The 57,671-nt window shown below is 70.3% G+C and carries 46 protein-coding genes and 2 pseudogenes (2 of these 48 cut by a window edge); 6 read left to right on the plus strand and 42 right to left on the minus strand.

The genetic code is table 11. The features are described 5' to 3' along the window. Together BT364_RS18910 and BT364_RS18915 are read right to left on the minus strand one after the other, a co-directional pair. Positions 1-2,059, minus strand: the 5' portion of a protein-coding gene (locus tag BT364_RS18910; RefSeq protein WP_072486353.1) for an FAD-binding and (Fe-S)-binding domain-containing protein. It extends 893 nt beyond the left edge of the window; only the first 2,059 of its 2,952 coding nucleotides appear in the window; it begins with the start codon at positions 2,057-2,059; the stop codon falls past the left edge of the window. Positions 2,060-2,144: 85 nt separating this feature from the next. Continuing rightward, positions 2,145-2,588: a MarR family winged helix-turn-helix transcriptional regulator gene (locus BT364_RS18915; protein WP_072486354.1), complete on the minus strand. Its 444-nt coding sequence runs from the start codon at positions 2,586-2,588 to the stop codon at positions 2,145-2,147. A gap of 148 nt (positions 2,589-2,736) precedes the next feature. Between BT364_RS18915 and BT364_RS18920 the strand changes: the two genes are divergently transcribed. Beyond that, a complete protein-coding gene (locus BT364_RS18920) occupies positions 2,737-4,542 on the plus strand; it encodes an ABC transporter ATP-binding protein (protein ID WP_072486355.1) in 1,806 nt (601 codons plus the stop codon). Positions 4,543-4,891: 349 nt separating this feature from the next. Beyond that, positions 4,892-5,522 (plus strand): annotated as a pseudogene (mltG, locus tag BT364_RS18925) (endolytic transglycosylase MltG); the annotation flags it as partial. Between the two features lie 12 nt (positions 5,523-5,534). On the opposite strand, the gene BT364_RS18930 reads toward mltG, so the two are convergent. From BT364_RS18930 to BT364_RS18965, 8 genes are all read right to left on the minus strand, one after another. Then, a complete protein-coding gene (locus BT364_RS18930) occupies positions 5,535-6,644 on the minus strand; it encodes an NAD(P)-binding domain-containing protein (RefSeq protein WP_256260059.1) in 1,110 nt (369 codons plus the stop codon). A gap of 354 nt (positions 6,645-6,998) precedes the next feature. Beyond that, complete coding sequence (locus tag BT364_RS18935; RefSeq protein WP_256260060.1) at positions 6,999-7,865, minus strand: NAD-dependent epimerase/dehydratase family protein; 867 nt, start codon at positions 7,863-7,865, stop codon at positions 6,999-7,001. Positions 7,866-7,890: 25 nt separating this feature from the next. After that, the gene (locus BT364_RS18940; RefSeq protein ID WP_072486484.1) at positions 7,891-10,113 is read right to left on the minus strand and encodes an FAD-dependent oxidoreductase; all 2,223 of its coding nucleotides are present in this window, start codon (positions 10,111-10,113) and stop codon (positions 7,891-7,893) included. A 12-nt stretch (positions 10,114-10,125) separates the two neighbouring features. Beyond that, a complete protein-coding gene (locus tag BT364_RS18945; protein ID WP_072486357.1) occupies positions 10,126-12,417 on the minus strand; it encodes a hypothetical protein in 2,292 nt (763 codons plus the stop codon). A gap of 103 nt (positions 12,418-12,520) precedes the next feature. Then, positions 12,521-13,399: a carbohydrate ABC transporter permease gene (locus BT364_RS18950; RefSeq protein ID WP_072486358.1), complete on the minus strand. Its 879-nt coding sequence runs from the start codon at positions 13,397-13,399 to the stop codon at positions 12,521-12,523. Then, entirely contained in the window at positions 13,396-14,346 is a 951-nt protein-coding gene (locus tag BT364_RS18955) for a carbohydrate ABC transporter permease (RefSeq protein ID WP_177328166.1), read from the minus strand. The genes BT364_RS18950 and BT364_RS18955 overlap by 4 nt, the downstream gene beginning before the upstream one ends. 7 nt (positions 14,347-14,353) lie before the next feature. Continuing rightward, on the minus strand, positions 14,354-15,694 hold the full coding sequence (locus BT364_RS18960; RefSeq protein WP_177328167.1) for an ABC transporter substrate-binding protein: 1,341 nt from the start codon (positions 15,692-15,694) through the stop codon (positions 14,354-14,356). Between the two features lie 114 nt (positions 15,695-15,808). Next, positions 15,809-16,810 carry a LacI family DNA-binding transcriptional regulator gene (locus BT364_RS18965; RefSeq protein ID WP_072486360.1) on the minus strand — a complete coding sequence of 334 codons (1,002 nt, stop codon included), beginning with the start codon at positions 16,808-16,810 and terminating at the stop codon, positions 15,809-15,811. A 235-nt stretch (positions 16,811-17,045) separates the two neighbouring features. Here BT364_RS18965 and BT364_RS18970 point away from each other — a divergent pair, with 235 nt between their 5' ends. The 3 genes from BT364_RS18970 to BT364_RS18980 all read left to right on the plus strand — a co-directional run bounded on the left by BT364_RS18970 (position 17,046) and on the right by BT364_RS18980 (position 22,968). After that, on the plus strand, positions 17,046-18,188 hold the full coding sequence (locus tag BT364_RS18970) for a mandelate racemase/muconate lactonizing enzyme family protein (protein WP_072486361.1): 1,143 nt from the start codon (positions 17,046-17,048) through the stop codon (positions 18,186-18,188). A 240-nt stretch (positions 18,189-18,428) separates the two neighbouring features. Next, entirely contained in the window at positions 18,429-20,579 is a 2,151-nt protein-coding gene (locus BT364_RS18975; RefSeq protein ID WP_256260062.1) for a DUF6351 family protein, read from the plus strand. A gap of 145 nt (positions 20,580-20,724) precedes the next feature. After that, positions 20,725-22,968 (plus strand): serine/threonine-protein kinase, encoded by a 2,244-nt coding sequence (locus BT364_RS18980; RefSeq protein WP_072486363.1) that lies wholly within the window; start codon positions 20,725-20,727, stop codon positions 22,966-22,968. Between the two features lie 150 nt (positions 22,969-23,118). Here the strand turns inward: BT364_RS18980 and BT364_RS18985 are convergent, their stop codons facing one another. From BT364_RS18985 to BT364_RS19085, 21 genes are all read right to left on the minus strand, one after another. Next, positions 23,119-23,751 (minus strand): hypothetical protein, encoded by a 633-nt coding sequence (locus BT364_RS18985; RefSeq protein WP_072486364.1) that lies wholly within the window; start codon positions 23,749-23,751, stop codon positions 23,119-23,121. A gap of 219 nt (positions 23,752-23,970) precedes the next feature. Continuing rightward, on the minus strand, positions 23,971-24,504 hold the full coding sequence (locus BT364_RS18990; RefSeq protein ID WP_072486365.1) for a hypothetical protein: 534 nt from the start codon (positions 24,502-24,504) through the stop codon (positions 23,971-23,973). A 56-nt stretch (positions 24,505-24,560) separates the two neighbouring features. Continuing rightward, complete coding sequence (locus BT364_RS18995) at positions 24,561-25,787, minus strand: class I SAM-dependent methyltransferase (RefSeq protein WP_072486366.1); 1,227 nt, start codon at positions 25,785-25,787, stop codon at positions 24,561-24,563. Then, positions 25,784-26,809 (minus strand): zinc-binding dehydrogenase, encoded by a 1,026-nt coding sequence (locus BT364_RS19000; RefSeq protein WP_072486367.1) that lies wholly within the window; start codon positions 26,807-26,809, stop codon positions 25,784-25,786. Before BT364_RS19000 ends, BT364_RS18995 begins: the two co-directional genes overlap by 4 nt. Positions 26,810-26,865: 56 nt before the next feature. Beyond that, the gene (locus tag BT364_RS19005; RefSeq protein WP_072486368.1) at positions 26,866-28,683 is read right to left on the minus strand and encodes a hypothetical protein; all 1,818 of its coding nucleotides are present in this window, start codon (positions 28,681-28,683) and stop codon (positions 26,866-26,868) included. A gap of 15 nt (positions 28,684-28,698) precedes the next feature. Beyond that, entirely contained in the window at positions 28,699-28,890 is a 192-nt protein-coding gene (locus BT364_RS19010) for a hypothetical protein (protein ID WP_072486369.1), read from the minus strand. An 86-nt stretch (positions 28,891-28,976) separates the two neighbouring features. Beyond that, complete coding sequence (locus BT364_RS19015; RefSeq protein ID WP_072486370.1) at positions 28,977-30,011, minus strand: SGNH/GDSL hydrolase family protein; 1,035 nt, start codon at positions 30,009-30,011, stop codon at positions 28,977-28,979. Continuing rightward, on the minus strand, positions 30,008-33,769 hold the full coding sequence (locus tag BT364_RS19020) for an ABC transporter ATP-binding protein (protein WP_079179530.1): 3,762 nt from the start codon (positions 33,767-33,769) through the stop codon (positions 30,008-30,010). The genes BT364_RS19015 and BT364_RS19020 overlap by 4 nt, the downstream gene beginning before the upstream one ends. A 20-nt stretch (positions 33,770-33,789) precedes the next feature. Then, complete coding sequence (locus BT364_RS19025) at positions 33,790-35,265, minus strand: carboxylesterase family protein (RefSeq protein WP_072486371.1); 1,476 nt, start codon at positions 35,263-35,265, stop codon at positions 33,790-33,792. Continuing rightward, complete coding sequence (locus BT364_RS19030) at positions 35,265-36,329, minus strand: acyl-CoA synthetase family protein (RefSeq protein WP_072486372.1); 1,065 nt, start codon at positions 36,327-36,329, stop codon at positions 35,265-35,267. Before BT364_RS19030 ends, BT364_RS19025 begins: the two co-directional genes overlap by 1 nt. Beyond that, positions 36,322-37,692: a thymidine phosphorylase gene (locus tag BT364_RS19035; RefSeq protein ID WP_072486373.1), complete on the minus strand. Its 1,371-nt coding sequence runs from the start codon at positions 37,690-37,692 to the stop codon at positions 36,322-36,324. Before BT364_RS19035 ends, BT364_RS19030 begins: the two co-directional genes overlap by 8 nt. Positions 37,693-37,702: 10 nt before the next feature. Beyond that, positions 37,703-38,977 carry an aminotransferase class III-fold pyridoxal phosphate-dependent enzyme gene (locus BT364_RS40985; RefSeq protein WP_072486374.1) on the minus strand — a complete coding sequence of 425 codons (1,275 nt, stop codon included), beginning with the start codon at positions 38,975-38,977 and terminating at the stop codon, positions 37,703-37,705. Continuing rightward, positions 38,974-40,122, minus strand: coding sequence for a glycosyltransferase (locus tag BT364_RS40990; RefSeq protein WP_072486375.1), 1,149 nt, complete (start codon positions 40,120-40,122; stop codon positions 38,974-38,976). Before BT364_RS40990 ends, BT364_RS40985 begins: the two co-directional genes overlap by 4 nt. After that, entirely contained in the window at positions 40,107-40,805 is a 699-nt protein-coding gene (locus BT364_RS19050) for a glycosyltransferase family protein (RefSeq protein ID WP_143166512.1), read from the minus strand. The genes BT364_RS40990 and BT364_RS19050 overlap by 16 nt, the downstream gene beginning before the upstream one ends. After that, on the minus strand, positions 40,802-41,632 hold the full coding sequence (locus BT364_RS19055; RefSeq protein ID WP_072486377.1) for a TauD/TfdA family dioxygenase: 831 nt from the start codon (positions 41,630-41,632) through the stop codon (positions 40,802-40,804). Before BT364_RS19055 ends, BT364_RS19050 begins: the two co-directional genes overlap by 4 nt. A 73-nt stretch (positions 41,633-41,705) precedes the next feature. Further along, on the minus strand, positions 41,706-42,989 hold the full coding sequence (locus BT364_RS19060; protein WP_143166513.1) for a PLP-dependent aminotransferase family protein: 1,284 nt from the start codon (positions 42,987-42,989) through the stop codon (positions 41,706-41,708). A 4-nt stretch (positions 42,990-42,993) separates the two neighbouring features. Beyond that, a complete protein-coding gene (locus BT364_RS19065) occupies positions 42,994-44,295 on the minus strand; it encodes a PLP-dependent aminotransferase family protein (protein WP_143166514.1) in 1,302 nt (433 codons plus the stop codon). A gap of 33 nt (positions 44,296-44,328) precedes the next feature. Then, a complete protein-coding gene (locus tag BT364_RS19070) occupies positions 44,329-44,886 on the minus strand; it encodes a hypothetical protein (RefSeq protein WP_072486380.1) in 558 nt (185 codons plus the stop codon). Further along, positions 44,883-45,524, minus strand: a complete 642-nt coding sequence (locus BT364_RS19075; protein WP_072486381.1) for a class I SAM-dependent DNA methyltransferase — start codon at positions 45,522-45,524, stop codon at positions 44,883-44,885. The genes BT364_RS19070 and BT364_RS19075 overlap by 4 nt, the downstream gene beginning before the upstream one ends. A 19-nt stretch (positions 45,525-45,543) precedes the next feature. Continuing rightward, the gene (locus BT364_RS19080) at positions 45,544-46,065 is read right to left on the minus strand and encodes an aspartyl/asparaginyl beta-hydroxylase domain-containing protein (RefSeq protein ID WP_072486382.1); all 522 of its coding nucleotides are present in this window, start codon (positions 46,063-46,065) and stop codon (positions 45,544-45,546) included. A gap of 71 nt (positions 46,066-46,136) precedes the next feature. Beyond that, positions 46,137-47,036, minus strand: coding sequence for a helix-turn-helix transcriptional regulator (locus BT364_RS19085; protein ID WP_072486383.1), 900 nt, complete (start codon positions 47,034-47,036; stop codon positions 46,137-46,139). Between the two features lie 626 nt (positions 47,037-47,662). On the opposite strand from BT364_RS19085, the gene BT364_RS19090 reads away from it, so the two are divergent. After that, entirely contained in the window at positions 47,663-48,493 is an 831-nt protein-coding gene (locus tag BT364_RS19090) for a nucleotidyltransferase domain-containing protein (RefSeq protein WP_072486384.1), read from the plus strand. Between the two features lie 26 nt (positions 48,494-48,519). Here the strand turns inward: BT364_RS19090 and BT364_RS19095 are convergent. The 11 genes and pseudogenes from BT364_RS19095 to BT364_RS19140 form a co-directional block, all read right to left on the minus strand. Then, positions 48,520-48,756, minus strand: a pseudogene (locus BT364_RS19095) (transposase); the annotation flags it as partial. Between the two features lie 182 nt (positions 48,757-48,938). Beyond that, positions 48,939-49,688: a DUF6390 family protein gene (locus tag BT364_RS19100; RefSeq protein ID WP_072486385.1), complete on the minus strand. Its 750-nt coding sequence runs from the start codon at positions 49,686-49,688 to the stop codon at positions 48,939-48,941. Then, positions 49,689-50,777, minus strand: a complete 1,089-nt coding sequence (gene hypE / locus BT364_RS19105) for a hydrogenase expression/formation protein HypE (protein ID WP_072486386.1) — start codon at positions 50,775-50,777, stop codon at positions 49,689-49,691. 8 nt (positions 50,778-50,785) lie between these two features. Next, the gene (hypD, locus tag BT364_RS19110; RefSeq protein WP_072486387.1) at positions 50,786-51,889 is read right to left on the minus strand and encodes a hydrogenase formation protein HypD; all 1,104 of its coding nucleotides are present in this window, start codon (positions 51,887-51,889) and stop codon (positions 50,786-50,788) included. After that, positions 51,886-52,182, minus strand: coding sequence for a HypC/HybG/HupF family hydrogenase formation chaperone (locus BT364_RS19115; RefSeq protein ID WP_072486388.1), 297 nt, complete (start codon positions 52,180-52,182; stop codon positions 51,886-51,888). Before BT364_RS19115 ends, hypD begins: the two co-directional genes overlap by 4 nt. Positions 52,183-52,239: 57 nt before the next feature. Then, complete coding sequence (hypF, locus tag BT364_RS19120; RefSeq protein ID WP_072486389.1) at positions 52,240-54,792, minus strand: carbamoyltransferase HypF; 2,553 nt, start codon at positions 54,790-54,792, stop codon at positions 52,240-52,242. A 2-nt stretch (positions 54,793-54,794) separates the two neighbouring features. Beyond that, positions 54,795-55,325: a hydrogenase maturation protease gene (locus BT364_RS19125; RefSeq protein WP_072486390.1), complete on the minus strand. Its 531-nt coding sequence runs from the start codon at positions 55,323-55,325 to the stop codon at positions 54,795-54,797. Between the two features lie 145 nt (positions 55,326-55,470). Continuing rightward, positions 55,471-55,590, minus strand: coding sequence for a DUF6893 family small protein (locus BT364_RS44260; RefSeq protein WP_371268615.1), 120 nt, complete (start codon positions 55,588-55,590; stop codon positions 55,471-55,473). After that, entirely contained in the window at positions 55,587-56,990 is a 1,404-nt protein-coding gene (locus BT364_RS19130) for a hypothetical protein (RefSeq protein ID WP_072486391.1), read from the minus strand. Before BT364_RS19130 ends, BT364_RS44260 begins: the two co-directional genes overlap by 4 nt. After that, complete coding sequence (locus BT364_RS19135; RefSeq protein ID WP_072486392.1) at positions 56,987-57,628, minus strand: DUF6084 family protein; 642 nt, start codon at positions 57,626-57,628, stop codon at positions 56,987-56,989. Before BT364_RS19135 ends, BT364_RS19130 begins: the two co-directional genes overlap by 4 nt. After that, positions 57,625-57,671, minus strand: the end of a protein-coding gene (locus tag BT364_RS19140) for a DUF5947 family protein (protein WP_256260064.1). 607 nt of this gene lie beyond the right edge of the window; the window shows 47 of its 654 coding nt (coding positions 608-654); its start codon lies beyond the right edge, outside the window; the stop codon is at positions 57,625-57,627. The genes BT364_RS19135 and BT364_RS19140 overlap by 4 nt, the downstream gene beginning before the upstream one ends.

Here is a 57,671-nt window from a genome sequence, read left to right on the forward strand (position 1 = left end):
TCCGGTCGGCCGCGGCCACCGCGAGCCGCGCCGCCGCCTCCACCGCTTTGAAGTTCTTCGCCGTGAGCGCCGCGATCCGCTCCTCGCGCGGCGAGTGCCGCCGGTGACGGAAGTCCTTCATCATGGCGCCGGTGTCGATGCCCACCGGGCAGGCGAGCTTGCATGTCGAGTCGCCGGCACAGGTGTCGACGGCGTCATAGCCGTAGGCGTCGAGCAGCTGCGTCTCCACCGGGGAGCCGCCGGGCTGCCGCATCATCTCCCGGCGCAGCACGATCCGCTGGCGCGGGGACGTGGTCAGGTCGTGGCTGGGACAGGTGGGCTCGCAGAAACCGCACTCGATGCAGGGGTCGGCGATCGCCTCGACCTCGGGAATGGTCTTCAGCCCGCGCAGATGGGCCTTCGGGTCGCGGTCGAGGACGATCCGGGGGGCCAGGACGCCGTCGGGGTCGATGATCTGCTTGGTGCGCCACATCAGCTCGGTCGCCCTGGGGCCCCATTCCAGCTCCAGGAAGGGGGCGATATTGCGGCCGGTGGCGTGCTCGGCCTTCAGGGAGCCGTCGAAACGCTCCACCGTCAGCCGGCAGAAGTCGTCCATGAACGCGGCGTAGCGGTCGACGTCGGACGGCTCGGCCGCGTCGAAGGCGAGCAGGAAGTGGAGGTTGCCGTGCGCCGCGTGGCCCGCCACGGCGGCGTCGAAGCCGTGTTCCGCCTGGAGCGAGAGCAGGGCCTCGCAGGCCTCGGCCAGCCGGGCGGGCGGCACTGCGAAGTCCTCCGTGATCAGCGTCGTACCCGAGGGGCGGGAGCCGCCGACCGCGGTGACGAATGCCTTGCGGGCCTTCCAGTAGCCGGAGATGACCTTGGTGTCACGGGTGAACCCATTGGTCACCGAGGGGACGGGCGCGACCAGGTCGAGCTCCTCGACGACGGCCGCCGCCGCCCGCTCGTACGCCTCCTGGCCGCGCTCGTCCGGGGCCCGGAACTCCACCAGCAGCGCCGCGGTCTCCTTGGGCAGCTCGGCCCAGTCCGCGGGCACGCCCTGGACACTCACCGACGCGCGCAGCGTATTGCCGTCCATCAGCTCGACGGCGATCGCCCCTGCCTCGCTGAACCGGGGCACGGCGGCCGCCGCCGCGGTCAGGGACGGGAAGAACAGCAGGGCCGTGGAGATCCGGCGGTCCAGCGGCAGCGTGTCGAAGACGACCTCGGAGATGAAGCCGAAGGTGCCCTCGGAGCCGACCATCAGACCGCGCAGGATCTGGACCGGTGTCGAGCCGTCCAGGAAGGCGTCGAGGCGGTAGCCGTTGGTGTTCTTGATCTCGTACTTGGCGCGGATCCGGGCGGTGAGCGCGGCATCCGCCTCGATCTCCGCCTTCAGGGCCAGCAGCCCCTCGCACAGCCGCGGCTCGGCGCGGGCGAGGTCCTCGTCCGCGGCCGGATCGGCCGTGTCGACGACGGTGCCGCTCGGCAGCACGAAGATGAGGGAGGAGACCGTGCGGTAGGAATTGCGGGTCGTGCCCGCCGTCATCCCCGAGGCGTTGTTGGCGACGACTCCGCCGATCGTGCAGGCGATGGCGCTGGCCGGGTCGGGGCCCAGCAGCCGGCCGTGGCGGGCGAGGGCGGCATTGGCCCGCACGACCGTCGTACCCGGCCGGATACGGGCCTGCGCGCCGTCGTCCAGGACCTCGATGCCCGCCCAGTGGTGGCGGACGTCGACCAGGATGTCCTCGCCCTGGGCCTGGCCGTTCAGACTGGTGCCGGCCGCCCGGAAGACGACCTCACGGCCCCTTCCGTGCGCGTACGACAGGACCGCCGAGATGTCGTCGATGTCCTCCGGGACCACGACGACCTGCGGGACGAAGCGGTACGGGCTGGCGTCGGAGGCGTACTTCACCAGGTCGGAGACATTCCACAGCACCTTCTCCGGACCGAGCAGGGCGATCAGATCGCCGCGCAGCGGCTCGGGCGTGCCCGGAGCCTGCCGGTCGGGGACCCGGTCCACGGACGGCGTCCGCACCGCTTCGGGGCGGAGTGCTTCCGGCTTCGGCTCCAGCAGTGGCATGTCGAGGTCTCCTCGGCGGTTCGGTTCGGTTCCACGGCGGCGGACGCGCGTCACCCGGCGGGCGCATGCGTGTCCGTGCGGTGTTCTAACAGCGGCGCTCCGGCATTCCGTTGACCAGAGCGGACAGCAGCCCGCCGAACACCGTGCGCTGATCGGCGGTCAGTGGGGCCAGGATCTCCTCTGCGGCGGCGCGGCGCGCTTCGCGCAGCGACCGGAGGGTGGCGAGGCCCTCCTCGGTGATCTCGATGCGGACCACCCGGCGGCTGTCCGGATCGGGGGCGCGACGCACCCGTCCGCTCGCCTCCAGGCCGTCGACCAGGGTGGTCACGGCGCGCGGGACGACGTCCAGGCGCTGCGCGAGATCGGCCATCCGGGGCGGGCCGTCGTAATGCGCGACGGTGCGGAGCAGCCGGAACTGCGCGGGAGTGATGCCCATCGGCTCCAGCTGGCGGCTCTGGATCCGCTGGAGCCTGCGGGTCACCCGCAGCAACTGCTCGGCGAGCACGCCGTCGGCGTCGGAGGAGTCCATGAAGGGAACAATATCAGGACTCCATTCATTGTGAGCATAGGTAACAATGAGCTAAGCTCTCAAAAGTCCGCTCGCTCGAGCCCCTGCTCGAAGCCCTGCCCGACCCCCCGCTCGAGTCGCAGCCGCCGCACGCCCGACGAAGGAGCCCATGAAACCCGACGCGATCAACTGGACACCCCCGCCGAAGGACGCGAACCGTCCGCCCGCCGAGGTGCGCCGCATCCTGCGCCTCTTCCGTCCCTACCGAGGCCGGCTCGCGCTGGTCGGGCTGCTCGTCGGCGCCTCGTCGCTGGTGTCGGTCGCCTCGCCCTTCCTGCTGCGCGAGATCCTGGACACCGCCATCCCCCAGGGGCGTACGGGGCTGTTGTCGCTGCTCGCCCTCGGCATGATCCTCACCGCCGTGATGAACAGCGTCTTCGGTGTCCTGCAGACCCTGATCTCCACCACGGTCGGCCAGCGGGTCATGCACGACCTGCGCACCGCCGTCTACGCCCAGCTGCAGCGGATGCCGCTCGCCTTCTTCACCCGGACCCGCACCGGCGAGGTCCAGTCCCGCATCGCCAACGACATTGGCGGCATGCAGGCGACCGTCACCTCCACCGCGACGTCGCTGGTCTCCAATCTCACCGCGGTCATCGCCACGGTCGTCGCCATGCTGGCGCTCGACTGGCGGCTCACCCTGGTCTCGCTCCTGCTGCTGCCGGTCTTCGTCTGGATCAGCCGCAGGGTCGGCCGCGAGCGCAAGAAGATCACCACCCGGCGCCAGAAGCAGATGGCCGCCATGGCGGCCACGGTCACCGAGTCGCTCTCCGTCAGCGGCATCCTGCTCGGCCGGACGATGGGCCGTGCGGACTCCCTCACCAAGGGCTTCGCCGAGGAGTCCGAGAAGCTCGTCGACCTCGAAGTGCGTTCCAGCATGGCCGGGCGGTGGCGGATGTCCACGATCGGCATCGTCATGGCCGCCATGCCCGCCGTCATCTACTGGGCGGCCGGCCTCGCCCTGCAGTCCGGCGGACCCGCCGTCTCCATCGGCACCCTCGTCGCCTTCGTCTCGCTCCAGCAGGGCCTCTTCCGGCCCGCCGTGAGCCTGCTCTCCACCGGGGTGGACATGCAGACGTCCCTCGCGCTCTTCCAGCGGATCTTCGAGTACCTCGACCTCGACGTGGACATCACCGAGCCCGAGAACCCGGTCCGGCTGGAGACGATCCGCGGCGAGATCCGCTTCGAGGACGTCGACTTCAGCTACGACGAGAAGAGTGGTCCGACCCTCAGCGGCATCGATGTGACCGTCCCGGCCGGCGGCAGCCTGGCGGTCGTCGGGCCGACCGGATCCGGCAAGTCCACGCTCAGCCATCTGGTGCCCCGGCTCTACGACGTCACCGGCGGCCGGGTCACGCTCGACGGAGTCGACGTACGCGATCTGGATTTCGACACCCTGGCGAGAGCCGTGGGCGTGGTCTCCCAGGAGACCTACCTCTTCCACGCCTCGGTCGCCGACAACCTGCGCTTCGCCAAGCCGGACGCGACCGACGCCGAGATCGAGGCGGCGGCCCGCGCGGCACAGATCCACGACCACATCGCCTCACTGCCCGACGGCTACGACACCCTCGTCGGCGAGCGCGGCTACCGCTTCTCCGGCGGCGAGAAGCAGCGCCTCGCGATCGCCCGCACGATTCTGCGCGACCCGCCCGTCCTGGTGCTCGACGAGGCGACGAGCGCCCTCGACACCCGTACGGAATTCGCCGTGCAGGAAGCGATCGACGCGCTCTCCGAGGGGCGTACGACCATCACCATCGCGCACCGGCTCTCCACCGTCCGCGACGCCGACCAGATCGTCGTCCTGGACGGCGGCCGGACCGCCGAGCGCGGCAGCCACGAGGAACTGCTCCGACGAGACGGCCGCTATGCCGCGCTGGTCCGACGCGACACCCAACTGGCCCCCGCGACAAGCTGATCGACGAGACCGGGCGGACCGTCGGGCCGCACACGCGGCGACGCCGCCGCTCCCGTGGGACGGGGAGCGACGGCGCCGGGCGGAGCGATGGTCAGATGAGCCAACCCACGAAGTGGACGATGCCGGCGAGCAGGTTGGTGATGACGTTCATTCGGTGTTTCTCCTTGTACGTGGTGCATATGTGGGACAGCGCAGTCGCGGTCTGCAGCCCGTCGCTTGCGCCCTGTAATCATCCTGCGCCGCAGGGGAGTTGAGCAACGAATTGCGGAACGATCACGCGTTCCAGCGAACATCCGATCCCTTGTTCGTGTGTTCCATTCCGGGAATGCCGGGCCCGTGTCGTCCGGGCCTCGCGGTCGAGCCCGGGACCACCGAGAAGGCCGCCGGTACGGCGGACCTGCCGCTCCCGGCCGCGGCGAAGGGCAATCCCGAGGGCTACCTCTTCCCGGCGACGTACCCCGTCACCTCTGGCACGACCCCGCAGAGCCTGCTCAGGTACATGGTCGACACCGCGGTTCGGCGATTCGGCGCGGGCCACATCACCGAGGGCGCACGGCGCAACGGCGTCCCGGTGTACCGGACGGTGACGATCGCGAGCATCGTGCAGGCGGAGGCGGACAGCGTGGCCGACATGGGCAAGGTCGCCAGAGTCGTCTACAACCGGCTGGACCGGAGCATGCCGCTCCAGATGGACTCCACGCTCAACTACGCGCTGAACCGCAGCACCCTGCACACCACCGAGGGCGACACGAAGATCGACAGCCCGTACAACAGCTATGAGCGCAAGGGGCTGCCGCCCACCCCCCATCGGGAACCCGGGGGAGCAGGCGATGACGGCGGCGATCAACCCCACTCCCGGAGCGTGGCTGTACTTCGTCACGGTCGGGCCGGGGGACACCCGTTTCACCGGCAGCTACACGGAACACCAGAAGAACGTGGCGGAGTTCAACCGCAACCACCGCGGCGCGTCCGCCGGCTGAGCACCCGCGCCGTCACACCACGGCGGGGGCGAGTGCCGCATCGGCCTCCGCCACCGCGTCCTGCCCGTCCAGCAGCCGGCCGATCGCGCGCACCGCAGCCCGCCCCGCCCGGTTGGCGCCGATCGTGCTGGCGGACGGCCCGTACCCGACGAGATGGATGCGCGCGTCCCGTACCGCCCGAGTGCCCTCGACCCGGATGCCGCCGCCCGGCTCGCGCAGCTTCAGGGGTGCGAGGTGATCGATGGCGGCCCGGAATCCGGTGGCCCAGAGGATGACGTCCGCCTCGACCGTCCGGCCGTCGTCCCAGGCGACCCCGTCGGGCGTGATCCGGTCGAACATCGGCAGCCGGTCCAGCACCCCCGTCTCGCGGGCACGCCGCACCGCGTCCGTGAGCGGCAGCCCGGTCACGCTCACCACACTCTCCGGGGGCAGCCCGCGCCGCACCCGCTCCTCCACCAGTGCCACCGCGGCCCGTCCCCGGTCCGCGTCGAAGGGGCCGTCCCGGAAGACCGGTGGCCGTCGCGTCACCCAGTACGTCTCGGCCGCCACCTCGGCGATCTCCATCAGATGCTGCGTACCGGAGGCGCCGCCGCCGACCACCACCACGCGCTGTCCGGTGAATTCGGCCGGACCCGGGTAATTCGCGGTGTGCAGTTGCCGCCCCCGGAAGCTCTCCTGCCCCGGGTAGCGCGGCCAGAACGGCCGGTCCCAGGTGCCGGTGGCGTTGATCAGGGCACGGGTGGCGTACGTACCCTCGGAGGTCTCGACGAGCAGCCGCCCGTCGGCACCCTCACGTACCGTGCTCACCTCGACGGGGCGGTGGACCCGCAGGTCGAAGGCACGCTCGTACGCGGTGAAGTACTCACCGATCACCTCGGAGGAGGGCCGGTCGTCGTCCGCGCCGGTGAGCTCCATGCCGGGCAGGGCGTGCATGCCGTGGACCTTGCCGTACGTCAGCGAGGGCCAGCGGAACTGCCAGGCGCCGCCGGGGTGCGGGGCATGGTCCAGCACGACGAAGTCGCGATCGGGCTCCAGGCCGGTGCGGCGCAGATGGTAGGCGCCGGACAGTCCGGCCTGTCCGGCGCCTACCACGACAACATCGATCTCGCGTACTGCGGCCACCCCAAAGTTGTTCACGTTTCTACCAACTGTGACGGGGGCGAGGATCTTCCCCGACCGATTGCGGCTCCTCCCCACCGGCCCGCGGCGGGCCGGTGCGAAGACCCACCGGCCCGCTGTGCTCCACCCCCAGCGCGTGGTACTTCTCGATCCGGTCGGACCGGACACGCGGGCGCGGTTCGAGCACTGCCTGTCCGAGAGCACGCAACAGGACCTGCCCCTCCCCTCAGGGCCTACCTCGACGTGCTCTTCCTCCATCCGTTCGAGGACGTCGCGTATGCCACTCGGTACCTCACTCGGCCTCGGGGAGCTTCCTGTTCTCTCCCGTTCTGCGGCGGCTCGGGCGCCGTCATGATCTCAACCCGAGGAAACCGCCCCGCGACCGAGGAGATTGCGTGCCGTGAATCCGAGCAGCCTGCGCGCGGCCGAGGTGTCGACCGGCGCCGCGCGACCCGGCAGCGGGCGCCGCAGCACGGTGGTGGGGTGGTAGCGGCGCAGAAGTTCCTCCGTCGGGTACGGCACGATGATCTCGGGGGCGCAGAGGTGTACCGCGTGCGCCGCACGGCCGGGTACGTCCAAGGCCAGCAGCGCGGCCCTCGCCGCGTCATGGACCTCGAGGTACGTCCACAGGTCCCTTGCCCCCGCGGCCGGGTCGGCCGTGAGCCGGGCGGCGTGCGCGTGCAGCCGTTCCTCGAATCCGCCCACGTACGGATAGCGCAGGCACACCACGCTCATCCCGTGCCGCCGCGCCATCATCTGCGCTGTCAGCTCGTCGACCTGTTTGGACAGGCCGTAGGGGTCGGCCACCTGGGAGGCCATCGACTCATCGACCGGTGCATACGGTGGATGCGGATCCTCGGCGTCTGTCCAGGGCAGGCCCGTGACTCCCCAGGAGCTCGCCACCGCCGCATGCCGGATCCCGGCCCGGCCGGCCTCCTCCAGGACGGTGAAGGTCGAGAGGCTGTTGCCCGCGAAGACCTCGAATGCGGTGTTGCGCGCGGGAGTCGGGATCGCCGCCAGGTGGATGACCGCGTCGGCGCCCTCCAGAGCCGCCCGCACGGTCTTCGCATCGGCGGCGTCACCGGTCACGACCAGGCGCGCCGCGAGGTCACCGGGATCATCGAGGACCAAGGCGTTCGCCTCGATCCCGCGCTCGGCGAGCAGCGCGAGGACCGCTCGCCCGATCCGCCCGGCGGCCCCGGTGACCATCGCTCTTCCGACCATCCAGTCACTCTCCTGCGTCGTGCTTCTACTCGTAGGCGCGCACGGCGACGACGTGCGCCGACGCCGCCCCGTTGGTGGCTTCGACGACGACCCGGATCGCCGATGTGGTGACCGGCTCCGCCGGCGTGTGCGTCTCGCGTCGCCGCCGATTCTGCGCCGTACGGGCGATGACGCGCCAGGTGCCGTCAGTATCCAGTGCCTCGACGCGGTAGTCGCGAAGGAGGGTGGGGAGGGTGTCGAAGGGCGTGCGGTGGTGGTGGAGGTTGATCAGGTCCTCGTTGACGTCGTCGTCGGCGATGACCTCGATCCGGCCCAGAGCGACGGGTTCGGGCCAGGCCAACTCGAGCCAGGGGGAAGGGGCGTCCGCCAGTGGTGCGGAGACCCACATGTGCGGTCCCGCGTACGGGCGGGCATAGCCGTCGGTGGCCTTGGCGGGGGAGTAGGCCGCGGTCTCTCCCGTGCGGAAGCAGAATGTGCGGCGCAGCAGGCCCGTGTCCGTCCACTCGCGCAGCAGCTGCGGCGATTCGTCCGACGGGCGCAGCGGGACGCGCGTGAAGGACAGGACGCCGGGGGTCGGGCGGTCGGAGCGGTGCAGGGCGAGGGCGTCGTTGGCGCGCACGACCAGGAAGGCGTTGCGCGGGGTTTCGGGAGACCAGTCCAGGCCCGTTCTGAGCCATTGCCGGGCACCGGCGGCGACGGGCAGGGTGATGGAGGTGACGAGGCGGCGCGGGACGTAGTTCTGGCCGAGTTCGGGGTCGTACAGATCGATCACGATCTCGGTGTCGCGGTCGGCGTCGACGAGCAATTCCACCCCGGAGAGGCCCGGGTCCGCGGGGAGGACGAGTCCGGCGTCCGCCGCGAGCGGCCATGGCTCGTCGGAGTCCTCGACTGCCAGGCTGCTCAAGGTGGACGATGCCGTGGCCGTCGCCCGCAGGGCCAGGTCCTCCGGGTCCGTCGAGGCGAGGCCGATGAGCGAGGCATCCTGGCACAGCAGCGCCCGGTGCAGCTCGGGTACGGGGAGTTCGCGCGGGGTGACATCCCCGGTGGCGCAGAGCGCCGCCGCCGTGCCGGCCGCCTGGCCGATCGTGGCGCAGGTCGCCATGACGCGGGTCGAGCCGAAGGCGACATGGCTGGCGGAGATGTTGCGCCCGGCGAAGAGCAGGTTCTCGGTGTTCACCGAGTAGATGCTGCGGTACGGAATGTGGTAAATGCCGTCCGCGTAGAGCTGTCTGGCACCTGCCTCGGTGGCGTACATGCCCTGCGGCGGATGCAGGTCGATCGACCAGCCGCCGAAAGCGACCCGGTCGGCGAACTCGGTCTGGCCGAGGATGTCGCCCTGGTGCAGGACGTAGTCGCCGAGGAAGCGCCGGTACTCCCGTTTGCCGGGGACCGAGCCCACCCACTCCAGGGTCATGTTCGCCGCGTCGAACTCGCCGGAGTTCTTGATGTGGTCCCAGATGCCGTGGATCACCGACCACAGCTCGTCGCGGATGCGTTCGTTGTCGTGGACGGTGTCGAGTTCGCCGCCGAACTCGATCCACCAGTAGGCGCAGCCGTTGTCGCCCGCCTTGATGATGCGGCGCTGCGGGATGGAGGTCCGGGTGATGTCCTTGGCGAAGTTCGGCGGCACGAACTTGACCGGGTGACCGGCATCCTTCGTATAGAAGAGGAGAGTGGAGCCCAGGGTGATGTCGTCGGCCGTCTCCGGAGCCCATGCCTCGTCGTACTCGGTGCGCGATTCCCGGCCGATGCGGTGATGGGCGCCCGCCAGGTGGCCGATCAGGCCGTCTCCCGTGCAGTCGAGGAAGAGCGAGCTCTCGAAACGTATCCGCCGCTCCGAGCCCATCATCCAGCCGGTGACCGAGGTGATCCGCCGGGCCTCGTCCGGACCTTCGGCGTCGACCTCGCGCACGTCGGTGTTGAGGTAGAGCGTGATGCCGGGCTCGGCGCGTACAGCGTCCAGGACCACGGCATCCCAGTAGTAGGGGTTCCCGTCCGGGTTGCGGAACTGGTTCTCCACGAGCAACTCGCCCATGATGCCGCCCTCACGGGCATGGTGATTCTTGCCGTGGCCGGTCGCGCCGCACACCCAGACCCTGACCTCGCTGCTCGCGTTGCCGCCGAGCACCGGCCTGTTGTTGATCAGCGCGACGCTCCGGCCGAGCCGGGCCGCGGCGATCGCCGCGCAGACCCCGGCCAGGCCGCCGCCGACGACGGTGATGTCGTGCCGTGCGGTTTCATTCCTCATGTCGTACGTCACTTACTTCCAGTCGGGATTGGCGGCGAGACCGTAGTAGATGCGCGGGGCACCGTCGAGGGTGAGGGTGACCTTGCCGCCGGAGGCTTTCAGGGTGCGCTCCTGGCCGATGCAGTTCAGCTCCCGCACCGTGCCCTTGACCGTCCCCGAGTGGGCGACGACCGCGGTCCTGGTGGTCCAGGTGTCGACCCAGGGCTCCGGCGACGCGTACCAGGGATCTTCTCCGTGCTCGGTGTTGAGGATGTACCCGTCCTTGCGGCTCCAGATGATCGACACCGGTCCGCCGGGAGTGGTGAAGAGGAGCCCCTTGATGTCCTGGTCCGCGAAGGCGAGATGCCGGACGAACTCGGCCTCGTCCAGCACCCGGGCGGCGGTCGCGAAGGCGAGGAGCGAGGGCTTGGCGCTGGTGTCGCGGTTCATCAGGCCGTAGTGGTACTCGGGGTTGGCCGGGTCGGCCTCCTGCGGGTGGTGGATCGTCGAGTCGTGCAGCTGGTACCAGTTGACGGCGCGCACCTTCTCGGACTTGGCGAGAGCGAGCGTGAGCAGCGTGTTCTCGGCGGCGTGCCGGTAGGTGTCGCTCCACCACGCGTTGGGCCGGGTCGGTGCGTACGCCTCGGTGAGCCACAGCTCCTTGTCGCCGCCGTACTCGTCCAGGACCTGGTTCGCCTTGCGCAGTGCGCCGAGGAAGTTCCAGTACGAGCCGGACGAACCCTGCGTCCACTCCTCGGGCGGCGGCGCGAAGTCGGGCGTGAAGTTGCCGCGACCGGGGTGGAAGGCGAAGGCGTCGATGAGGTCCCAGCCGCCCGCGTCATGGAAGTTCTTGGTCCATACGTAGTCCATGCCGCCGAGGCCGGCGTTCATGACCTTCATCCGCGAGCCCGCCGCGTCGAGGCGCGTGGTGACCTGGCGCAGGCCGTCCCGGACGTAGGCGTCGGCGCCGCGGCCCGACATCCAGGGCTGGTTGACCTCGTTGCTCACCTCGAAGTACGCGGCCTCGGCGTCCAGGGCCTTGGCGACATTCGTGTCGGCCCAGGCCGCGATCTGCTCCGGACTTCCGCCCACGGGGATGCCGCTCAGCTCCACGTTGTGCCCGATGCCGTTCGCGTCCAGAGTCGCGATGTCGATGCCCGGGGCACCCGCGTAGGCGATGCGGATCCACTTGATGCCCAGCGTCTTGACCAGCCCGAGTACGTCGTCCTTGCCGGGCTTGAGCAACCAGGGGTAGTTGGCGAGGCCGAACATCGACTCCTTGCCCGCCTTGTACGCGAACTCCGGGAGCACGCTCAGATTCGTGCGGGCCAGCGCCCTGTCACTGCCGCTGACCGCCTCCACCTCGGTGAACACGATGTTCTGCGAGGGCGAGGTCAGGGGAAAGGAGGCGTTCCAGGCGGCGCCCGCCGCGAGGCTCTTGCAGAGCGTTCCACCGGCGATCTTCTTGCCGCCGAAGTCCCGCGCCCACCACGTCAGGGTCACCTTCCTGGCCGCGGCGGAGCCGTTGACGACCTGCGCCTTGAGCGTCATCGTCTGCCCGGCCGCCTTGTAGAGGTTGAACGGCTGGTCGGTCCACACCTCCACGCCGAGGGGCCTCTTGGCAGCGATCGCTCCCGCCCCGCGCGGCCGCAGATCGCCGAGGACCAGATCGGCCTCGGTGACCGCGGTGCTCGCGCCGGTCGAGGTACCGGGGGAATGGATCCATGTGGCGTTCGTGCTCGCGGGGTTGGTCGACGAGAGGCAGAAGAAGCCCTTCGACCCCGCCCACGTCTCCACGTACGCGCCGCCCGCGTTCACCTCGTACGGAATGCCGCCTCGGGCGTCCCGCTCCCAGACGGTCAGCGCTTCGTACGACTCCGCCGCGCTCGCTTCGTACACCGTGCGGGAGAACATGAAGCCGGCCGGGGTGAGCGTGCTGGAGCCGCCGACCTCCCACTTCATGTGTGCCTTGCGAGGGGTGACGTCGAAGGTGCCGCGCACCGTGACTCCGGACGTGCCGCTCGCCATCGTGTACGTGACCTGAATCGCGGGCCGCCCGTCGGGGAGCGTGATCCGGGCGGGCGTACCGCCGAAGGTGCGCTGCTGGCCGAGCGCGGTGTCCTTGATCATGAAGTGGCTGAGCAGGATGCGGTCGGCGCCCGCACCGTCCTGCACGAGGACGCTGCCGTCGCTGCGGCCGACCAGGGTGATGCCGTCGGCCTCGATGGTGACCGGATCCGCGGCGTACGCGGGAACGGTCGGCAGCAGCGCGGCGCCGGTGGCGACAGCCGTGCCCTGGATGAATCTGCGGCGGGCGACTGACATGGAGGTGCCCTTCTCTTGGTCGGGGTGTTCCGGATGCTCCGAATGTTCCGGAGCGGAAGGTGTGGTGAGAGATTGAGGGTTCGGCCGCTGGCTCCGGTGGAACTCAGCCCTTGACTCCGGTGAAGCCGAGCCCGGCGACGATGTACTTCTGGCAGACGACGAAGACGAGCACCGGCGGGGCGACGGCGAGCACCATCGTGGCGATCAGCTGGTCCTGCGGAGCCTGCGTGGCGAGCTGGGAGAGCGCGACGCTGATCGGCTGCTTCTCGGGATCGGTGATGGCCACCAGCGGCCAGATGAAGTCCTTCCAGGAGTGCATCACCGCGAGCAGACTGATCACGGCGAGCACTGGCCTGCTCATGGGCAGCACGATCTTGGTGAGCAGTTGCCAGGTACTCGCCCCGTCGACCCGCGCCGCGTCGAACAGCTCCTTCGGCAGGGCGTCGAAGAACTGCTTGGCGAGCAGCACCGTGAAGGCGTTCGTGCCGGCCGGCAGCCAGATCGCCCAGTAGGTGTCGCCCAGGTTGAGGTGGAGGAACGGCACATCGATCACGGTCATGAAGAGGCTGACCATGTTCACCGTGTACGGCACGAACATCGTGGCGAGGATCGCCCCGTAGACGACCTTGCCGAACTTCGGCCTGAGTACCGAGAGGGCGAAGCCCGCCGTGGCCGAGACGAAGAGCTGCACGAACCACGATCCGCCGACCACCAGGAAGGTGTTCATCAGATAGCGGCCGACACTCAGATCGGTGTACGCCGTCGAGAAGTTGCCCAGGGCCGGCCGGTCCGGCCAGAGAGCCAGGGGCTGAGTGGTGAGCTCGGTGGGCGGTGAGACCGCGCCCTTGACCATCCAGTACAGCGGTCCGATGCCGATGAGCAGCAGCAGGATCAGGGTGAACACCTGGATGGAGCGCACTGCGGCGCGCACACCGGGCCGCTGGCGATCGCTGGTGGAGACGAAGGTGGTGAGCGTGGTCATGACGTGCTCCAGCTGCGGGTGGCCCGCAGATACACCGCGGAGAGCAGGGCGAGGGTGAGCACCATCAGGAAGGAGAGCGCGGCGGCCTGGCCGTACTCGCCGTCCTGGAAGGCGTACCGGAAGATCAGCAGCAGGACCGTGAGGGTGGAGTTCTCGGGTCCGCCGCCGGTGAAGACGTACGGCTCGGTGAAGACCTGGACCGTGTTGATCAGCTGGACGAGCAGCAACAGACCTATGACAGACCTGAGTTGGGGCAGCATCACATGCCAGATCCGCCGCCAGATCCCGGCGCCGTCCACCTCGGCGGCCTCATAGAGTTCGCCGGGGATGCCGACCATCGCCGCGAGGTAGATGAGGACGGCACCGCCCATGCCCGCCCAGGTGGCCTCCAGGACCAGCGAGAGCATGGCGCTGTCGGAGGACTCCAGCCACGAGTACGGACCGAGCCCGACCTTGCCGAGAACGTTGTTGAAGAGCCCGCTCCCGGGATCGTAGAACCACTTCCAGAGCAGGATCGCCACCACCGGCGGGATGACCACCGGAAGATACACCAGGAAGCGGTAGACGCCCGCGCCGCGCCGTACCGTCGACATGATCGCGGCCAGGACCAGCGGCGCCGGGAAGCCGATCAGCAGGCCGAGGCCCACGAAGAACAGGGTGTTCCCGACGGCGGTGCCGAGCAGCGGATCGTCGAACAGCGTACGGAAGTTGTCCAGGCCGACCCAGACCGCGGGCTCGACCAGGTTGGTCTTCTGGAAGCTGATCAGCAGGCTGCGCACGATCGGCCACCAGGCGAAGAGCCCGAAGACCAGCAGCGCGGGAACGAGGAACAGCCAGGCCGTGAGCTGTTTGCGGGCGCCGGTGCCACGCCGCCGCTGCGGCAGAGTCGGCGGCACGGGCTCCTTGGACACAGCGGCCGGGCGCCGGGACGGAGTGAGCAGGGCCATGGGCCGGCTACTTCTGGTCCGCGGCGAGCTTGGCATTGACGTCCTTCTCGGCCGAGGCCAGCAGGGAGTCGATGTCGGCGTCGCGCTTGGTGAGCACAGCCTGGACCACCGGGTCGAGCGCGGTGTACAGCTTCTGCGCCTGGAACGGCGGCTCCGGCTTCAGTTTCAGCGTGGAGAGGCCGTCGATGTACGGCTTGAAGTTCCGCAGTTTCACATTGACGTACGGCTTGATCGCGGCGTCGATCTCGGTCTGCCGCTTCTTGTCGAAGACCGGCAGCGTCGGCACGCCCACCGCGGACTTCGGGTCGGCAGAGAGCGCCTTGGCCTGCTCGGCGGCCATGTCGGTGCTGTACTGCGGCTTGGCGTAGGCGAAGGTCAGCCACTCGACGGCGGCCGCCGCATGCTTCTTGTCGGCGGACTTCGGGACCATGTAGATGTCGCCGCCGGTGAGTGTCGCGTCGCCGCCGGACTGCGGCATCGGGGCCACTCCGAAGGCGTCGGTGTTCTCCATGCCGAACTGCATCTTCGCCAGTCGGTACGTCCCCGGGCTGCCCATGAACATGCCGACCTGCCCGGCCGCGAACTGCTTGATCACGTCGTTCTGATTGTTGAGCAGGGTCTTGCCGAGCGAATCGTCCTTCCAGCGCATGTCCTTGAGCAGCCGCAACCCCTTCTTCGTCGGCTCCCCGGTGAGCGTGGCGGTGTACTTGCCACCCTGCTCCTTCTCCAGCTCGCCACCGAAGGCGTACGACAGCATCGTCAGCTGCCAGCCGCCCTGGTTGTCCTTGGACTCGTGGACGAATCCCGCCTTGCCGGTACTGTCGCTGATCCTCTTGGCGGCGGTACGGACCTCCTCCCAGGTGGTCGGCGGTCTGTCGGGGTCCAGGCCGGCCTTCTCGAAGAGCTCGCGGTTGTAGACCAGGCCCTGGGCGTACGGATTCTGCGGTACGCCGTACACGTCGCCGGCGCTGTCGGTCAGCGGCTGGAGGACCTGAGGGTTGAACTCCTTGAAGTGCTCCCACTCCTTGAGCTGCCCGGTGATCGGCTGAACCTGCTTCTGCTGGATGAGCCGCTGAGGCTCGGTCAGCGGCACCTTGATGACGTCCTCGACATTGCCGCCGGACAGCTTCGCGGAGAACGTCAGCGGGTCGAAGACCGTGGTCGAACCCTTGACCTTGATGCCCGGGTTGGCCTTCTCGAAGTCGGCCACCTGCTTCTTGAACAGGGCGACCCCCGGCTTGTCGGTGGCCGGCGGCATGCCCTGCACCCGCAGCACGAGATCGCCGTCCCCGCCGGCGCTGCTCGGGGTGAGGGAGGAACAGCCCGCGAGGGTCGCGGTCAGCGCCATGCAGCCAAGTATGGCCGCACAGCGGGAGTTTCTGGGCATAACGGCTCCAAGAAGGGCAGGAGTGGGCTCGGTGCGGTGTGGTGCTTTGCTCGTTGTGGTGGTGTGCGCCGTGGATCAGTGGGCGGGTGCGGGGCCCGTCGAGGCGCGGGGGATCAGGCGGGAGCCGATCTCCACGAAGGGGGAAGTGACTTCAAGTCCTTGTCCAGTACGTCCTGTTGTGCTCGCGATCGTCTCGATCAGGAGGTCCCCGGCCCGCGTGGCGATCTCTTCGGGGTCGATCCTGATCGTGGTGAGGCTGGGGGTGGAGACGGAGGCGAGCAGCGTGTCGTCGATGCCGATGACGCTGACGTCGCGCGGCACGCTCATGCCGAGGTTGGCCATCTGGTGCAGCACGCCGAGGGCGACCAGGTCGTTGTGGGCGATCACGGCCGTCGCATCGTGGGCGGCGACGAGGGTGGCGGCGTGCACGCCCGTCTCGAACCGCGGCTCGTACGGGCCGAGCTCGGACAGGGAGAGGTCGAGCGCTTCGAAGGACTCCTGGATGGATTTCCCGCGGCTCAGCTCGGCGCGGGACGCGTTGATGAAGACGCAGCGCCGATGACCGTACGCCTTCAACTGCTCGGCGGCCTGAGCGATGCCGGCGGACAGTGAGATCCGGACCTCGGGGATGCCCGGCACGTGACGGTTCACCACCACCAGCGGCATCCGGCCCGCGAGTTCATGGAGCCGGTCCTCGGTGAGGGTGGAGGCCCACAGGATCAGGCCGTCGACCCGCTTCGATACGGCCGCGATGGCGGCCAGCTCGTCCGCCTCGCGCTCGTCGCTGTCGGCGACCAGGACCGTGTAGCCCAGGTGCCGGGCGCGGGCCTGCATCGCCTTGATGATCGGCGGGAAGAACGGGTTGGCGATGTCCGGGACGATCAGGCCGAGCGTTCCGGTGCCGCCGCCGCGCAGTGAACGGGCCGCCGGGTTGGGGGAGTAGCCGAGCTTGGCCGCGGCGTCGAGGATGCGCTGCCGTGTCGTCGGCTGCACCTGGTCGGGTGCGGTGAACGCACGGGACACCGTCGACACCGAGACACCCGCGGCGCTCGCCACCTCCCGGATCGTGACTGCCACGGACGGCCTCCTCGTCGTCTTGAGCCGGGGACCCCCGGTCGTCTCGCAGCTGGATCCTGCGAATGCGGTTGATGTTTGCGAACGTTCCCAGGGCGTGTCAAGACGTGTGTCAGGACTATTTCATCGAGGAAAACCTTCTGGATGCACGGGTCTTGCGCTTCCGCTCGACTGCCGCTGATGATGTGCTCGCAAGAACGGCACTGAAATCGCGGGAACGTTTTCATAGAGGAGTGGAATGAAGATCACCGGCCTGGAAGTGCTGACTCTCCCCGACCACGGCGACAGCATGATGCTGGTCGTGGTCGACACCGACGAGGGCATCCACGGCCTGGGCGAGGTCGGCATCAGGTCGCGCCAACGGGCGGTCGCGGGCGGTCTCGAGCACCTCGCGGAGCTGATCGTCGGCGAGGACCCGCGACGGATCGAGCACCTCTGGCAGGTGATGTTCCGGCGCGGGTTCTTCCCCGCCGACCGCATACTCGGCGCCGCCATCGCCGCGGTGGACGTGGCCCTCTGGGACATCCGCGGCAAGGCGCTCGGCGTACCGGTGCATGAGCTCCTCGGCGGCCGGGTGCGTGATCACGTATCCGCCTATGTGCATGTCGGCGACGGCTACGACGACCGCGCGTGGTTCCTGGACCGCTGCCGCGACCTCGTCGCGCAGGGCTGGCGTCATCTGCGGTTCGCCTCGCCGCACGACGCCGACGGCACGCTCGACGCGCGCCGCTGCCTGCGCGGCTCGGTCGACCTCTTCCACCAGGTGCGGGACGCGGTCGGCGACGAGGTGGAGCTGATCCTCGACGTCCACACGCGCCTGGATCCCCCGGAGGCGCTGACCCTGTGCCGGGAGATCGAGGCGGCCCGCCCGTTCTTCGTCGAGGACCCACTGCGCTGTGAGAACCCGGACAGCTACCGCATGCTGCGGGCCCGCACCGGCGTACCGCTGGCCGCAGGTGAGCAGTACGGCTCCAAATGGGAGTTCAGGACACTCATCGAGGACGACCTCATCGATTACGCGCGCGTGGACGTCGGGGTTGCCGCGGGCCTGACCGAGGCGAAGAAGATCGCGGCGATGGCGGAGACCCACCACATCAAGCTCGCCACCCACAACCCGCTCGGCCCGGTCACCGCCGCCTCCTCGCTCCAACTCAACCTGGCCTGCCCCAATGTGGCGATCCAGGAGCACCAGACCGACCCCGAGCCTGCCATCGCCGCACTCTTCACCGCGCGGCCGACGATCCTGCCGGGGCGGGTGGAGCTGAGCGAACTGCCCGGCATCGGCGTCGACATCGACCGGGAGGCGGCGCGCCGGTACCAGGCCGCGGCCGCCGAGCGCCCACACCTGCGCACGGTGGACGGGGCGTTCACCAACTGGTAGCCGGGCAGGGCCGGTCGGCCGCGCGGGCCCGCCCCCGCGGAATCGACGGCGTACAACCCCTGTGTCCCATCCGGTACCGAACAGGACGCCGGACAGGGAGCGGGCCTCTTCCGGGCCACTGGCCGGGAAGCCGCACACCAGGACAACGGGACATTCGCATCACCGTCCCGGCGGGCCCACGGCCCGCGTCCGCACCCTGAGCACGAATTTCCGATTCCAGGAAGTGAGGCGAGTTCCGTCGTGTCGTTCAGAGGAGCCGCGAGGCCGGTCCGACTGGGCCTTGTCGGCATAGCGTTCATGGGCGTGCTGGTCGGCGCGTCGGCGACGCCGGCCGGTAGCCAGGAACGCGAGAAGCTGCAGGTGACAGCCGTGTCGTCGCGGCCCGGCGTGGTGTCGGGAGACGACGCCCTGATACGTGTCGAGGTGCCCGCCTCCATAGCGGCCGACAAGGTCCGGGTCGAGGTGGACGGCCGGGACGTGACCTCGAGCTTCCGGCCCTCCGGCGACAACGCGCTGATGGGCGTGGTGAAGGAGCTGGCCAAGGGCGACAACAGGCTCACGGCCAGGGCTCAGGGCGCGGACACCGGACAGCTGACCCTGAAGAACCACCCCATCACGGGGCCGGTGTTCTCCGGGCCGCACGAGCAGCCGTTCGTCTGTGACACCGCCGAGTTCAAGACGGTCACCGGCGGCACTCTCGGGCAGCCGATCGACAAGGACTGCTCGGTCAAGACCCGGGTCGATTACATGTATCGCACCACGGCCGGCAAGTTCGTTCCGTTGCCCGACGAGAACGTCCGTCCCGCCGACCTGGCGACCGCCACGACGAGCGCGGGCACGAAGGTGCCGTACATCGTCCGCGTCGAGACCGGCACCATCAACCGCGGCATCTACGAGACGGCTGTCCTGCACGACCCGATGTCCGGCACCCCCGACCCGCTGCAGCGTGGGCCGGGCTGGAACGGGCGCCTCGTGTACGGCTTCGGTGGGGGCTGCAACGGCGGCTGGTACGTCCAGGGCCGCAACACCGTCGGGATCATGAACGACACGTATCTGAGCAAGGGATACGGCGTCGCATCGTCCACGCTGAACGTCTTCGGAAACAACTGCAACGACCTGCTGGCCGCCGAGACCATGAGCATGGTCAAGGAACGCTTCGTGGAGACGTACGGCGACCCGGCCTTCACCATCGGAAACGGCTGCTCCGGCGGCTCGTACCAGACCCACCAGATCGCCGACAACTACCCGGGTCTGCTGGACGGCATCCTCTCCGGCTGCAGCTTCCCCGACGTCGGCTTCGGGACGATTCAGACGCTCAGCGACGCCCAGCTCCTGAACCACTACTTCAAGGATGTCGCGCCGGACGCGTTCACCAAGGAGCAGCAGAGGGCGGTCTCCGGTTTCGGCAAGTGGGAGAGCATCGGCAGCCTGGCCCGCGCAGGCGGCCGTATCGACCCTACGGTGTTCTGCCCGTCCCAGCTGCCCGAGGGACAGCGCTACGACCCCGACACCAACCCGGACGGTGCCCGCTGTGACGTCTACAGCCACACCGTGAACGTCTACGGCGAGGTACCGGAGACCGGAAAGGCGCGCAGGCCGCTCGACAACACGGGGATCCAGTACGGACTTGAGGCCCTGAACAAGGGGACCATCGGCATGGACCAGTTCATCGACCTGAACCGGCGCATCGGTGGCCTCGACGACGACGCCAAGCCCGCCGCGGAGCGCACCGTCGCCGACCTCAAGGCGGTACGGACGGCCTACCGCACGGGCCGCATGCTGAACGGCGGTGCCGGCCTCGCCGACGTTCCGATCATCGACTACCGTGACTACACGGACGACGCGTCGGCCGGTGATATGCACATGCGGTTCCACTCCTTCTCCACCCGGGCGCGCTTGGACAAGGCCAACGGCACCCATGCCAACCAGGTCATGCTCACCCGTTCCAACGGGCACGGATTCACTCTCGCCGGGATGCTGTCCGACATGGACCAGTGGCTCACCGGCATCAAGGGAGACTCCGGCAACGACGCCCCCATCGAGAAGATCGTCCGCCACCGGCCGCAGGGTCTCACGGACGCCTGCTGGACCCGTGGCATCGGTGCGAAGAAGATCGCGGAGCCCCAGGTCGAGGGCATCGGCAACACCGAGTGCAACACCCTCTACCCGGTGTGGACATCGCCGCGGATGGTCGCCGGAGCCGATGTGGCCAACGACATCGTCAAGTGCCGCAAGCGTCCCGTTGTCCGCTCCGACTACCGAGTGCCGGTGACCGACGGTCAGTTCGAGGATCTGCAGGCGATCTTCCGGACCGGTGTCTGCGACTGGTCCAGGCCCGGGGCGGGTCAGCAGGACCTCGCCGGTACATGGCTCTCCTTCGACCGGAAGTGACAGGAGCGCGGCACGGGAGCAGCCCTGGGCTCCCTGCTCGTCCCCCGCTTTGCTCTGGTGTACTGCCCTGCGGCTAGTTTGTGTGCAGGACAGGTACGCAGGCCCGTGGTGGCAGAGGTGCACGGGGGACGGGAGGTCGGGAAGAGTGTCGCTGCGCGGAGGTGATCCAGCCGAGATCGGCGGTTATGCGCTTGAGGCGCGGCTCGGCTCGGGTGGCATGGGTACGGTCTTTCTGGCCCGTACGAGCTCGGGGCGACCTGTCGCGATCAAACTGATCCACCAGCAGTTCGCGGGGGACGACGAGTTCCGCATCCGTTTCCGGCAGGAGGTGGCGGCGGCGAGGCGGGTGAGCGGCGCGTTCACCGCCGCCGTGGTCGACGCTGCCCCTGAGGCCGAGCAGCCGTGGATGGCGACGACCTATATCGAGGGGCACACGCTCGCCCAGCACATCGCGGCGAAAGGCCCGCTGAACGGAGCGGAGCTGAGGAGGCTCGCCATCGGGCTGGCGGAGGCGCTGCGCGACATCCACCGGGTGGGGGTCGTCCACCGTGACCTGAAGCCCTCGAACGTCGTGCTCTCGCCCGAGGGCCCGCGCGTCATCGACTTCGGCATTTCGCGCGCCGTGGACCAGCAGACGCTGACGATGACGGGGCGGGTCATCGGTACGCCGCCCTTCATGTCGCCGGAGCAGTTGCAGGCGCCGCGTGGTGTGGGGCCGCGGTCCGATGTCTTCTCGCTGGGGACGCTGCTGGTGTACGCGTCGACGGGCCACGGGCCCTTCGACGCGGACAGCCCATACCTGACGGCATATCAGGTGGTGCACGAGGAGCCGTCGCTGGGAGCCGTGCCGGTGGCATTGCGCACGGTCGTCGAGTCGTGCCTGGACAAGGAGCCCAAGGGGCGCCCCTCGGCGGACGAACTCCTCGTGCTGCTGCGGGACCTGCCGGCCGACCTCGGCGGGACCGACGCGAACGGGGTTGGCGCGGGCCGCACCCGCGACATGATCACCCAGCATCACTTCGCGACGCCGGCCGCCCCGGCGCCGGCTGCCCCGACCACCGCCCCGGCCGGTCCCGGTACAGGGAGCACCGGCACCCCCATCGGCCGCCGTCTGCGTCGCCGATGGCGTCCCGTGCTCGCGGCCGCGGTCGCGGTGGCAGCGATCGGCGGGGGAGTCGCCGCGCTGAAGGCGGGCGGCTTCGGGGGGAACAGCGGCGGCGACAGGGGCAACAGCGTTGCGGCGCCGGGTGCCGCACTTCCGGTCGGCTTCGGGCCGTGGCGCAAGATTGTGCAGGGCGGTCGCGAAGACATCCCCGACGAGCTGCGTTGCGTCGCGCGCGGCGACGCGCTGTTCTGCGGGGGCGGCAGTGTTGTCGCCACCCGTATCAGGGCCTCGGACGGCTCGCGGGTGTGGACGGCGAAGAGTCCGGGCGTCCCCGTGCAGGGCATGCACCTGGTGGGCGCCACCGACGAAACGGTGCTCGGTTACCGCTTCGCCGCCCAGGACGCCCCGCAGGACCCTCCCAGTGAGGTGGTGGCCATCGATGCGAACAATGGCCGGGAGCTGTGGTCCGTGCCGTCCGGCGCCCAGTCGAAGGCCGTCACGGGTCGGACTCAGGATGCCCTTGTGGTCGGCTCCGCCGTTGTGACGGTCGACGCTTCCAACTCCCGCTTCGAGGCCCGGGACGCGCACAGCGGTACGGTTGCCTGGAAGACGCCGTTCCCCGCGGGCACACAGTGCGCTCCCGTCCCGGTGGGCCCGCAGCTCTTCGCGATGTGCGCGACGGATGCGGAGGTGGACGCCTCAGAGGTGCGCCACCCCACCCTGTACACGGTCGACCGCGCCTCGGGGACACTGGGCAGGCCCATCGCGGTTGACGGCCCCGCCGTGCCGATGGGCGTCGCCAACGGCAGGCTCGTACTCCTTCAGGGACACACGGAGGGAACGGCGCTGGCCGGCTACGACGGGGTGGCGCGGGTCTACCCGGCCTCGCGGAAGGTCACGTACTCCCGGCTGGCCAAGACATACTCGGGGACGCCCGGTATGGCGGACGGCACCCTCTACGTGAGCACGCAGACCGGTCTCGTCACGGCGCTCGACCCCGCGACCGGCCGGAAGACGTGGTCCCGGCAGACGAGCGTGGAGGGCGCGTCGGGCCCCGTGGCGGGAGCCGACGCGCTGTATTTCAGCTCGGCCACCGGCCGGGTGGTCGCGCTGTCGCCGTACGACGGCAAACCCCTGTGGACAACAGATCCGCAGGCCGATGGTTTGACGGGCGAGCAGGGCGCAAGCCCGCGCGTGACCGTCGCGGGGCGTGCAGTGATCGTGGCCGCGGCCAAGAACACTCTCTTCGCCTTCGACGCGCAGAAGCCGCCGAAGTCGGGCTGACCCCGGCGGAACCGGCCGCCGGCCACCTTCAACCGCGTCCGCCGAGGCAGCCACGGCGGACGTCCGCCAGCCTTCGACGCACAGCCATTCGACGTGTCGTCCCGATGCCGGGTCAGGCACCCTGCCCGGCCTGCGCGAGCGTCGGTTCGATCACCGTTGGGAATCCGGTGTCTCGCGGTGCGGTTCGATTTCCGGGGCGGGGGAGCTGTCGAGGGGGTGGCTTCGGTGGGTGAGGGTCTGGTTGAGACGTTTTGCCAGTTGGGGGACGGTTGCCGGGGGCAGGTATGCCTCGGCGCCTGCGTCGAGCAGGCGTCGGACGGGGCCCTGGTAGCTGACTCCGAGTTCGTCGTCCTCGATTTCGGCGACGACGACCCGGGCCCTGGGGAACGCCGACCGCAGGCTCCCGATCAGCTGCGGGCTGACCGGCGGCACCAGCAGGACGTCGGCCGATACGGGAGCCACGTGCATGTCGAGCACGATGTAGTCCGCGCCGAGTCGGTCGGAGAGCGAGGTGCGGGCCGAATCCGACAGCTTCATCGCCGTCACGACGACCGTGACGCCCTTGTCGGTGGCCGACGGCTCCTCATCGGCCGCGCTCGGCGTGACCGGATCGATGACGGTGCCGATGACGACGCTGCCGGGGACGCCGGAGATCCTCGCGACCGGTTCGCCGTCCCGGGTGATCACCAGGTCCTCTCCGGGGTCGAGGGCGTCGATGCGTGCCATGACGTCCTCGGGCAGTCGCGTCGCGTCGATCGCACGCGCGGCGCGTTCGTCAGTCATCGGGTGCGGAACGGGGGCGGGTCGGAGCCCGGTGTGCGGCCGGGGCGTGCGTGTGGTGGTGGGCTGTCCGGGGGGTGAGCGGTACCGGCCGGCCTGGTCCGATGGGTGCGGTGGACTGAAGGGGAAACGTCCTCACAGCGGCTGATCCTCCCATATCGGACAGGTGATCGTCGGGTACTCAGCCGGGGCGATACGGCTCAGGTGAGCCAGTCGTGTGTCTCATCCGTTCACTTCGGTGAGAATCCGTTCGGCCAGCTGCCGGGGACCGGCATCGTCCGTCAGCAGGACGACGGTGTCCGCCCCCAGTCGCCCCTCGCAGGCCATCGCGCTGTCGATCTGCGCGAGCCGCCACGTCTTCACCTCGGCGTCCCTCACCGGATCGTCCGGGTGTACGACCTGGTCGGTGATGCGTTGCGCGTGGAGCTCCCCGCCGACCGACAGCCGGAAGTGCAGGACGTCATCGGTGTCCTTCCGGATGATGTCGGAGATCTCCCGACGATAGGCGTCGTTCACCACGGTCATCGGGACGACGAGAAGATGATCCGGATAGTGCCGTACGAACGCCGCGCACGACTGCGCCACGACATCGCGCCAACACGCCAGCTCCTGGAAGTTCCCCGACTCCGGCATCGGCACCCATGCGCGGAGATGGAAGCCGGCCTCTTCCGGGTCGAAGAAGATGATCTTGCCGACGATCCGCGTCAGCCGGTCGGTGACGCTCGACTTGCCGGCCCGAAAGGGCCGTTGATCCACACCGGCAAGTTTCTCTCCTGGACGGTTCGGCTCGCCCCGCAGGGCGAGCACGCAGGTCAGGTTCGGGGACGGGGGCGGTGTCCGGGACAGCACCAGTCGATGAACTCGTACTGGTGCAGGGTCATGCCGACGCGTCCCGGCCACCGCGTGTCGAGGTCCCCCAGCGAGGCCGCGCCCGCCAACTCCGCACAGACCGACAACGCCGTCCGCTCGTCGATGCCCGAGAAGGACGGATAGCTCGCGTTCACCAGACCCTGCAACCAGTCGCGCAGCGTCCGGGTCTCGTCCCATCGCGCGAGCTCGATCCTGCGGTGCACGAAGCCCCGCCACAACAGCCACCCGTGCAGACGCTGCCGCTGTCCTTTGGTCCAGTACGGGAAGACCCCGCCGGACATGTCCGCCAGCCGTGCGGTGATCCCCTCCTGCAGTCGGCCGATCCCGGCGGCGGGCGCGGTCTCCAGCTCGACGCGGTAGAACCGACCGCCCAGAGCCAGTACGCGTTCGACCTCGGTGGCCGCCAGCAACGGCTCCGTGCAGAAGTCGATGCTCTCGTGCTCGACGACCGCATCGAACGAGCCCGTGGCGAACGGCATCGCCATCATGTCGCCGTGCCGCACGTCCAGGCCGTCCCGGCGTCCCGCGTCGATCATCGCGCGCGATGCCTCGATCCCGGTGTAGGAGCCCGCGAAGGGCGCGACGTTGCGTGCGAGCCTGCCGGTGCCCGTGCCCAGTTCCAGGACGCGGCGCGAGCAGAGGAAGTCCTTGGCGAAACCGCGCAGCACGTCGTTGAACCGCTCGGTCACCTGCCGCGCCGGGGCATACCGCCGTGCCAGTTCCGGCCCGTAGAGCGCGCCGTCAAAAGGCCTTGTCCCGGCGGGCCCGTCCGGTGCGATGTGTACGCCGGTGAGGAAACGCTGGTTGGCGTCGAACCAGCCGACGCACTCCAGCGCCGCCCGCACCGTCATCCGCTCGGACCGGGCGTGTCCCGCCAGCTCCGGGGGCAGGCCACCGAAAGCGAGGGTGCAGCCGTCGCCCCCGCCCCGCAGCCGTACGTACGCGCACGCGGCGATCAGCGTCGCCGTCTCGGCGGCGGTGATCGGTTCGTCCGGCCGGGCGGCGGCCGCGCACCGTGCCGCCACGTCGGCGACCGGGGGCAGGACCCGCTCCGCCAGCGCTCCCAACGTCGCGGCCCGCCATGGCGGAACGTAGTGGAACCGGCTGTCGCACGGTGGGACGGCGGCGCTGTCGCCCGCCTCGCGCACGACATCGATCGCGGCGCTCACCGGCCGGTCCGCTCGCCGGTGAACGCCTTCGGCCCGCCTGCCGGTCCGGCGTCACCCGGCCAGGTGAGGACGAGGTTGCCGCGCACGTCGCCGTCCGCGAGCCGTTTGAGCGCCGCGCGTGCCTCCTGGGCCGGCAGCACATCGTCCACCAGCGGTCTGATGCCGGTGGTGCCCATCAACGTCAGCATGCGCCCGTACTCCTCCCTCGTTCCGCTGAAGGAGCCGACGACGTTGATCTGGTGGAAGTAGATCCGGTGCAGCCGGGCAGGCGGCACATCACCCGTCGTCGCGCCCGCGACCACCACCGTGCCGCCGTGCCGGACGCTGCGCAGCGTGTGCGTCCACGTCTCCCTGCCCACACTGTCGATCACCGCGTCGACCGGTTCGGGCAGTTCGGCCCCCGGTTCGTACACGGCGCTCGCCCCCAGCCGACGGGCCAGGGCCCGCTTGTCGGCGGACCGGCCGGTGACCCAGGTGCGCACGCCGCTCGCCGAGGCCAGGCTGATCAGCGCGGTGGAGAGCCCGCCCGCGGCGCCCTGGACGAGCACGGTGTCCCCGGGACGCAGCGCCGCTTTCGTGAACAGCATCCGGTACGCGGGAAGCCAGGTGCACACCAGGCACGCCGCCTCCTCCCAGGACAGGTGGTCCGGGACCGGCAGCAGGCTCTCCGGGGGAGCGGTGACGTACTCGGCGAGAGTGCCCGGCCGGGCACCGACGAGCTGCGCCGCGGGCATCGCCAGCGTCTCGTCGCTCATGCCCGGCGGGGAATCGAGAAGCGGATACAGCACCACTCTCGTCCCGTCCGGCCGTTCCCCCGCCGCTTCGCAGCCAAGGATGCGCGGGTACTGGTCACGGTTGATCCCGACGCCGCGCAGGGTCCAGAGATCCTTGTGGTTCAGGGAAGCCGCCCGGACCTCCACCCGCACCCAGCCCAAAGGCACCTCGGGATCGGGGCGGTGCCCGACGACAACAGTGGACAACGGGTCGTCGGGATCGGGGGCGGTTGCGAACACGGCCTTCATGAGTCCTCGTCCTTGGACTGTCCGACAGCGTTACCACGCATATGACTTCCTTCACGTCAGTGGGACGGAGAGCCGAGCAGCTCGGCCGACGGCACGGTCGCGCGCGCGAACCACATCGCGAATCCGGACACCACCAGCGCCCGCACCCGCAGCGAGGGCCCGGAGCCGCCCGTATCGCAGCGCACGCGCACCTCGTCACCTGCCGCGATGCTGTGCACGCTCCTGGTGTGCAGGCCCCCGCCGTCGTCGACGTCGACGACCACCCGCGCGGACGGGGCCGGGCGCGCGCCGCCGGAGAGCCGCGTACCGCCGAAGAACCGCACGCCGACCATCCCCGGCTCCTCCACGTCGATCAGTGGAAACCGCTCTCCGTCCGACGACCTCGCCAGGTGTCCGCAGACGTCGCACCGCGCCCAGAAGCACTCCCGGTCGTCCGCCGCACCCCGGGCCGTGCCCACGCGGACCGGGAGCCCGCACAACCGACAGGCGCACAGCACCTGTGACCCCGTGGGCCCGAAGAGCAGCCCGGTCTTCATGGCGCGCTCGACGGCCCGGGCGCCGATCGCGGGCACGCTCGCCACGAAGGAGACCAACTCCCGCTCGAACCGTCCGGCGAGGCCCTCCACCCTGGCGACGCAGCGGGTGAAATCGGCCCGGACGGTCTCGCCGTACAGTGTCCGTTCGTTCGCCACCGACAGCACCGCGGCGGCCCGTACCGCCCAGCCCGAGGCACTGTCGATCCCGCGCGCGCAGGCGGCCAGCGCCTCGTGCGCGGCAGGGCCTCCCGCCAGACGCAGGGAGACGACGCTGCCACGCGCGTCGTCGACCGTCCGCGTCAGCGCCAGCAGCCGCTCCCTGTCCTCGGACAGACACGCCAACCCCGTCTCGATTTCCTTGAGTTCGTCGCCCAGGGACACGACGGTCGCCTTCCGGTCCGGAATACCGCGGCTGTGCCGCAGCAGGACCGGGTCGCCCAGACACAGGGTCCCCGCCGACCGGCCGGATCCGTCCGGCGCGGCCCCGCCGAGCTGAGCCAGCTCGTGGCCCACGATCGCCCGGCGCGACGTCGGCATGCGGTGGAGCGATCCGCACAGCGTCGCCGCATAGGAACTCGCGAAGGAGTCCACGAAGTTGGTCGCGGGCAGACTGCGTCGCCAGTCCGGGATCAGTGCTCCGCACGATCCCAGATGGATCCATGCGCAGCGGATGTCGTCGAGCCTGCACAGTCTGAGACCGTGCTGCGCGCACTCGCAGTCCTGCGCGGGGAAGCCGCTCGCACTGTGCGCGCAGACGAACCTGTCGCCGATCTTGACGTGTGATTCGTTGCCGTGGCCGTACACGGAGACGCTGTGCACACCCTCCGCACCGGGATCGGCGAATTCCGCCGCATCGCCCACGACGGACGACGAGTCGGCGGCGTCGACGAAGACGTGCTTCCCGGACCGTATCCGTCTGGCCAGCGCCATGCGCCGGAGCATGAAGGCCAGTTCCCCGGTGGAGCGTGCCGGCAACGTGCCCACCGGGAGGCCGATCCGGCGCCCGAAGTCCACGATGTCCCCGGCGAGCCGGAGATCGAACCCCTGCCGGGCGACGACCACCAGGACGTACTTCGCCGACGCCGGGACCGACCGCTCGGCGGAACCCCGCCGCCAGTCGTCGAGCGAGGTCTGCGCGACCACACGGCATCCGATGGCGGCCAGGTCGGCATCGTGCGGAAGAAGATCACGGCCCATGACGACCACCGCGCCCTCGGGCCACGCCTGCTCGGTTCCACGCCCGGCCGGCCGGGACGCGTACCAGTCCAGCACTTCCTGCTGCCGCTTGTCGGCCAGGCCGGTGGCGGCCCGGTCGGCGGCTCGGTGCGAAGGCCCCACAACACTCCTCTCCGATCACTGGATCCCCGGGTACGGGGCCAGTTCGTCCAGCGAGAGCACCGACCCGACGTTCTCGTCCGGTACGTCGTCGAACCAGTCGGGGTCGTCCTCGGCAGCGGCGCCCGTGGGTTTGGCCGGCCCGGTCGGCCCGTCCGGCCGGACCGGGGCGTGCCGCTCGTCGTCGCGTGCCTGCTCGGCATCCTGCACAGCGTTCCTCCTCATCGGGCGAATGCCGCCCGTCGTCCGATTTCGTTCCTGTTTGCCCTGCTTGCCCGTCACGGGATCGACGAGTGCTACCCCACGCGTGCGCGGATCTGCTCCGCCAGGTACTTCCCGTACCGGCGGTGTGCGCTCGATGCCAGGTGGATGCCGTCGGCGAGGAAATCGGACTCGTCGACGTCCGACCACTGGCGGACGTGGTGGACCCTGTTGTCGCCCCACTCCATGACCGACTCCACGGTGGCTTCGTGCACCTCCACCCACTCCGCGGCGGTCAGCCCGCCCGGGCCCTTGCGGTCGCGGTACCGAGGACTCGCCGGTGGCATGAGTACGACCACCTCGCAGTCGGGCACGGCGTCGATGACGCGTTTCACGAACCCGAGCATGTTCGTGAGGTACGTGTACTGATTCAGCGATCCGGTGAGATAGACCATGCCGCCGACCGCCATGGTCAGGTAGCGCGGCCGCAACTCGGCGATCAGATCCGCGAACACCGGTTCCAGGTGCGTGCCCTTGCCCCGGGCCACCGACACCAGGTCGAGATCGTCGCGCCACCGGCTCGACTGGACGTAGCTGGTCAGAGGCGAGTCCGCACCCATCCCCTGCGACAGCGAACCGCCGTAGTGCACCCACCGCTTCGGGTTCGGGGCCGGCACGGACGCCGTCGCGTCCTCGTCGACCCGCAGGCCGATCAGGCGGAACTGGGCGTAGAGCGGCAGCCAGAGCTCGACCGGCCGGTCGCCACCGCTCTCGTTCCCGAGGTCGAGTCGCAGGGTCTCCTCGCTCTTGGAGGCCGACAACGCACGCCGGCCGAGGCGGCGCCCGTCCACCACCACATCGACGGACTCCAGCTGTTCGATGTCCTCGGCGAGATCGACGATGTTGTCCGGGCACCGCGAGCACAGGTAGTCCAGCTCGATGTGCTCCGTGTCCGTCATCAGCACGACGGCCACCCCGGACGGCATCCCCGCCCGTCCGATGCCGCCTTCCGGGAAGTACAAGCGGGCCCGGTCGAAGGGCACCCGCCACGGTGCCACCCAGTTCTCGCCCCGCTGCAACGACACCGCCCCGTTGAACCGGAACCCCTCACCACAGGTCAGTGACTTCACGCCCTACCTCCTCGTCCTCGGTCGATCGTTGCTCCGTCGTGTCCGGAGGCGGCCCACAGCTGGGCGTACAGCCCGCCCGATCCCAGCAGGGACTCGTGCCCGCCGACCTCCAGCAGGCGGCCCCGCTCGACCACGGCGATGACGTCCGCCTGCGCGGCGGTGGCCAGCCGATGGGCGACCAGGACGGTCTTCCGCCCGCTCCGGTCACCGCGCAGGGCGTTGACGACGCTGCGCTCCGACTCCAGGTCCAGTGCTCCGGTGGCCTCGTCCAGCAGCAGGAGTTCGGGGCACGACACGAGTGCCCGCAGTACGGCGACCACCTGCCGCTGTCCGGCGGACAGGGCGGATCCCCGAGGGCCGATGTCGTAGTCCAGTCCGCCGGGCAGGGAGTCGATCAGTTCGGACACGCCGAACGACCGGACGATCTCCATGATCTCCGCGGGGGACGCGCCGGGACGTCCGAACGCGATGTTCTCGCCGACGGAACCGCTGAACAGATGCGCCTCCTGCGGCACGATCGCGGTCCGCAGCCGGTAGTCGCGCAGCGGGATCGTGTCGACGTCCACACCGCCGACGCGGATCGCCCCCCGCTGCGGGCGGTAGAACCGTGCCAGCAGCTTGATGATGGTCGACTTGCCCGCGCCCGTCGGGCCGACGACGGCGAGCGACGCCCCCGGCGGAATGTCGAGGACGACATCCAGGAGCGAATACGGGGCGTCCTCCCGGTACTTGAAGCCGACCCGGTCGAAGCGGATGTCCGCACCGACGCGCGAAGCGCCGGCCGGTGCGCCGCCGACCGCCTCCCCGACCGCCTTGTCGGCCGCCTCCCCGACCGGCTCCTCGGCCGGCTCCGACAGCAGCCCGTTGACGCGCCGGACTCCCACCCTGGCCTGCTGGGCGCTGTCGTAGACCGTCGCGATCTGCTGGATCGGGTAATACAACATGGAGAGGTACAGGATGAGAGCGGTGACGGTCCCACTGTCAGTGGCGGTCCCGCTGTCGGAGACGCCCGCCCGGGGCAGCCCGTCCGCCGTGGCCGGCAGCAGCACGCAGATCAGCGCCATGTCGATGGTCAGCGCCACCAGGGGAAAGAACCACGCCACAGCACGCTGCCCGACCTGGCGCTCGTCGCGGTATGCCGCCGACTTCTCCGCGAACTGCGCGACGATCCGCCCGGTGCAGCGGAAGATCTGCGCCGTACGGATGCCGTGTGCCTTTTCGTGCAGGTCGGCGTTGACGGCCGCGAGCAGCTCCCGCGCCCTGGGATACGACCGGGAGACGACGCGCTGGAACACGGCCGCCCCGGCCAGCACCACACCCCCCGCCCCCGCCAGGACGAGCCAGTAGCCCGGCGCGATCCAGACCACGACCAGGCCGACCCCGAGCACCAGCAACAGGTTGACGACCAGGGACAGCAGACCCGTCTGCACGAACGCGGACAGCGAGTCGATGTCCGCCGTCATCCGGGTCAGCAGCCCTCCCGACCGCACCCGGTCCACGTAGGGCAGCGGGAGGCGCTGGATGTGACGGAAGCAGCGCAGGCGTACGGCGAACAGCACGCGGTCGCACACCTGCGTGGTCGTACGGATGGTTCCCCACCCCGCGGCCCAGCTCACCGCGGTGACCGCGAGTCCCAGTGCGAACAGCGCCCCGACCGCCGTCGCGTCACCCTCCGCCGAACGCCCGAGGACGGCCCGGGCCACCGCCGGAAGCGTCACGGCCGTGACGACCTCGACGCCGATGCACACGACCGCAGCGAGAGCCGGCAGGCGGACCGGCCGCAGTGCCTCCCCGAAGCCGAACGGGCCGTCCCGCCGCCCGCTCCTGAGATCCGATTCCGCAGGCTTGTCCACGACCGCGGGCAGACGGGCGGCGTACGCCCCGAGTGCCGCGGCCGAATCCTTCTGGTTCCCGGCCCGCGCCCTGCCCTGCCCGCCGTTCGCCGACGGCACCTCGCACGCGCCCCGCCCGCTGCCCGCGATCTCGTCGGCGCCGAGCGTCGGTGTCCCTGTTTCCTCTCCCATCAGGGCCTTCAACCGCACGGAATGCTCCATGAGATCCGCGGCGCCACCGTGCTCTACCACGCGACCGCCCTCGACGACCGCGATCCGGTCGGCGAGCGACAGCACCACCCGCCGTCGGCCGGTCACGACGACGGTGCACCCGCCCCGGAGCCGCCGTCGCAGGGCATCGAGCACCCGCGCCTCCGTCAGGGTGTCCAGGGCGGACGTCGCGTCGTCGAGCACCAACAGGCCCGGTGAGTTGTACAGCGCCCTGGCAAGGGCGATCCGCTGCCGCTCGCCCCCGGAGAGCCGGGCCCCGCCCTCGCCGGCGTGGGTCCGGTCCCCGTCCGGCATGCGGTCGAGCATCGTGTCCACAGCCGCGTCGGCGACCGCCGACGCGTACCGGTCGCCGCGGAACTCCCGGCCCAGAAGGATGTTGTCCCTGATGGTGCCGGAGAACAGGAACGGCTCCTGTGTCACCAGTACGGCATCGGGGTCGCCCGGAGCCGCCGCCCTGGAGCCGCCCGCACGGTCGACGAGTTCGACCTGCCCCGAGCTGTGCCGGTACTGCCCCTGGAGCAGCAGCCCGAGGACCGACTTCCCGGAGCCGGCCCGGCCCGCGACACCGAGGCACTCCCCGGGCGCGACCGTGAGGCTCATCCCCCGCAGTACGTCCCGCGCTTTTGGCCCGAGCCTCAGCCCGACGTCGGACAGCACCACCCCGAGACCTCCACCGAGACCGCCGCCCCGACCGGTCCGGGAGCCGTCGCCGACCGTGTCCGGCTCGTGGCCGCCGCTGTCGATGATCGCGTGGATACGGTCGGCGGACGACCGGGCGAGCGCGATCGCGGAGACCACCCCTGCCAGCAGCCGGACCAGCCCGGTCATGGTGAGCAGGTACGTGGCGAACACGACGAAGGTGCCGACGCCGATATCGCCCCGCAGGGTCATCGTCCCGCCTACTCCGATGACCAGGACGAGCGCGAACTGCGGCAGGGTGATCAGGACGGGGGTGAACACGGAGTTCAGCCGGGCGACGCGCCGGCGCCGCCCGAACAGCGCGGAGGCCAGGGACCGGAAGCGGTTCTCGATCAGCTCCTCCCGCTGGAAGACCTTGGTGACGGGCAGTCCGGCGATGGCCTCGCCGGTGAACGAGGTCAGGTCGGCGGCGGCCTGCTGGGACAGCCAGGTGGCCGCGTGGATCCGTCGCCGGGAACGGACCACCAGCACACCCGCGAGCGGAACGGTGACGAGCGTCGCCAGCGCGAGCACCGGGGAGAGCACGAACATGATCACGATCTGGACCGTGACGTGGCACACCGCCGCGGCCGCCTGCGGGGCCAGGGCCAGCAGCGACTGGATCACCTGCAGATCGGTGATCGACCGCGACACGACCTCGCCCCGCCGCAACGCGTCCTGCTGCTCACCGGAGTAGCGGCACAAGGACGACAGCAGAGCCACCCGCAGCTCGTGCTGCACCCGCGTCGCCAAGCGGCTCGCGGTCGCGCGCTGGCCGAACTGGACGACGAACCTGAGGACGGCGGCGACCATGAGCAGGACGAGTGCACAGCGGGCGACCGCCCGGCCGGTGGCCAGCCCGTCGACCACGGATCCGACCACCAGCGGCGTGGCGAGATCGATTCCGGCGCCGACCAGCGCGAGCACCACGGCGCAGAGCGCCGCCCGCCGCTCGGCAGCCCACGACACGATCAGCCGCGTCGTCCACGACGGCGACGCCCGCAGTTCTGTACGCACTCCCCGTCGCCCCCGCTCCTCTACCGGCCGGCTGCCGCGTGGTCGTCGTCCAGCGGCCACTCGGCGGTTTCCACCCGCGGTTCCCGGCAGATGCGGACGAGCTTCTCCGCGGCGCCGTCGTACACGGGCCAGGGGACACCGCCGGTCGACGGGCACCTCCCGCGGGCGAAGTCCACGAGCGCCCCCTGGACGTGGCGGGCCACCGTGACGTCCGCCTCCGACGCGGCGCCGGGGGCGGAGAGGTCGAGCAGCAGCGATGCGAGATCCATGCCGTGCAACGCGCGGTCGGCATCGGCGAAGCTGTGGTTCGAGGGGACGTGGTCGTACACCTGGTACCAGCACCGGCCGCTGCCCGACGCGGCCTTCGTCCGCAGCAGGTCATGCGACGGGCGCAGGAACAACTCCGCGTTGATGAACCGCTCGTGGTCGGTTCCGTACCGCGCCGTCCGTGCCGCCCCGGCCCCGGCGCCTCGCGCCATGACGCGCGCCCCGCCCGGCATCAGGCGGTCCCACAGACCGGCCTCGTTCGCCGTGTTGGACACCAGGAGGTCGACCCTGCCGGCCGCCCCCGCCCCGATGGCCTCGATCGGGGGGCGGGACAGGTGCACGCCGTCCACGACATCCCGGTAGTGCACGATCTCGTGCCGCCTGAGCAGGCGTTCGTGCGCCACCTTCAGGTGCACGTTCGGGACGGAGAAGACGCGCGCGGGGTCGTCGACGAGGCCCGCGCATTCCAGGAACTCGCGGGCGAACCCGGTCGCCGCGTCCCGTGACACCACGTTCTCGCACCCGCCGCTGTACAGCGCTGCCCGCTCGAACAGCCCGTCGGCGGCGCGGCACCCCAGGAGGGAGCCGATGTTGTGCGCCCCCGCGGACTCCCCGAACAGGGTGACGTCGGTGTCATCGCCGCCGAAGGCCGCGATGTTCTCCTTCACCCAGGCCAGGGCGAGGAGTTGGTCCCGCAGTCTGAGGTTCGCCGTGTCCCGCCCGACCAGGTCGTCCAGGAAGAGATGACCCCAGCACCCCAGACGGAAATTCATCGTCACCACGACGACGCCGTGGTTGCGACTGAGCACCTCCGGATGTCTGCCGGGCATGCTTCCCGACCCCGCGACCTGCATGCCCGGGTGGAACCAGACGAGAACGGGAAGACGCGCGCGCCCGGGGTCCGGCGTGTACACACTCAGGTTCAGGCAGTCCTCGTGCTCCGGGACGGCGGCGTGCGCGAAACCGAAATCCCGCAGGGTGCCGGATGCCCGGTCGTGGACGGGCGGGAGCTGCCAGGACATGCTGCCGTGACGCAGCGCCGGCCGTACCCGGTCCCAGGGTTCCGGCCGCACCGGGCCGGCGAACCGGCCGCCGTCGGGCGGGACCGTGCCGTAGGGGATGCCCCGCCACAGGGCGAAGCCGGACGGCCGGTGCTGCACCCCGCCGACCTTGCCGGCGGCGGTCGTTCGTACAACGGGGACCTTCTGCCCCTCCAGGCCGTTCCCCATCAGTAGATCCCCTCGACTACCCGGCTTCCCTCGAACTCCGCCATCGGGACGACATCCGCGACCGAGTCGCCCCGCCACTCCTCGCCCCGGGACACGCGCACGGCCAGATCCCGTTCCAGGTTGTTCGGCAGGAACATGTCCCGTGTGACCGTGTGCATCAGCACCTGGCCGCGGGCCCCGTACGGCACCGGCCCGCGCGTGCCCGGGTCGACGACGCGGAGGAACAGTTCGGGACCGACCGGGTCGAACACCGGAAGGTCGTCGTATGCCGTCGAGCGCCTGAGCAGCGCCCGGGTACCCGTGATCGAACTCGCGTAGGTGGCGACGAAGACGGCGTCCGGGAAAACCAGTTGCGCGTACTCGTACAGCTCTTCGCGCGTCATGCGCGCCCCGCCCCAGGTGATGACCCGCACCGTGGCACGCACACGTTCCGCCAGTTCCGCCGACCGCGCCAGCGCGCGCAGCAGCGGAGGGGTCACCAGCAGATGTCCGACGTGCTGTGTCCGGAGCACATCCCGGGCCTGGGCCAGCACGTGCTCCACGTACCGCTGCCGTACTTCCGCCCCGATCCCGGACTTCACCCACCGCGGATCGATGTCCACCTGGAGGTAGGGCACGCGCAGCCGCCGCGCCCACCGCCGCTGCCAGTTCCCCGCGAGATGGGGGCCGGTCGGGAACAGCGACAGCATGGTGTGCCCCGCGGCCTCCGGCACGTACGCGCAGTACATGTCGACCAACTGCTCGATCCGGGGCCGCGACAGGACGGCGCGCTTCGGCCTGCCGGTCGTGCCGCCGGACTCCACCACGTAGGGCGGGGGTTCCTCCGCCAGCCCCCGGGGGACCAGGTCCTCGACCCGGACCTCGCGCAGCTTGTTCACCCGGGACGGGAACCGGCGCAGGTCGTCGAAGGTGTGGATGTCGGCGACCGGGTCGAAGGGCAGCGCGTTCCGGTAGCCGACCCAGAACCGTGACCCCGTCTCCTCGCCGAAGTGCCAGCGCAGCATCTGAGACAGGTACTCCCGCAGCTCCTGCTCGGACGCGGGCGCGGCGATCGCGCTAGACATGGACCACCCCCGTCCCGTCCGTGTGGACGTCCGCCTCGGACACCGGCTCCGGCTCACGCGGTACCCGGCAGTTCTCCCGGGGGCCGACCCGGACGGCCCCGGCCACCAGCTCCACCGCCTCGCCGCTGTCGAGCCCGTCGCGGTGGAACACCTCGGCGAGGACGTCCCCCTCGGCCACGCGCTCTCCCAGGTGCCTGGTGAGCCGGATTCCGGCGTGCGGGTCGATGACGTCGTCCGCGAACACCTTGCCCGCCCCCAGCTTCAGCGCGGCCCGGCCGATGCCCAGTGCCGAGACGTCGGTGACCCACCCGGCCCCCCGCGCGAGCACCGCCGTCCGCGCCCCCGGCCGGCAGTACCCGCCCCCGTCGAGCACCGGCCCGGTGTCGCCGCCCTGCGCCGTCAGCATCCGGACGAACATCGACAGCGCGGCCCCGGAGTCGACCGCCGACCGCAGCCGCTCCCGGATCCTGCCCTCGGGTTCGTCCGGTTCGGCCACGCGGACCATCTGTACGGCAAGGGCCTCGCACTCCGCCGCCAGCCCGCGGTCACCGCTTCCGCGCAGGAACTCGACCGCTTCGTCGACCTCCGCCGCATTGCCGACGGCCCTGCCCAGGGGGACGGAGCCGTCGCTGAGCACCGCCCGGCAGCGCAGGCCGAACTCGCCGCCGAGCCGGACCAGAAGCCCCGCCAGCCGACGCGCCGTCCCATGGTCGGGAACCAGCGACCCGGCTCCGTACCTGACGTCGAAGACGACCGCGTCGGCGTCGACCGCCACCTTCTTGCTGACGATGCTCGCGGCGATCAGCGGCGCCGACCGGACACAGCCGCTCACCGACCGCAGGTCGTACGTCGCGGTGTCACCGGGCACGAGTTCACCGGAGAAGGACCCGATGACGACGTCGTCCGCGGCGAGCCGCGCGGCCAGCTCCGCCTCGGTGAACTCGAGCCGGAGCCCCGGCACACTCTCCAGCTTGTCGATCGTGCCCCCGGCGATGCCGAGCCCACGTCCGCTCAGCTTGCAGACCCGGACTCCGAGCGCGGCCACCAGCGGCACGACCACCAACGTCGTCTTGTCGCCGATGCCACCCGTGCTGTGCTTGTCCACGACGGTCCGCCCGCTGCGGCGGATCCTCGCCCCCCGTCGGGCCGGGCCGAGATATGCCCTGGTCAGGGCCACAGTCTCGGTGAACCGCAGCCCTCTCGCCGCGATGGTCGCCAGCCAGGAGGACAGCTGGTAGTCGGCGAGCCGGCCCGTCCGGTGGAGGCCGAGAACGGCCGACGCCCGCTCCGTGGTGAGCGTCTCGCCGTGGCGAAGCCGTTCGATGTGCTCCAGGGCGTCGTCGACGCCGAACGTGTCTGTCATCGTCGACTCCTCATCGTGCTGCGACCACTTTGCGGACCCCGGTGACCAGGTGGTCGACGAGCCGGTCCTCCTCCGCGCCGCTCAGGCACGCGGGCGGTGCGAGCAGGACCGTGCTGCCCTGCTGCCGCGTATAGGCGCCGAGGTCGTAGACCACCTGCTGGACATTCCCGGCGCAGTCGACACCGTCGAGCTCAACGCTCAGCGCGAGACCGTGTCCGCGCACGTCGACCACACCGTCGGTACCGCGCAGCTCCCGCTCCAGCGCGCTGAGCAGCCTGGCGCCGATCGCGCGGGCCGCGGCGACGGCCCCGGTCCGGCGCATGTGCTCCAGCGTCGCGTTCGCCGCCGCGCAGGCGGCGGCCGAGGCCGACATGGTGTGGCCGTACGGCACGATGCTCCCGGCGGGAAGCCGATCGAGCACACGGTGGTCGGCCGCGACCGCGGACAACGCGCACACACCGTTGGTCAAGCCCTTGCTGAAAGCCGTGAGATCGGGGCGTACGCCCGTGTGCTCGTGCGCGAACCACGCCCCGGTCCGGCCGACGCCGGTGAACACCTCGTCCAGCACCAGCAGCGCCCCGTACTCGTCGCAGGCACGGCGGATGTCACCGAGCAGTCCCTCGGGCAGCCGGATGCCGCCACCGACGTTCAGGAACGGCTCGACGAGCACCGTGCCCGCCGCCGAACCGGCCAGGACCGTCCGCAGCTGCGCGGTGATGTGCTCACGCGCCGCTCCCGACCGCTGCTCGGCGCCGGTGAACTCGCCGAACGTCAGATGATGGACGCGCACCCCGAACCTGTCCGGTGCGCTGCTGGTCTGCGGCAGGCCGGACAGCGACTGGCACAGCGCGGTCGAGCCGTGGTAGCCGCGCTCGAAGGTGACGATGCCCGTCCGCCGGCTGTCGACCGCGGCCCAGTACCGCGAGGAGAGCCCGACGGCGAGTTCGATCGCCTCCGAACCGCTGTTGGCGAAGAAGAATCGGTCGCCGCCGTGTCCCCGGATGTCCCGGAGCCCGTCCGCGAGCCGGTGCGCGGGCCCGGTGAGCCCCTGGGCCATGTCGACGTGGGCGAGTGTCCTCAGCTGCGACAGGTAGGCGTCCACGATCGGCTCGACACCGTGTCCGCAGAACACGTTCAGGGCGCCCGACGTCGCGTCGATCACCCGGTGTCCGCCACGGTCGACCAGCCAGGCGCCCTGCCCGGCGACGAACGTCGGCCCGGAGTGGTCGTGGGGAGCCCGCCAGGGACGCCCAAGGGCCGATGCCGTCTCTTCCCCGGAACTCATCGTTCCCCCTTCCCCTTCTCGATCCATGCGCACAGGTCGCGCGCGGTACGGCGGTACGCGTACGAGTCGAGGGGCGCGCGGTCCCCGCGCTGCCGGTGGATCGCCGCCAGGGCGTCGGCGCCCTCCTCGGGGTCGTCCGCGCCGTGGGCCAGGCCGTCCCTGGTCAACTCGTCGAACGTCGGGCCGTGCCGGTCGAGCACGGTGGGGAGGCCGAACAGCCTCGAGTCCCTGGCCCGCAGCCGCACGCAGGTGTCGTTCTCGACGCCGCGGCGGCCGACGCAGATCAGCGCAGACGCGCCGGCCAGCACCCGGAAGTACTCCGCCCGACCGAGCGGGGCCCGGCGCACGGTAACGAAGTCGCCGCACCCGTGCTCCTCGACGGCGTCGAGGAGCACGGACAGCACCACCGCGTTGTCGGCGTTCTCGCGCCCGTACAGGAACACGAGCTCCACGGGCACGCCGCGGCTCCGGGCCATCCGTACGGCGTCCAGCGCGAATACCGGGTCGAGGTACGTCCACAGGCCGCCCGACCAGACCACCCGGAACGTCCGCTCCGGGTCCGCCCCGGACAGTTCGCGCCGCGCCGCCGCGGCGGCGGACTCCGAGAACCCGATGGGGATCGTGGAGATCAGCCTGTCGAGTGCCCCCGACGCCCGCATCGCCTCCACCGTGACCCGCCCGGTGACACAGAGGTTCGCCACGAGCGTCGCCCGCTCCACGGCCGACCGGCAGGTGAAGAACGTCCCGCTCGCCAACTGGCGGCGGTACGCCTCCACCGTGTCCCGGTAGACGTCCTCGCGGTCCGCGCTCCGTACCAGCGACGGGTACAGCGCGTGTTCGAGGGGCGGGGCGTTCTCCACGATCACCGGCTTGCCGCTGTCGACCACGGCTGACAGCCGCTCGGGGGACGGCGAGTCGAAGGAATAGACCATGTCGCTCCGCCGCAGTTCGTCGGCCCACGCCGCCTCCCGGGTCACCAGCCGGACCCCGGCACCGAGCTGCTCGGGCAGAGATCCCGGTGAGAAGACCGTGACGTCGGCGACCCGCGCGATCTCCGCAGCGAGTTCCCGCGCGCGCAGCCCGATTCCGCCCAGCGACGTCCAGTCGACGCGGTGTCCGGTGCAGTCCATCAGTACGTCGGGCATCGCAGGCCCCACACATCGGACGGCCGCGTCACGTTGACGTAGCTCTCGACCTCGACGTAGGCCGCGCCGCACAGGACGCGCGCCGGGTCGCTCGCCACCGCCGGCAGCAGCTCCCGGTGGCCGGGGGAGACCATCGGGACCACCCACAGCCCGTCGAACCGGTCGAGGCCCCGCTGCGGTTTCTCCTCGCACGCCGTGATGACACCGGTCCTCCGGTCGAGCGCCACCGCGCCGTCGGCGCGCAGGACCTCGGGGTCCGTGGTCGGGTGGACCAGTGCCGACCGGCCGTGCCGCCGCGCCATGTCCATCGCCTCCGCGAAGTCGTCCTCTCCGGTGGTGAAGATCTGGTCGGGGAGCACCACGGCGGTCACCCCTTCGCAGTAGGGGAGACCGGCGCGGACGGCACCGCCCAGACCCGGTCCGTGCCGCCGCGGGTTCTGCACGGTGAAGACCACCTCCGCGCCGCGTCCGCCCAGTTCCTCCCCGATCACGTCCATGGACCGGGCCCGGCCCGCGCCGACGACGCCGACGATCCGCACCTGGGTCAGGTCGAGCGCGGCCAGCGGTTCGAGGCAGCAGTGCAGCACGGTGCGGTGCGGGCTCACGGCGTGGAGTTCCTTCGGGTACGGAGCCCCGAAGCGCGTCCCCTTCCCGGCCATCGGGACGATGACGGAGGCCCTCATGACGTGCGCCCCGGGGCGTCGGTGTGCAGGCTGCGCAGGAGCAGACGCGGGCACCGCGGGTCGTCGGTGAAGTTCTCCCTGCCGTGGGCCAGCACGTCGTTGCGGAAGATCAGGCACTGACCGGCCTGGAGAAGCAGGTCGATCCGGACGTCCGGGTCGTCCCGCCGGGCCCTGAAGTAGCCCAGCGCACGTGCGAGGGACTTCTGTTCCACGGCGTCCTTCGGGTACCAGCGCTCGACCTGTCCTTCGCCGTACCGGGTGGCGTAGTGGCCGTCTCCGAGCTCGGCGAACACGGGCCCGACGGCCTCGCGGACCGCGCCGGGGATCGTCGACCGCCTGCCGAGGATCGTGCCCCGCAACAGGACCTCGGCCGCCTCGGGATCCTCCGTCCGCAACTCGTCGAACACCCGCCCCGCGTTGAGCAGGAACGTCCTGCCGCCTCCGTGCGCCGGGCGTACGCAGTACAACAGGGTCGTCCGGATGGTCCCGATGTCCTCCAGGAGCCCGTCGGTGTGCCAGCCCTGTGCCGCGCCGGTGTGGAAGGCCGGGTGGTCCGAGCCCGCCTTCCGCGTCACCTCGGTGACGAGCGGCGCGTCCCGGTCGCGGTACAGGAGCGGGGCGTAGGGTTCCCTCAGCCCGAAGTCGGCGCGTATCGCCGCCATCTCCCGGTGTGCGTCCTCCGTCGACACGGTCCCGGCCGGGCTCCGCGTCACTGCGAAGCCGTAGGCCTCCAGCATGTCGTGCGTCCTGTCGGGCTTCAGCAGATCGGTCACGTATCCGCGGCCGTGTGCGGTCAGCTCCGTGTAGTCCGACCTCATCAGTTGCATGCCACGCGTCCCCGCACGTCGAAGACGGTCCGATCGGCCACGTCCCCCGCCCCGGCACCGCAGGGCCTTCCGGTCAGCACGTACACAGCCCGGCCTCCACTCTCAGCTTCTCGGGATCGGTGTAGAAGGGCGGACCGAACCGGGCACGGATCCCGCTCACCGTCCGCGGTCCGAGCGGTCGCTCCCGCGCCGTGACCAGGGCGGCGGCAAGTTCCTCCACCGCCTGCGGACCGGCGCCCTCGAAGGTGATCTCGTTCGAACCGAGGCGCAGGTGCACGCCCGGCATCCCCGGCATCGACGACTGCAGATTGACCCGGATACCCGCCTCGGCCAGCCTGTTCGACAGGGCGTACGCGGCTGCCGGGCCCTCCAGTGCCACCCACACCTGGTGTGTGTCGGTGTAGCCGGTGCCGCTGTCGCCGTGGACCCGGAACCCCGCGTCGGCCAGTGCGGCGGCGAGCCGTCGCGCGTTGTCGTTGGTCGTCCGGGCGTAGTCCCCGATCCGGTGCTCGACCTCCAGCGCGGCCAGCGACAGTGCCAGGGTCTCCGCGAAGTGGTGACTGCTGACCAGGTCGAACTGGGCGGAGCGCAGGCTCTCGTCGATGTCCTCGGCGTCGGTGAAGACCACGCCCTTGTGCGGTCCGGGGAACGACTTGTGGGTCGAGCCGCCGAAGGCGTCGGCCCCGCAAGCCAGCGGGTTCTCCACGAGACCGCCGAGGACGAGGCCGAGGTAGTGGCTGGCGTCCACGTACAGCCGCGTGGCCGGGCTCACCCTCCGCACCACGTCCGACATCGTTCCGAAGTCCGGCACCCTGACGCAGTTCTGCACGTCCACGTACACCAGGTCCACGTCGCCGGGGGCGAGCGCGTCCGCCAGTTCCGAGGTGTCGACCCGGCCGTTCTCGCAGCCGAGCAGACGGGACCGCCGGCCCAGCCTGGTGAGCAGCGCCGGGGTGGCGTAGTGGCCGCCGGATTCCTGGTCGACGCTCACCACGGTCGAGCCCGGAGCGGACAGGGCGGCGACGGTGAGAATCATCGCGCTCATCCCCGATATCGGCCGCACGTTGCAGTACCGCGCCGAGGCCATCCGCCGGAGCGCCCCGGCCCCGAGCGCCTCGATGTGCGCGATGTCCTCCCCGCCGCGGAACTCCCAGAACATGGGGTCGCCCGCGGTGTTGAAGAAATACCGGTTGGAGAAGTCGGAACCCAGTGGCACCGAGGCCAGGGGCGAGATCCGGTTCTCGCTGGGCACGAGGTTGAGGGCGTGCGCGGCCCGCCGGTCGGCGTCGGCTATCGCCCTGCCCAGCATCAGCGGGTCGACGCCCGCCGATGTCTTTCCGCCAGTTCGCTCCGTCACCTCATCACCTCAACGCCGTTTCGAGGATGCTCACGGTGCCGACGGCATCCGGCTCCGCGACCGAACAGTTGAACCGCACCCAGGGGCGGGTGCAGTCGTACAGGACCGCCCACGGCTCGTCGCTGCCCCCGAAAATCGCCGCCGGGTTGAGTTTGAGCCCCGCCTCCCGGCCGATCCGGTTGCACCACACGACCGCGCCTTCCGGCCCGTCGACCCGGACCGGTAGCGGCAGGAACAGGGAGTAGCCGGTCTCCGGGTACCGGGAGTCGAGATCGATGCCCAGCGGCACGAGCCGGTTGCGGTAGACCGTGAGGACCGCCGCGTAGTGCCGCGCCATGCCGCGCAGGTACCGGTCGAGGATGTCGACGACCGGTGATTCCCACAGCATCGTCGCGAGGGGATCGTCGGCGGCCGGCCGGCTCGACGCGACCTCGGGGGGAAACAGCGGAGGCCGTGGTGCCGTGGTGCCCTTCCGCTGTGCCGCCCGTGCGCACATCAGCGCGACGTACAGCGCGACGACGCCGGTGGACAACGGGTTCAGCGCGTAGCAGCGCTCGAACCGGTCCGCCTCCAGATACCGTCTGAGGCCGGGATCCCGGGTGATCAGCAGGCCCGCGCGCAGTCCGGGGACCGACAGGTCCTTGCTCGCGGTGAGCATGACGCAGCCCCGGCCGAGATCGAAGTCCCGGACGGCCTCGCGCAGATGCCGGTCGTCCACCGCGGACCCCTTGCCGGCCGCCGCGGACACCTGGAAGACCGAATCGAGGATGCGGAAGTCGTCGCCGGCCCCGTCGGGCAACCGGAAACGCCGACCGGTCACCCCGTTGGGCACGATGTCGACCAGGGCCTTGGGCGCGCCCGACCGGGTGCCGTGCAGCAGACCGTCGCCGTTGTAGTGGGCGCCGACCGGCATGCCCCACCGGCGGGCGGACTGTTCGAAGGCGTAGTAGCAGGGCAGCGGCAGCACGTACTCGTACCCCCGCCCGGCGAGATACCCGGTGACCACACTGATCGCCTCCGTCGACCCGGACATGACGAACACATCGCCGGGCCCGATGTCGAAACGGCCCAGCCATTCCGCTGCGAGCGCACTGATCAGGTGCCGGTCGGAGCCGTCGAACCCGGTCGAGTAGTCCGTCATGCGCTGCTGTTCGAACAACACCGTGATCAGGGCACGAATCTGCGCCACGAGCTCCGGAGCGGCCGGGTACATGTTGCGGCCGTATCCGATCTGGCGCGATGTGGACACCCCGTGCCGGAGGCGCCGGTACGCGACCACGCACGCCGCGTCCCGTGTCTCCGTCACGACTTCCTCCGGAAAGATCGTCATGAGCACCACTCAGCGCTTCGCCAGCAGCGGCGTCATCGCTTGGGCGATCGGCGAGACCACCCATTCCGACGACGCGTCGGGCAGCAGGTCGATCCAGTGGTCGACCGGCGCCCGCGGGTGCTCGACGAACTCCAGGTACTCGCCCAGTCGTGCCAACTGCCAGTTTCGTACACGGTGGTAGTCCGCCGAATCCCGCTCGAAGAACGAGAAGGTGTCCGCCAGGCGCTCGCAGTACTCCCGGGGCGCCCGGAGGCCGACGACATGGACCGTTTCTCCCCGGCGCGCGATGTCGGCCCGCAGGAGGGACAGTCGCTCGCTCGAATGGACGTTCATCGGTGCCAGGACGCAGCCGCTGCCGTGCCGGGCGGTGTGGACGCACAGCGACGTGAACAGCGCCTGCCAGACGGGGTCCTCCTGGAAGTTCTCCGGCAGGCCGGTACGGAACTCCATCAGGGCGAACCCCAGCTGCTCCCCGTCGACGACCTCGACACCACCGAGCCGACCGGCGACTGCCCGCGCGATCTCCATCCTCGGCAGCGCCCAGGGGCCCGTGACGACTATGATCATCGGCTTACCCGGAACAGTACGTGGAGGTCCTTGTCCGCGGTTGCCAGCTCCGGCCGGTTGGAGATGCTCGACCAGGTGGTGCGGGCGAATCCGTGCCGCGCGAACACGTCGCGGAGGACGTTGGGGTGCCAGCCGCCGAACCCCGGCAGCGCCTTCCCCGCCTTCCGGAAGTCGCCGTTCGGGCGGCCGTCCCACATCGTCTCGACGGCGACCCACACGGCGGACTCCGTCGTGTGGGTCGCCACGACTCCGGCCAGCCGGCCGGGGTCCGTCACGGTCCACAGCACGTTCCGGGAGAACACCGCGTCGTACCGGCCGTCGATGTCCTGCGCGTCGAGCATCGAGAGCGTGACGGCGGGACCGCCGTCCGGTCCTCGCCGCCCGAGCGCCTTCTCCCGCGCCCGCGCGATCATCCGCTCGGAGGTGTCCACACCGTGGACATCGAAACCCAGCTCCGCGCACAACAACGCGTAGGTGCCCGTACCGCAGCCGATGTCGAGGAGCCTTCCCGGGCGAGTGGGAAAAACCTCCGCGAGCATCGACTTCCACGCCTCCGCCTGTTCGGGCGTCAGTGAATTACCCGGTGTTTCGTCGTAATTCTCGGCGCGGTGGTCCCAATGCGCCACCAAGTTCGTCACGCCCCGACTCCTCCGGCCGCTATTTCTGCTCGTTGTCCGTCCCGAAAACGATGTGGATCCGTATGTCGTCGCCCCCGTTGAACGCACTGTGCAGATGCCGGGTGTCGACGTAGTAAAGGTTTCCGTCAGCCGGGACGTTCACGACCTTGCCGTGCTCGACGAAAACGAATCGCGCGTGCTCGCTCGTGGTGACCGCGAGGTGATATCGCGGGGTCATGTCCCGGTGCACCGAATAGCAGTGCTTCGGGTCCAGTGCCATGATCCTGGTACGGATGGGCTTGAACGGGAGCCGGTCGAACACCTCGCCCAGGTAGCTGCCCCGGAGTTCGGCGTGCACCTCGGTGAAGTCGGAGTCCGAGGAAATCAACGACTGCCGCAGACAGCCCTCGTACCACGGGTCCGTTGCCGCCGGCCGGTGCTGGAGAGCGAGCTGCCGTGTCCCCTCGAAGGCCAGCGGATGCCTTTCCAACAGGCTTGCCACCGACTCGCGGAGCTTGTCGGGGTCGATGTCGAGATCAGTCCTGGACGTCAGCACGGTCACGGCGTGACTCCTCCTGCGGAACGGATCAGCCAAGTCCGCCAACGGCGAACCGGTTTCTCGCTTTCCTGCCTCTACTTGATTTTTCTGACCACCGCAGGATCTGTCATTGCCGTGACGCGACCACCTGATTGGCCGATCGCGTCCCGCCGGAACCAGTCGTCGCGAAACCTGCCCGGTGGTACGCCGTACTTGGCACGGAATACCCGGCTGAAGTCGGAGGGTTGGGTAAAACCGTTGCGCAGGCCGATCTCGCAGACCGAAACCGATCGCAGCCGCGCGTCGCAGAGTTCACGTCGGCTGTTCTCCAGCCTTCGCTGCCGAATCCAGTCCGATGGTGTGCTGCCCGCTGTCTTGAACAGCCGTTGCAGATAGCGAATGGAGATGTGATGCGCCGAGGCGACCAGGCTCGGCGTGAGGCCGCAGTCGCCGAGATTGCGGTCGATGAATCCGCGGATGCGCGTTATCAACTCGTACTGCTGGGTCCGCGGGCACACTTCGCCGGCGTCGACGAAGTGCCGTTCCAGCACCGCCGCGGCCAGGTGCAGGGCGGCATCACCGAACCGGGCCACCTCGGGCGCACCCAGCCCGGTCGCCCGGCCTGCCGCCTCGACCAGGAACGAACGGAGCAGCGGCCCGGAACCGGCCGCGTCGCGGACCTTGTGCTGCGGCGCGCAGACGTCCGGTGGAACCGTCGGCATCGCGGAGCCCGGGAAGACCATCACGACCGCCTCGGCCGTCCGGTTCCCCGGCGTCGGGCTGATGCCCAGGGGAAGTCGGGTGTCGCACAGCGCCACCGCTGCGTCCCGAACGATGAGTTCGCGCCCGGCTCGCGCCACTTTGATCTCGCCGAGCGAACTGAGAACGAGGGCATGCCGCCCGGGATCGGACTCCAGCACATGGGGAGCGGAACCGGCCGTTCGGAATGTGATCCGGTGTGCCGTGACACTGCCCAGTTCAGTGGTCTGCAGCATCGGACGAACGCCACGGAGAGTCGGGTCCTGGTGTCTGAGTTCACCGGCGCTCCCCGCCGCCGGCCCGCGCACAGTCCCTTCGGCCGTCCATCGGTCTCCCCGCCGGACGGAACCACCCAACGGCACCATCTCACCGCTGCGCCGCATTTCCAAACTCCCGTTCTAGCGAATACTCGGTTCGTGGTCCCGCCGCGGTGCTCCACTCAGGCTTTCGGCCGTCACCGTGACCGGTCTCATGGCGCGTGCGGGCATTCCTTCTCCAAGAGCAGTCCGTCACATACTGTCGCTGGTGAAATATCACTGTCATTGATAGAGCGCGACCAATCAATTGACCGCGCGCGCCGAGCTGTTCACGGCAACCGGAAGGCACACGGCCGCCCGCCGCGCCATTGATTCACGCGAAACCACCGGATCGGATCAGCCAGGGTGTTGCCCGGTTTCCGGGCCGGGGCAATAGTTTCGGAGAATGACGCGGGAATGGCTCAATATCGGCCAACCGGAAGAGGGGGCGAGCCCGAGCGTGGGTAAGGTCCTGCCCGCCACAGCGGCATGGCGTCGGCTTCGGTGGACGCCATGCACACACGACGAAAAGTACGAAGAAAGGCGCCGAGTTGACTTCTCCATGCGTGATCGATCCCGACCAGGAACCGTGGATTCTCGCACGGCGTTTCACGAATCGACTGGCCGACGCCCTGGGAGACACTCTCCGTGATGTCGTGGTGGTGGGATCCGCGTCGCTCGGCGACTGGCGGGCGAACAGCGACATCGACCTCGTCTGCGTGGTGGCGAGGGGACTGGATTCACGGGCACGCGACGCCGTCTCGCCGCTGCATGAGAACTCCAAGCACGAATACGGTCACACGATCGATGCGATGTACGTGACAAGAGACGGTCTGGCCAAGGGCCCTGACACCCTCCGGTCCGTCGTGGCGTCGGTCGCCGGAACCCTGCATCCCGAGTCGACGGACGGACCGATGAACTGGGCGACCTGGCTCAACATCGTCCAGTCCGGTGTCCGTGTCCCCCTCGCCGAGGACGGGGCGATGACGGCGGTGGATCCGAGGAGCGCCGGGATGCCGATCGAGGAGGAGACCGCGCGCGACGGGGCGATCAGGTTCTCCCGCGCCAATCTCGACCAGTACTGGCGCAACAGGATCACCCTGTCCGAACAGATCTACCTGCACAACGAAGCGGCCCACCCGGTGTCCACGTTCGAGGTCGAGTGGATGTCCCTGGGGCCGGCTCGCCTGCTGGCGACGGTCCTCACCGGGCGCATCGTCTCGAAGTCGGAGGGCGGCGAGCTGGCCGCCGACAGGTTTCCGGAGTTCCGGCCGCACCTCACGCAGGTGCTCGACGCCCGCAGGGGAGCGGACGTCACAAGGACGTGGAGCCGCGGGGACCTGGAGCGTTCGCTCGACCTCGCCCGCATCTGCGTGCGACTCGGCGCGGGCGGCTGACTTGACTCTGAAGCTCCTATGGATCGTCAAGCTGCCGGAGATGCCGATAGCGTGCCGCTGGATGCGCTCGTGAGGTGGCGGTATACCTCTCGCGCGACGAAGCGCTTGAGGCATCTGAAGATGCCCTTCGTCTTGAGTCCTTCGTGGGTGCGTCGTGCGACGTAGTCGTGGGTGCGCGGGTCGTGACGCACGCGGACCAGCGCAATTGTGTGCAGTGCGCGGTTGGCCTGGCGGTCACCGCCACGGTTGAGTCGGTGGCGATCCGGAACCTGCCGTTCTGCGGCATGGGCCTCCCGGTGCCCACCTCGGCCGTCCCGGCGCACGCACTGTCACGTGTGTCCGGTGACGTCACCTCGGTGGACACACCGACGGCCCCGGTGTCGTGGATCGCGTCCACCTGCTGCTGGAGCGGATCGGGCTGCTGCGGCTTCGCCGCCGTCGGGCATCAGCCCGGAGTGCCGTGGATGCCGGTGTCCGGTCCGCAGGACGAGAGGCCCAAGTCGGTGCGTCGGCGCTCCTCGAGGAATTCGATGCGCCGGGCCTGTTCGTCGCTGATCACATCGCACACCCAGTCCCAGTGCAGCGCCACCCGGTCGCCGGCGGAAAGCCCGTCGAGCAGTGTCAGTCCACCGGCCGAGCAGCGTACGGTCTCCTCCCGCCACGCGCCGTCGGCCAGCCCCGCGCCGTCCCAGCACAGCGGGCGTGACCGAACGGTCGCGATGTCTCTGTCGGCGGCCACGACCACTCCGGTACGGACGCGGCACTGGTCGAGCACGGACAGGGCGGTCGGACGGCCCATCGACCGCAGCATCGGGGCCCAGGGATACACCTCGAACACCTGGAAGCTGTGATGGGCCAGGGCGCGCCGCCCGGCGTCGCGCCAGGTGCCACCGCGCTGACCCCGGAACCGGTCGGTCATGCGCTCCACCAGAGCGGCGGGATCGGCCCGGTCCAGCAGTTCGTTGCCGATCCAGTACGCCTCGACCACCCGCACGTCGAGCGGGTCCGCCAGCCCGGCCGTCTCCGCGAGGAACTGGAGATAGCACCAGGCCCCCTCGAACTGCCGGGCGCGCCGCTCGATCTCGGCGGTCGCGTCACGGCGCAGGAGGGCCGCCGCGTCGGCGGGGCCGCAGTAGCCGAGCTCGTTGGGCGGGTAGGCGTATCGCGCGAACAGCAGGGCGCCCTCGGCACTCACTCAGCAGATCCTCGGTAGTTGTTCGCCGATCGGCAGCCCGATCACCCGGCTCCCGCCCAGCCCCGTTTTCGCCACGACCATCCCGGCGTGTTCCGGAACGCAGCTGCCGATCCGGCAGGCGGACCGGCCCAGGGGATGGGCCTGCATGGCGGCCAGCACCCGGTCCGCGTCCTCGGCCGGGACGATCGCGATCAGTTTTCCTTCGTTGGCCACTTGGAGCGGGTCGAGCCCGAGCAGGCTGCACGCGTCGCGCACCGCGGGCGGTACGGGAAGCAGCCGCTCGACCAGTTCGATGCCCACGTCCGAGGCGCGGGCGATCTCGTTCAGCGAGGCCGAGACGCCCCCGCGCGTGGGGTCCCGGAGCACATGGAGGCCGGTACCGGTGGCCAGCATGGCGGCGACCAGTCCGTGCAGCGCGGCGGTGTCGCTCTCCACCGTCGTTCCGAACTCGAGGCCCTCCCGGCAGCTCATCACGGCCACACCGTGCACGCCGATGTCGCCGCTGACGAGCACGGCGTCGCCGGGGAGCGCCCGGCGCGCGTGGATGTCGACACCCGGAGGGATCACGCCGATGCCCGAGGTGTTGAGGTAGACGCCGTCACCACTGCCGTGCTCCACGACCTTCGTGTCGCCGGTGACCAGGCGTACGCCGGCGTCCTCGGCGGCTCGGCCCACGGCCTGTGCGATCCGGCCGAGGTCGCTCAGCGCGGTGCCCTCCGCGAGGATGAAGGCGGTGGACAGGAACAGGGGTGTCGCACCCGACATGGCCAGGTCGTTGACCGTGCCGTTCACCGCCAGGTCACCGATCGACCCGCCGGGGAAGAACATCGGCTTCACCACGAACGAGTCCGTGGAGAAGGCGAGACGGGTGCCGGAGCCGACCGTCAGGACGGCCGAGTCACCGAGCTCGGCGGCGGCCGCGGCACCGTACGCGGGCAGGAACAGGTGCTCGATCAGCTCACCGGACATCGCACCGCCGCCCCCGTGGCCCATGACGACGGACGGGATGTCCCGCAGCGGTACCGGGCAGGCCCACCCCTCGAAGTCGAGGTCGGACACATCGTTCACCACGGCGGTCACGTCTTGCATCGCGTCAGTCACTTCGCATCGACCAGTTCCAGGCGGCGGTGGGTGTAGTACGCGGCGCACGCGCCCTCGGACGACACCATGGTCGCGCCGAGCGGGTTCCTCGGCGTGCACTCCTTGCCGAACGCCTCGCACAGGTGCGGTTTGATCAGCCCCTGGAGGACCTCGCCCGAGCGGCAGAGCGACGACTCGGCGGTGTGGATGTCCGTCACGTCGAACCGCTGCTCCGCGTCGAACGCCCGGTACTTCTCGGAGAGCCGCCAGCCGCTGCGCGGAATCGCCCCGATGCCGCGCCAGGTCCGGTCGGTCACCTCGAAGACATCGGCGAGCATCTCCATGGCGGGCACATTGCCCTCGTCGTGTACGGCCCTGGGGTAGGCGTTCTCCACCTCGTACCGGCCCGCCTCCAGCTGGACGACGGTCCGGCGGACCCCTTCGAGGATGTCCAGCGGCTCGAAGCCGGTGACCACGATCGGTACCTTGTACTTCTGGGCCAGCGGCGGGTACTCGGCCGTCCCCATCACGCTGCACACATGGCCTGCGGCGAGGAACGCCTGCACCCGGCACGTCGAGGAATCCATGATCGCGGCGATCGCGGGCGGTACCAGCACATGGGACACCAGCAGGGAGAAGTTCCGCACCCCGAGCCGCCGGGCCTGATACACCGTCATGGCGTTGGCGGGGGCGGTGGTCTCGAACCCGATCCCGAAGAAGACGACTTCGCGGTCAGGGTTCTCCCGGGCGAGCTTCAGCGCGTCGAGGGGCGAGTACACCACGCGTACGTCGCCGCCGGCGCTCTTCACGGAGAACAGGTCCTGGCTGCTGCCGGGCACGCGCAGCATGTCGCCGAACGAGCAGAAGATGACGCCGGGGCTTGCGGCGATCGCCAGCGCCCGGTCGATGGTCTCCAGCGGGGTGACGCAGACGGGGCATCCCGGTCCGTGGATCATCTCCACACCGTCCGGCAGCAGTTGGTCGATGCCATGCCGGATGATCGAGTGGGTCTGGCCGCCGCAGACCTCCATCAGCGCCCACTTCTGCGTGGTGGCCGCGTGGATCTGGTCGATCAGCTTCTTCGCGACATCGGGGTCACTGAACTCGTCGAAGTACTTCACCGGCCGACTCCTTCGGGAGACGCACCCTGCTGGGCTGCGCGTTCGAAGCCGTCTCCGAACTCCTCGGCCAGGATGCCGAGCCGTTCGAAGTCGGCAAGGGTGTCCAGGGCCGACCGTTCGTCGAGGCGCTGGATGGCGAATCCGACGTGCACGATGACGTATTCACCGACGGTCACATCGGGGATGTACTGGAGGCACACCTCCTTGTGCACCCCGCCGAAATCGACCTCGGCCATCACGGTGCCGTCGACTTCGGCGGTACTGAGGACACGCCCCGGAACAGCCAGACACATGGTCCCTCTCCTCTGTGGATCCCTCTTGAAGTACGGCGGTACGGCGGTACAGCGGCGTCAGCCCGATGCGGCGATCATGAGCTGGCCGAGGGCGATCCCGCCGTCGTTCGGGGGGAGCAGGCGCGGTCGCAGGACGGTGAAACCCCGCTCGGTCAGGCCGCGTTGCGTCGCTTCGAGCAGTACGGCGTTCTGGAAGACACCGCCGCCCAGCGCCACGGTGGAGAGGCCGGTGCGCGTGCGGGAGAGGTCCGCGAGGCGGGCGGCCAGAGCGGCGACGGCGGCGTGGAAACGCACGGCGATCAGCCCGGCCGGAACGCCGTCCCGTACGTCGGACACCACGGCCCGGACGACCGGGCCCGGATCCGCGACGACGGGTTCCTCCCTCTTTCCGGGCCGGATGCCGAAGCGGTAGCCGTCCTCCGGTGCCGCGAGGCCGGCTGCCGCGGTACGGGCCAGCCCTTCCAGCTCCATGGCCGCCTCCGCCTCGTACGCCACCACGTGCCGGACGCCGGCCAGGGACGCGACCGCGTCGAAGAGCCGCCCCATGCCCGACGTGGGCACGCAGCCGAATCCGGTCGCGAACTGATGGGCCAGCACGTCGCGTTCGGCGGGCGGGCAGGCACGGACCGCGGGCATGTCCTCGTCCCAGGGGATGCCGGCCGCGTGCAGATGTGCGAGGGCCATCCGGTACGGCCGCAGCACACTCGCGTCGCCCCCGGCCAGCGGTACGCAACCCAGGTGCGCGGCCCTGCTGAACGATGCGTAGCCGGCCACCAGGACCTCGCCGCCCCAGGCCGCCCCGTCGGCGCCGTGGCCGGTGCCGTCGAAGGCGATGCCGATCACGCGCTCGTCCGCGCCCAGGCCGTGCTCCGCCATCACGGACGCGATGTGCGCGTGGTGGTGCTGCACGGTGCGGACCGGCCGCCCGGCCGCATGGGCGCGAGCCCATTCGCCGGAGTGGTAGCCGGGGTGGCGGTCGGCCACCAGCCGGGTCGGCGCCACCCCGGTGAGGTCCTCCAGATGCTTCTCGGTCCGGGTCAGGGCGTCGACCGTGGACAGGTCGTCCATGTCGCCGATGTGCTGGCTCAGCCAGGCGTAGCGGCCCTCGGCCAGCGCACAGGTGTTCTTCAGGTCGGCGCCCACGGCGAGCGTCGGGGGCACGTCGAAGGGCAGCGCGATCGGCAGCGGGGCGTAGCCGCGCGAGCGGCGCAGCGGCAGCTCGGCACCGGCGGCCCAGCGGCTGACCGAGTCGTCGCACGGCACATGGATGCGCCGGTCGTGCCGTAGCCAGGCATCGACCAGCGGTGCCAGGACGGTCAGCGCGCCGCCGTCGTCGGTGACGATCGGCTCGCCCGACAGATTGGCCGACGTCATGACGAGCGCGTCCGGGCCCGGCGGGTCGTCACCGATCCCGAAGAGCAGGACGTGCAACGGGGTGTACGGCAGCAGCAGTCCGAGGTGCGGGCTGCCGGGCGCCACGGCGTCGGACACCCCCGCCCCGGGCCGGGCAGCGTGACGGGGGAGGAGGACGATCGGCCGGCGCCCACCGCTCAGGAGCTCCTCCTCGTCCGGCGTGAGAGTAACCAGCTCACGCGCGACGTCGGGGTCCGGCACCATCACCGCGAACGGTTTGCCACCGCGCTGCTTGCGCCGGCGCAGCTCCGCCACGGCCGCGTCGTCGCGGGCGTCGCACACCAGGTGGTAGCCGCCGAGGCCCTTGACCGCGATGATCCCGCCCTCGGCGAGCAGCTTCCGCGCGGTCCGCAGCGCGTCCGCGTCGTGCGAGGGGACCACGCCCTGCTTGCCGACGAGTTCGAGCCGTGGTCCGCAGTCGGGACAGGCGATCGGCTGGGCGTGGAAACGCCGGTCGCGCGGGTCCTCGTACTCCGCCCGGCAGGCCCCGCACATCTCGAAGTCCGCCATCGTGGTGGCGGCGCGGTCGTACGGAAGGCCGGTGACGATCGTGAACCGGGGACCGCAGTGCGTGCACGTGATGAACGGGTGGCGGTAGCGCCGGTTCGATGGATCGCCCAGCTCGTCCAGGCAGTCCCGGCAGGTGGCGATGTCGGGTGAGACCAGCGTCCTGGCCCGGTCGGACGCGCCGGACCGCTCGATGGTGAAGCCCGTGCCGCCGCGGGTCGGCTGTTCGCTCGTACGCACGTCCTCGACGACCGCGAGCGGAGGGGCGTCGGAGCGCAGACGGCGGCCGAACTCCTCCACGGCGCCGGCCGTTCCCTCGACCTCGGCGAGCACCCCGTCGCCGGTGTTCGTCACCGAGCCCGTGAGCAGCAGCTCCGAGGCGGTGACGTAGACGAAGGGGCGGAAGCCCACGCCCTGCACGACGCCGCGCACCTCGAATCTGCGCCGGACCCGCTGCTCCCGGCCGCGGCCCATCATCTCCAGTCCCGACAGGGCCTCCCGGGCCTTCGCCCGGTCGATGAGCTCGACGGCGAAGCCCATGTGGAGAAGTACCCAGTCGTCGCGACCGGGCGTCTCGTCGAGCATGCCGATGTTGACGCGGCGCCTGGCGCCCTCCACGTCCACCAGAGCCAGCTGGCCCGCATACCCGTCCACGATCTCCACGACGCGGCCAGGAATGCCTAGGCACATGATCAGGATCTCCGGGGTTCGGTGCTGTTCACGGACGCGGTCGGTACGGACGGCACGAGCTGACGGACCAGGGTGTGCACTGCCCGCATCGCCTCGGGCACCACTCTGTCGACGGCTTCGCTGAGCCCGATGCCCTCCTCGACTCCGGCTGGTGTGCAGCCGACGAGGTAGGTGAGCGGAAGCGTACCGCCCAGTTGATCCAGATTTGCCAGGACAGCAACCGGATTCATGCCATGTGCGTCGAATTCACCCGAACCGAGGTCCTCCACACCGATGCGGAGCACCGTCACCTCCCCGGGGGCGCCGCCCCCCGGGTACGCGTCGACCAGAACGAGCGCGTCGTACCCGTCGAGCAGGTCGTACGCGAGATGCATGCCGCGGATGCCGTAGTCCACCACCCGGACCCGCGGGGGCATCCCGCCGTCGCGGGCGAGCCGGCGCACCACCTCCGGGCCGAAGCCGTCGTCGCCGAGAAACAGATTGCCGATGCCCGCGACCAGCACCCGTCCGGCCGTGTCGGGTTCCTTCGTCATCCTCGGCTCAGCCGCCCCCCGGCCGGAGGTCGGGCGATTCCCTTCGGGCCCCGTTCCTCCTCCGGCTCCTCCTCCTCGACGCCGCTGTTCTTCTCCGGTGTGTCCGCCATGGGGCGCTCCCTGCTCGCTTCACTCGGATCGGGATTCACATCGAACGGATGCGCAGATAGCGGCGGATGTCGGGGATCGACTTGATCCCGACCGCCACGGCGACGACCGCCACGGCCGCGGCCGCTCCGGCGGTGATGATGCCCAGGGTCTTCACGATCGGTTCTCCTCTCGGTGCTGCGCCGTCTCCTCGACGCTCAGGGGTGTCAGCTCGTCGGGCGCGAAGTAGAAGTAGCGGCCGTACCAGTCGTGCAGGTCCGAAGCGGGGTCGTCGACGAGGACCAGGGCGATGTGCGTACCACCGTCCACGTCCGAGAGGACCGCGGTCACCCGGGCCACCTGGCCGGCGAAGAAAAGATCCTGCGCGTCTGCCCGCCGGGAGGGGTGGACGCGGACCAGGCTGCCCTTGGCCACCCGGACCCCGTCGATCACGACCACGTCGCTCCCGGGCCGTACCGAGGCGTCGGACGCCGGGTCCCACCAGGGGGCGCCCGCGGTGTCGAAGGCGGCGGGCTCCACCTCCCGGACGCCGGCCGCCGGGCCCACGGGAGCCGCGGGCGACGGCGGGTGCGGGTCGCGCAGCAGGCCGTGCAGCCGCTGGAGGTCGGCGGGCGACATGCCGTCGCACCGGTCGATGATCTCCCGGGCCCGGGAGTCGGTGGCCCTGGCCTCCGCCTTCTCCTCCTCCGTCATGGTCATCACGCGGAGCGTCAGGATCTCGTCGATCTCGGTCGAGTCGAACAGGGCGCCGGGGCTCTGCTCGGCGACCTCCGGGTGGTCGTACAGGATGATCGGCGCACCGAGCAGGGTGTCCGTCGTCCCCTTCGGCCCGGCCAGCACGGGCCAGCACCTGCGCTGCCGGCAACGGCCGGCGGCCGCTGCCGCCCCGGCGGGCGGTTCGAGCAGCGAGACGAACCCGGCGTCGTGGGCCCGCAGCAGCAGATGCGCGCCGATCAGCGAGGACCGGATCGCGGCGTCCTTGGTGGCCGCGGGCTCCGGATGCTCGTTGCGCACCGTCACCGAGAGGCGCACATACCCGTCGTCGACGACGGCCCGCACGCGGACCCGGACCGCCAACGGCAGCCGCCGTCGCACGATCCGGCCCACCACCACGCCCCGCGCGTCGGTCACCGGCTCGGTGTCCTCGCCGCCCGGGACCTCGTGGACGGCGTCCGCCACCTCCCCCAACGGAAGGGCGGTCAGGACGACTTCCCGTTCGACGGCCTCGTCCCAGGACATCACCGGCACCCCGTCGACGATGAGCTGCTCGACCGGTACGTCCACCCCGTCCTCGCCCGTGCTGCGCACCTCGCGGACCTGGAGCTGGAGGAAGCGCAGATGCAAGGTGACGGCCGCCGGCCCGTCGTGCGGCGCCAGCAGGCACTGCATCTCCATCTCCGGCTCCTCGCCGAAACTCGCCGCCGTGGCGTGCGGCGGACCGAGGACCCCGAACTGCCAGCGCGACCGGTTCTTGCGCGAGCTCGCCCGGTACGGGTAAAGGAGGTACCCCTCGTACAGGACGGCGTCGGCGATCGAACGCACCTGGTCAAGAGTCACAGGACCACCTCGTCGTGCTCGGCCAGGAGGGCCTGGACCGTCTCGTCCCAGCTGATCAGCCCGCGCCGGGCCCGGAAGTCCGCGAAGCGCGCCAGCACCTCGTGGTCAAGCCGGATCCAGCCGGTGTTCGGGTAGTGCGCCGCCACCATGCGTCGCCACACCTCGACCGGCATCGGGTGCCGGGCCTCGCAGTCCCACGGCACCTGCTCGACCCCGAAGCCCTTGCTGCCGCGAGTGAAGACCGTGCCGGAGAACATCAGGGCGAGGGGCACCGAACCCTCGCCCAGGGCGTGCAGATAGCGGGAACCGATCACGTCGAAGTCGTAGGTGCAGGGCAGGGCGAGATCGACCTCGGTCGCACCGCTGAACCCCTGCACGGTGGTGTCGCAGCTCATCCACTGGAACGGCTTCAGGGTGTCCGTCCAGCGGTCCCGGCCGCCGAACAGCGCCACCAGGCCGCTCTGTTCGGCCTCGTCGTAGTGGCGCCGCTGCGGTTCGATGCGGACCTGACAGTGCAGCGCGATGGCGTGGATCCGCCGGCCCGTCCGCTCCTCGATCCGCAGCCGCGCGGTCAGCTGCGGAGCGGCCGCGTACGGCTCGGCGACGACGTCGAGCACGGAGAACGCGAAGTCGTTCACGGCGCCCCGATCCCCGCGGCGGGCCGGCTGCGCTCCGCCACCC

The organism is Streptomyces atratus (assembly GCF_900119365.1).
Lineage (GTDB): Bacteria > Actinomycetota > Actinomycetes > Streptomycetales > Streptomycetaceae > Streptomyces > Streptomyces atratus_B.

Coding starts and splice junctions, on each gene's coding strand:
- BT364_RS18955 (WP_177328166.1), bottom strand. CDS start 14,346: ATGGCCCTGCTCACTCCGTCCCGGCGCCCGGCCGCTGTGTCCAAGGAG.
- BT364_RS19055 (WP_072486377.1), bottom strand. CDS start 41,632: ATGCAACTGATGAGGTCGGACTACACGGAGCTGACCGCACACGGCCGC.
- BT364_RS18920 (WP_072486355.1), top strand. CDS start 2,737: ATGAAACCCGACGCGATCAACTGGACACCCCCGCCGAAGGACGCGAAC.
- BT364_RS18970 (WP_072486361.1), top strand. CDS start 17,046: ATGAAGATCACCGGCCTGGAAGTGCTGACTCTCCCCGACCACGGCGAC.
- BT364_RS19030 (WP_072486372.1), bottom strand. CDS start 36,329: ATGTCTAGCGCGATCGCCGCGCCCGCGTCCGAGCAGGAGCTGCGGGAG.
- BT364_RS19085 (WP_072486383.1), bottom strand. CDS start 47,036: ATGCTGCAGACCACTGAACTGGGCAGTGTCACGGCACACCGGATCACA.
- BT364_RS19050 (WP_143166512.1), bottom strand. CDS start 40,805: ATGAGGGCCTCCGTCATCGTCCCGATGGCCGGGAAGGGGACGCGCTTC.
- BT364_RS18940 (WP_072486484.1), bottom strand. CDS start 10,113: ATGAGGAATGAAACCGCACGGCACGACATCACCGTCGTCGGCGGCGGC.
- BT364_RS19025 (WP_072486371.1), bottom strand. CDS start 35,265: ATGGGGAACGGCCTGGAGGGGCAGAAGGTCCCCGTTGTACGAACGACC.
- BT364_RS18950 (WP_072486358.1), bottom strand. CDS start 13,399: ATGACCACGCTCACCACCTTCGTCTCCACCAGCGATCGCCAGCGGCCC.
- hypF (WP_072486389.1), bottom strand. CDS start 54,792: ATGTGCCTAGGCATTCCTGGCCGCGTCGTGGAGATCGTGGACGGGTAT.
- BT364_RS19115 (WP_072486388.1), bottom strand. CDS start 52,182: ATGTGTCTGGCTGTTCCGGGGCGTGTCCTCAGTACCGCCGAAGTCGAC.
- BT364_RS18935 (WP_256260060.1), bottom strand. CDS start 7,865: ATGGTCGGAAGAGCGATGGTCACCGGGGCCGCCGGGCGGATCGGGCGA.
- BT364_RS19035 (WP_072486373.1), bottom strand. CDS start 37,692: ATGACAGACACGTTCGGCGTCGACGACGCCCTGGAGCACATCGAACGG.
- BT364_RS18960 (WP_177328167.1), bottom strand. CDS start 15,694: ATGGCGCTGACCGCGACCCTCGCGGGCTGTTCCTCCCTCACCCCGAGC.
- BT364_RS18945 (WP_072486357.1), bottom strand. CDS start 12,417: ATGTCAGTCGCCCGCCGCAGATTCATCCAGGGCACGGCTGTCGCCACC.
- BT364_RS19070 (WP_072486380.1), bottom strand. CDS start 44,886: ATGATCATAGTCGTCACGGGCCCCTGGGCGCTGCCGAGGATGGAGATC.
- BT364_RS18985 (WP_072486364.1), bottom strand. CDS start 23,751: ATGACTGACGAACGCGCCGCGCGTGCGATCGACGCGACGCGACTGCCC.
- BT364_RS40990 (WP_072486375.1), bottom strand. CDS start 40,122: ATGCCCGACGTACTGATGGACTGCACCGGACACCGCGTCGACTGGACG.
- BT364_RS19000 (WP_072486367.1), bottom strand. CDS start 26,809: ATGAAGGCCGTGTTCGCAACCGCCCCCGATCCCGACGACCCGTTGTCC.
- BT364_RS19125 (WP_072486390.1), bottom strand. CDS start 55,325: ATGACGAAGGAACCCGACACGGCCGGACGGGTGCTGGTCGCGGGCATC.
- BT364_RS40985 (WP_072486374.1), bottom strand. CDS start 38,977: ATGAGTTCCGGGGAAGAGACGGCATCGGCCCTTGGGCGTCCCTGGCGG.
- BT364_RS18915 (WP_072486354.1), bottom strand. CDS start 2,588: ATGGACTCCTCCGACGCCGACGGCGTGCTCGCCGAGCAGTTGCTGCGG.
- hypE (WP_072486386.1), bottom strand. CDS start 50,777: ATGCAAGACGTGACCGCCGTGGTGAACGATGTGTCCGACCTCGACTTC.